The sequence below is a fragment of the Helicobacter pylori genome (assembly GCF_003637685.1).
GTDB classification, from domain to species: domain Bacteria; phylum Campylobacterota; class Campylobacteria; order Campylobacterales; family Helicobacteraceae; genus Helicobacter; species Helicobacter pylori_CJ.
In genome coordinates, this window is the sequence record NZ_MVWW01000002.1 from 57,672 (window position 1) to 115,342 (window position 57,671).

At 39.9% G+C, this 57,671-nt stretch carries 52 protein-coding genes and 7 tRNA genes (2 of these 59 cut by a window edge); 16 read left to right on the forward strand and 43 right to left on the reverse strand.

Annotated features, from left to right (window positions below):
• From EAL44_RS02260 to EAL44_RS02330, 14 genes are all read right to left on the reverse strand, one after another.
• Positions 1-7,659: the 5' portion of a DNA-directed RNA polymerase subunit beta/beta' gene (locus tag EAL44_RS02260; RefSeq protein WP_121074273.1), read on the reverse strand. The gene continues 1,014 nt to the left of window position 1, outside the view; only the first 7,659 of its 8,673 coding nucleotides appear in the window; the start codon lies at positions 7,657-7,659; its stop codon lies off the left edge, out of view.
• Between the two features lie 222 nt (positions 7,660-7,881).
• Complete coding sequence (gene rplL / locus EAL44_RS02270) at positions 7,882-8,259, reverse strand: 50S ribosomal protein L7/L12 (protein ID WP_001018219.1); 378 nt, start codon at positions 8,257-8,259, stop codon at positions 7,882-7,884.
• A 44-nt stretch (positions 8,260-8,303) separates the two neighbouring features.
• Positions 8,304-8,798 (reverse strand): 50S ribosomal protein L10, encoded by a 495-nt coding sequence (rplJ, locus tag EAL44_RS02275; protein ID WP_121074276.1) that lies wholly within the window; start codon positions 8,796-8,798, stop codon positions 8,304-8,306.
• Positions 8,799-8,907: 109 nt separating this feature from the next.
• Positions 8,908-9,612: a 50S ribosomal protein L1 gene (rplA, locus tag EAL44_RS02280; RefSeq protein ID WP_001085846.1), complete on the reverse strand. Its 705-nt coding sequence runs from the start codon at positions 9,610-9,612 to the stop codon at positions 8,908-8,910.
• Between the two features lie 44 nt (positions 9,613-9,656).
• Entirely contained in the window at positions 9,657-10,082 is a 426-nt protein-coding gene (gene rplK, locus EAL44_RS02285; RefSeq protein WP_001085997.1) for a 50S ribosomal protein L11, read from the reverse strand.
• 17 nt (positions 10,083-10,099) lie between these two features.
• A complete protein-coding gene (nusG, locus tag EAL44_RS02290) occupies positions 10,100-10,627 on the reverse strand; it encodes a transcription termination/antitermination protein NusG (protein ID WP_001846772.1) in 528 nt (175 codons plus the stop codon).
• Between the two features lie 29 nt (positions 10,628-10,656).
• Positions 10,657-10,836 (reverse strand): preprotein translocase subunit SecE, encoded by a 180-nt coding sequence (secE, locus tag EAL44_RS02295; protein WP_000362125.1) that lies wholly within the window; start codon positions 10,834-10,836, stop codon positions 10,657-10,659.
• Positions 10,837-10,972: 136 nt separating this feature from the next.
• Positions 10,973-11,048, reverse strand: a tRNA-Trp gene (locus EAL44_RS02300).
• 39 nt (positions 11,049-11,087) lie between these two features.
• On the reverse strand, positions 11,088-11,246 hold the full coding sequence (rpmG, locus tag EAL44_RS02305) for a 50S ribosomal protein L33 (RefSeq protein WP_000865159.1): 159 nt from the start codon (positions 11,244-11,246) through the stop codon (positions 11,088-11,090).
• Between the two features lie 33 nt (positions 11,247-11,279).
• A complete protein-coding gene (tuf, locus tag EAL44_RS02310; protein WP_001040574.1) occupies positions 11,280-12,479 on the reverse strand; it encodes an elongation factor Tu in 1,200 nt (399 codons plus the stop codon).
• 126 nt (positions 12,480-12,605) lie between these two features.
• Positions 12,606-12,680: transfer RNA gene (locus tag EAL44_RS02315), tRNA-Thr, on the reverse strand.
• A gap of 30 nt (positions 12,681-12,710) precedes the next feature.
• A tRNA-Gly gene (locus EAL44_RS02320) sits at positions 12,711-12,787 on the reverse strand.
• Between the two features lie 15 nt (positions 12,788-12,802).
• Positions 12,803-12,887, reverse strand: a tRNA-Tyr gene (locus EAL44_RS02325).
• Between the two features lie 27 nt (positions 12,888-12,914).
• Positions 12,915-12,990 (reverse strand) — tRNA-Thr (locus EAL44_RS02330).
• 185 nt (positions 12,991-13,175) lie between these two features.
• Between EAL44_RS02330 and EAL44_RS02335 the strand changes: the two genes are divergently transcribed.
• On the forward strand, positions 13,176-14,912 hold the full coding sequence (locus EAL44_RS02335) for an ABC transporter ATP-binding protein/permease (protein ID WP_121074279.1): 1,737 nt from the start codon (positions 13,176-13,178) through the stop codon (positions 14,910-14,912).
• 8 nt (positions 14,913-14,920) lie between these two features.
• Here EAL44_RS02335 and EAL44_RS02340 read toward each other — a convergent pair whose 3' ends face one another.
• The 15 genes from EAL44_RS02340 to EAL44_RS02415 form a co-directional block, all read right to left on the reverse strand.
• Complete coding sequence (locus EAL44_RS02340) at positions 14,921-15,589, reverse strand: HAD family hydrolase (protein WP_121074282.1); 669 nt, start codon at positions 15,587-15,589, stop codon at positions 14,921-14,923.
• 200 nt (positions 15,590-15,789) lie between these two features.
• On the reverse strand, positions 15,790-16,779 hold the full coding sequence (locus EAL44_RS02345; protein WP_121074285.1) for a DNA adenine methylase: 990 nt from the start codon (positions 16,777-16,779) through the stop codon (positions 15,790-15,792).
• A gap of 325 nt (positions 16,780-17,104) precedes the next feature.
• Positions 17,105-17,389, reverse strand: a complete 285-nt coding sequence (locus EAL44_RS02350; protein WP_121074288.1) for an IceA2 protein — start codon at positions 17,387-17,389, stop codon at positions 17,105-17,107.
• 270 nt (positions 17,390-17,659) lie between these two features.
• Positions 17,660-18,175: a serine O-acetyltransferase gene (gene cysE, locus EAL44_RS02355; RefSeq protein WP_120964371.1), complete on the reverse strand. Its 516-nt coding sequence runs from the start codon at positions 18,173-18,175 to the stop codon at positions 17,660-17,662.
• 299 nt (positions 18,176-18,474) lie between these two features.
• Positions 18,475-18,561: transfer RNA gene (locus tag EAL44_RS02360), tRNA-Leu, on the reverse strand.
• Positions 18,562-18,614: 53 nt separating this feature from the next.
• Positions 18,615-18,701, reverse strand: a tRNA-Leu gene (locus EAL44_RS02365).
• Positions 18,702-18,769: 68 nt separating this feature from the next.
• Positions 18,770-19,087, reverse strand: coding sequence for a F0F1 ATP synthase subunit C (locus tag EAL44_RS02370; protein ID WP_002208384.1), 318 nt, complete (start codon positions 19,085-19,087; stop codon positions 18,770-18,772).
• Between the two features lie 132 nt (positions 19,088-19,219).
• Positions 19,220-21,286: a polyribonucleotide nucleotidyltransferase gene (locus tag EAL44_RS02375; RefSeq protein ID WP_121074291.1), complete on the reverse strand. Its 2,067-nt coding sequence runs from the start codon at positions 21,284-21,286 to the stop codon at positions 19,220-19,222.
• A gap of 2 nt (positions 21,287-21,288) precedes the next feature.
• Entirely contained in the window at positions 21,289-21,993 is a 705-nt protein-coding gene (locus tag EAL44_RS02380) for a phosphoribosyltransferase (RefSeq protein WP_162970322.1), read from the reverse strand.
• A 13-nt stretch (positions 21,994-22,006) separates the two neighbouring features.
• On the reverse strand, positions 22,007-24,268 hold the full coding sequence (locus EAL44_RS02385; protein ID WP_120832488.1) for an LPS-assembly protein LptD: 2,262 nt from the start codon (positions 24,266-24,268) through the stop codon (positions 22,007-22,009).
• Positions 24,269-24,270: 2 nt separating this feature from the next.
• On the reverse strand, positions 24,271-24,750 hold the full coding sequence (locus EAL44_RS02390; RefSeq protein WP_121074294.1) for an RDD family protein: 480 nt from the start codon (positions 24,748-24,750) through the stop codon (positions 24,271-24,273).
• 48 nt (positions 24,751-24,798) lie between these two features.
• Positions 24,799-26,073, reverse strand: coding sequence for a phosphoribosylamine--glycine ligase (gene purD / locus EAL44_RS02395; RefSeq protein ID WP_121074297.1), 1,275 nt, complete (start codon positions 26,071-26,073; stop codon positions 24,799-24,801).
• Between the two features lie 305 nt (positions 26,074-26,378).
• On the reverse strand, positions 26,379-27,065 hold the full coding sequence (locus tag EAL44_RS02405) for an ABC transporter ATP-binding protein (RefSeq protein ID WP_121074300.1): 687 nt from the start codon (positions 27,063-27,065) through the stop codon (positions 26,379-26,381).
• Positions 27,059-27,763, reverse strand: a complete 705-nt coding sequence (locus EAL44_RS02410) for a di-trans,poly-cis-decaprenylcistransferase (RefSeq protein ID WP_121074303.1) — start codon at positions 27,761-27,763, stop codon at positions 27,059-27,061. Before EAL44_RS02410 ends, EAL44_RS02405 begins: the two co-directional genes overlap by 7 nt.
• 40 nt (positions 27,764-27,803) lie before the next feature.
• Positions 27,804-30,644 carry an FAD-binding and (Fe-S)-binding domain-containing protein gene (locus EAL44_RS02415; protein ID WP_162970323.1) on the reverse strand — a complete coding sequence of 947 codons (2,841 nt, stop codon included), beginning with the start codon at positions 30,642-30,644 and terminating at the stop codon, positions 27,804-27,806.
• A gap of 71 nt (positions 30,645-30,715) precedes the next feature.
• Between EAL44_RS02415 and EAL44_RS02420 the strand changes: the two genes are divergently transcribed.
• The 3 genes from EAL44_RS02420 to crcB are packed head-to-tail and all read left to right on the forward strand — an operon-like array spanning position 30,716 to position 32,177.
• Entirely contained in the window at positions 30,716-31,054 is a 339-nt protein-coding gene (locus EAL44_RS02420; protein ID WP_000888817.1) for a rhodanese-like domain-containing protein, read from the forward strand.
• A gap of 2 nt (positions 31,055-31,056) precedes the next feature.
• Positions 31,057-31,728, forward strand: coding sequence for a uroporphyrinogen-III synthase (locus EAL44_RS02425; protein WP_121074309.1), 672 nt, complete (start codon positions 31,057-31,059; stop codon positions 31,726-31,728).
• Positions 31,729-31,784: 56 nt separating this feature from the next.
• Positions 31,785-32,177: a fluoride efflux transporter CrcB gene (crcB, locus tag EAL44_RS02430; protein ID WP_001011994.1), complete on the forward strand. Its 393-nt coding sequence runs from the start codon at positions 31,785-31,787 to the stop codon at positions 32,175-32,177.
• A 50-nt stretch (positions 32,178-32,227) separates the two neighbouring features.
• Here crcB and hemW read toward each other — a convergent pair whose 3' ends face one another.
• Positions 32,228-33,265, reverse strand: a complete 1,038-nt coding sequence (hemW, locus tag EAL44_RS02435) for a radical SAM family heme chaperone HemW (protein WP_162970330.1) — start codon at positions 33,263-33,265, stop codon at positions 32,228-32,230.
• Positions 33,266-33,360: 95 nt separating this feature from the next.
• Here hemW and EAL44_RS02440 point away from each other — a divergent pair, with 95 nt between their 5' ends.
• The 6 genes from EAL44_RS02440 (at position 33,361) to folP (ending at position 37,826) form a co-directional block, all read left to right on the forward strand.
• Positions 33,361-33,651 carry a c-type cytochrome gene (locus tag EAL44_RS02440; RefSeq protein WP_121074315.1) on the forward strand — a complete coding sequence of 97 codons (291 nt, stop codon included), beginning with the start codon at positions 33,361-33,363 and terminating at the stop codon, positions 33,649-33,651.
• Between the two features lie 159 nt (positions 33,652-33,810).
• Positions 33,811-34,284 carry an RNA pyrophosphohydrolase gene (locus EAL44_RS02445; RefSeq protein ID WP_121074318.1) on the forward strand — a complete coding sequence of 158 codons (474 nt, stop codon included), beginning with the start codon at positions 33,811-33,813 and terminating at the stop codon, positions 34,282-34,284.
• A complete protein-coding gene (locus EAL44_RS02450) occupies positions 34,278-35,495 on the forward strand; it encodes an aspartate kinase (protein ID WP_121074321.1) in 1,218 nt (405 codons plus the stop codon). Before EAL44_RS02445 ends, EAL44_RS02450 begins: the two co-directional genes overlap by 7 nt.
• Positions 35,492-36,034, forward strand: a complete 543-nt coding sequence (gene hobA, locus EAL44_RS02455; protein WP_121074324.1) for a DNA replication regulator HobA — start codon at positions 35,492-35,494, stop codon at positions 36,032-36,034. Before EAL44_RS02450 ends, hobA begins: the two co-directional genes overlap by 4 nt.
• Positions 36,031-36,687: a DNA polymerase III subunit delta' gene (locus EAL44_RS02460; RefSeq protein ID WP_121074327.1), complete on the forward strand. Its 657-nt coding sequence runs from the start codon at positions 36,031-36,033 to the stop codon at positions 36,685-36,687. Before hobA ends, EAL44_RS02460 begins: the two co-directional genes overlap by 4 nt.
• Positions 36,684-37,826: a dihydropteroate synthase gene (gene folP / locus EAL44_RS02465; protein WP_121074330.1), complete on the forward strand. Its 1,143-nt coding sequence runs from the start codon at positions 36,684-36,686 to the stop codon at positions 37,824-37,826. The genes EAL44_RS02460 and folP overlap by 4 nt, the downstream gene beginning before the upstream one ends.
• A 94-nt stretch (positions 37,827-37,920) precedes the next feature.
• Here the strand turns inward: folP and EAL44_RS02470 are convergent, their stop codons facing one another.
• Positions 37,921-38,382, reverse strand: a complete 462-nt coding sequence (locus EAL44_RS02470; protein WP_000301263.1) for an HP1233 family protein — start codon at positions 38,380-38,382, stop codon at positions 37,921-37,923.
• A gap of 345 nt (positions 38,383-38,727) precedes the next feature.
• Between EAL44_RS02470 and EAL44_RS02480 the strand changes: the two genes are divergently transcribed.
• The 5 genes from EAL44_RS02480 to EAL44_RS02500 all read left to right on the forward strand — a co-directional run bounded on the left by EAL44_RS02480 (position 38,728) and on the right by EAL44_RS02500 (position 43,803).
• Positions 38,728-39,636 (forward strand): DMT family transporter, encoded by a 909-nt coding sequence (locus tag EAL44_RS02480; protein WP_121074333.1) that lies wholly within the window; start codon positions 38,728-38,730, stop codon positions 39,634-39,636.
• Complete coding sequence (locus EAL44_RS02485) at positions 39,627-40,874, forward strand: glycosyltransferase family 39 protein (RefSeq protein ID WP_121074335.1); 1,248 nt, start codon at positions 39,627-39,629, stop codon at positions 40,872-40,874. Before EAL44_RS02480 ends, EAL44_RS02485 begins: the two co-directional genes overlap by 10 nt.
• Positions 40,875-40,952: 78 nt before the next feature.
• Positions 40,953-41,504: a DUF507 family protein gene (locus EAL44_RS02490; protein WP_001237425.1), complete on the forward strand. Its 552-nt coding sequence runs from the start codon at positions 40,953-40,955 to the stop codon at positions 41,502-41,504.
• Positions 41,504-42,631 carry a glutamine-hydrolyzing carbamoyl-phosphate synthase small subunit gene (carA, locus tag EAL44_RS02495; RefSeq protein ID WP_121074338.1) on the forward strand — a complete coding sequence of 376 codons (1,128 nt, stop codon included), beginning with the start codon at positions 41,504-41,506 and terminating at the stop codon, positions 42,629-42,631. The genes EAL44_RS02490 and carA overlap by 1 nt, the downstream gene beginning before the upstream one ends.
• A 167-nt stretch (positions 42,632-42,798) precedes the next feature.
• A complete protein-coding gene (locus tag EAL44_RS02500; RefSeq protein ID WP_121074341.1) occupies positions 42,799-43,803 on the forward strand; it encodes a formamidase in 1,005 nt (334 codons plus the stop codon).
• A gap of 78 nt (positions 43,804-43,881) precedes the next feature.
• Here EAL44_RS02500 and EAL44_RS02505 read toward each other — a convergent pair whose 3' ends face one another.
• From EAL44_RS02505 to alaS, 4 genes are all read right to left on the reverse strand, one after another.
• Positions 43,882-44,139 (reverse strand): hypothetical protein, encoded by a 258-nt coding sequence (locus EAL44_RS02505; RefSeq protein ID WP_121074344.1) that lies wholly within the window; start codon positions 44,137-44,139, stop codon positions 43,882-43,884.
• A gap of 148 nt (positions 44,140-44,287) precedes the next feature.
• Positions 44,288-44,764: a hypothetical protein gene (locus EAL44_RS02510; protein WP_121074347.1), complete on the reverse strand. Its 477-nt coding sequence runs from the start codon at positions 44,762-44,764 to the stop codon at positions 44,288-44,290.
• A gap of 123 nt (positions 44,765-44,887) precedes the next feature.
• Positions 44,888-45,451, reverse strand: coding sequence for a septum formation inhibitor Maf (gene maf / locus EAL44_RS02515; RefSeq protein ID WP_121074350.1), 564 nt, complete (start codon positions 45,449-45,451; stop codon positions 44,888-44,890).
• A gap of 1 nt (position 45,452) precedes the next feature.
• Positions 45,453-47,996 carry an alanine--tRNA ligase gene (gene alaS, locus EAL44_RS02520; protein ID WP_121074353.1) on the reverse strand — a complete coding sequence of 848 codons (2,544 nt, stop codon included), beginning with the start codon at positions 47,994-47,996 and terminating at the stop codon, positions 45,453-45,455.
• 118 nt (positions 47,997-48,114) lie between these two features.
• On the opposite strand from alaS, the gene EAL44_RS02525 reads away from it, so the two are divergent.
• Positions 48,115-48,345 (forward strand): HP1242/YdcH family protein, encoded by a 231-nt coding sequence (locus EAL44_RS02525; RefSeq protein ID WP_000468328.1) that lies wholly within the window; start codon positions 48,115-48,117, stop codon positions 48,343-48,345.
• 813 nt (positions 48,346-49,158) lie between these two features.
• Here EAL44_RS02525 and sabA read toward each other — a convergent pair.
• The 8 genes from sabA to EAL44_RS02565 form a co-directional block, all read right to left on the reverse strand.
• Positions 49,159-51,273 carry a Hop family adhesin SabA/HopD gene (sabA, locus tag EAL44_RS02530; protein WP_121074540.1) on the reverse strand — a complete coding sequence of 705 codons (2,115 nt, stop codon included), beginning with the start codon at positions 51,271-51,273 and terminating at the stop codon, positions 49,159-49,161.
• Between the two features lie 843 nt (positions 51,274-52,116).
• The gene (gene rpsR / locus EAL44_RS02535; RefSeq protein ID WP_000440196.1) at positions 52,117-52,374 is read right to left on the reverse strand and encodes a 30S ribosomal protein S18; all 258 of its coding nucleotides are present in this window, start codon (positions 52,372-52,374) and stop codon (positions 52,117-52,119) included.
• Positions 52,375-52,397: 23 nt separating this feature from the next.
• On the reverse strand, positions 52,398-52,943 hold the full coding sequence (locus EAL44_RS02540; protein WP_121074356.1) for a single-stranded DNA-binding protein: 546 nt from the start codon (positions 52,941-52,943) through the stop codon (positions 52,398-52,400).
• Between the two features lie 9 nt (positions 52,944-52,952).
• Positions 52,953-53,381 (reverse strand): 30S ribosomal protein S6, encoded by a 429-nt coding sequence (gene rpsF / locus EAL44_RS02545; protein WP_022577085.1) that lies wholly within the window; start codon positions 53,379-53,381, stop codon positions 52,953-52,955.
• A gap of 153 nt (positions 53,382-53,534) precedes the next feature.
• Positions 53,535-54,557 (reverse strand): DNA polymerase III subunit delta, encoded by a 1,023-nt coding sequence (gene holA, locus EAL44_RS02550; protein WP_121074359.1) that lies wholly within the window; start codon positions 54,555-54,557, stop codon positions 53,535-53,537.
• Entirely contained in the window at positions 54,547-56,481 is a 1,935-nt protein-coding gene (locus EAL44_RS02555; RefSeq protein ID WP_121074361.1) for an RNB domain-containing ribonuclease, read from the reverse strand. Before EAL44_RS02555 ends, holA begins: the two co-directional genes overlap by 11 nt.
• Positions 56,481-57,272, reverse strand: coding sequence for a shikimate dehydrogenase (locus EAL44_RS02560; RefSeq protein ID WP_121074364.1), 792 nt, complete (start codon positions 57,270-57,272; stop codon positions 56,481-56,483). The genes EAL44_RS02555 and EAL44_RS02560 overlap by 1 nt, the downstream gene beginning before the upstream one ends.
• Positions 57,273-57,279: 7 nt before the next feature.
• A protein-coding gene (locus EAL44_RS02565) for an SH3 domain-containing protein (protein WP_121074367.1) crosses the window boundary here: on the reverse strand, positions 57,280-57,671 show its 3' portion. It continues 199 nt past the right edge of the window; the window shows 392 of its 591 coding nt (coding positions 200-591); its start codon lies beyond the right edge, outside the window — the gene reads right to left on this strand; its stop codon occupies positions 57,280-57,282.

The window sequence follows — 57,671 nt, forward strand, 5'->3', positions numbered from 1 at the left end:
GTCCGCAATGATAGGGGTGTTGTAAGGATCCCATGTAGCAATCGTTTTGAAAGTGTTAGTCGTGGGTTTAGAAATCACGCTATTAGCGCCCACTTCACTATTATCATCAATCAAGATCTCAGAACCCCTAGCGATATAATGGCGAGCGGCTTCCCTACCATTATCATCAGCTATCACCGCAAACAAGCCTTTTTCGCTCACAATATCGCCCTTTTTGATCCCATGGGTGCGCTCCAAATGGTTAGCCTCTAAAACATAGTATTTGATCACGCCTTTTTCTTTGGCATACACATCTTGCGCAATAGGGTCATTATCCTTGACTAGCAATTCGCTCGCATAAGGGATGCGATTAGGCACATTCCAGCCCTCTTGGATAATATCAGCGATACTCCCCCCCTTATGCACCTTATGCCCGCTAGCGTAAGGCAAATACACTTTCCCTTCAATCTTACCGCCAACGCCGGCTAATTCGCTCGGCTTGACAATATCGCTTCTTCTTAAAACGAATTTAGCTTCCTGATCGCCATTTTTCACGCTCACAACGACTTCTTCATAAACCGTTTCAATGCGTAATTCCCCATCAAAAGGCGCTTTAATCTTAGGCTCTACCACTAAAATAGAAGCGTTACGGCGGTTAGCGATAATGTTTTTACCTTCTTTATTCGTGTAAGTCCTAAGGTTATAAAAACGCACAAAACCTTCTTTGCTCGCCACGATCTCGCGCTCATCCTGACTCCTGCTCGCTGTCCCGCCCACATGGAAAGTCCTTAAAGTGAGCTGCGTTCCAGGCTCCCCGATAGATTGCGCGGCTACCACGCCCACTGCTTCACCTGGATAGCTCATCTTGCCTTCGCCTAAATTCAAGCCATAGCATTTCGCGCACACGCCCTTTGGCGCTTTACAAGTTACTGGGGTGCGGATCGTAATGGATTTAATCCCGGCTTCAACCACCTTTTTAGCGCCCTCTTCATCAATCAAAGTGTCCGCATAAAGCAAGATTTCATTCGTAATGGGATCGATCACATCTTCTAATAAAACGCGCCCAAAAATACGCTCTTCTAAAGGCTCAATCAATTCACTCCCCACCGCAATATCCGTGATTTCAATCCCTTCATGCGTGCCGCAATCATCAGATACCACCTTGACATTTTGCGAAACATCAATGAGCTTTCTTGTCAAATACCCCGCATTGGCGGTTTTTAGCGCCGTATCCGCTAAGCCCTTTCTAGCGCCATGCGTGGAGTTAAAGTATTCTAAGACATTCAACCCCTCTTTAAAGTTAGAAATAATGGGCGTTTCAATGATACTGCCATCCGGCTTTGTCATAAGACCCCTCATCGCTGAAAGCTGACGGATTTGTGCCGCACTCCCCCTTGCGCCACTATCCGCCATCATATAAATCGAGTTAAAGCCCTCTTTATCTTGCGCGATAGCGGTCATCATTTCTTTACTCATTCTGTCATTGACTTCAGTCCAAGTGTCAATGATTTTATTGTAACGCTCTTGGTCAGTGAGCAACCCTTGATCGTATTGTTGCTGGATTTTTTTAACTTCTACTTTGGCTTTTTCCACCATTTTTTGCTTGTCTTTTGGCGTGATAATATCCTCCATAGAGATAGAAATACCAGCCTTAGTCGCATACCTGAAGCCAAGCGTTTTCAAATTATCCAAAAAGGTTGCGGTAATGCCGATACCGCCGACTTTATGCACATAATCCACAAGCACGCCAATATCTTTTTTCTTCATGGGTCTGTTCCACAAATCCGTAGGGATAAAATCAGGCAAAATGGACTTGATGATCATGCGCCCCGCACTCGTAGCGATAATATTCCCTTGATCTAAAACCCTAATCTTTGCGTGGATGTCTAATTCTTTCGTGTCAATAGCGGTGATGATTTCATTCACGCTAGAAAAAAGCTTATGCTCGCCCTTAACCCCACTCTTTTCTAAAGAAAGATAATAAAGCCCTAAAACCATATCCTGGCTAGGAATGGCTACGGCTTTACCGCTAGCGGGTAGAAGGATATTCATAGAGCTCAGCATGAGCACCTTGCATTCAGCGATCGCTTCCTGGCTTAAAGGCACATGCACCGCCATTTGGTCCCCGTCAAAATCGGCGTTAAACGCTGAACACACTAACGGGTGCAATTGGATCGCTTTGCCGTCAATCAGCTTTGGATGGAACGCTTGAATGGATTGCTTGTGCAAGGTAGGAGCGCGGTTGAGCAACACCGGATACCCCTCTGTGATTTCTTGCAAGCACTCCCACACTTCATTGCTTTTTTGTTCAATCATGCGTTTAGCTTGTTTGAGCGTGGTAGCATAGCCTCTCTCTTCAAGCTTGGATAACAAATGCGGTTTGAAGAGTTCTAACGCCATGTTTTTAGGCAACCCGCATTCATCCATTTTAAGATTAGGCCCAACCACAATCACGCTTCTGCCTGAAAAATCCACGCGCTTACCTAAAAGGTTTTGCCTGAAACGCCCTTGCTTGCCTTTAATGATCTCGCTGAGCGATTTTAAAGGGCGTTTGTTAGCCCCTTTAACCGCATTGGTGCTGCGGCCGTTATCAAAAAGCACATCCACGGCTTCTTGCAACATCCTTTTTTCGTTGCGCACAATGATTTCTGGTGCCCCAAGCTCCATTAGGCGTTTCAAGCGTTGGTTACGATTGATGACACGACGATACAATTCATTCACATCGCTGACCGCAAACTTCCCGCCATCTAGAGCGACTAAAGGCCTTAAATCCGGTGGCAATACCGGTAAAACCGTGAGCATCATCCATTCAGGCCTGTTACCAGAATTTAAAAAGCTTTCTACCACTTTCAAACGCTTAATGAGTTTTTTCTTTTTCGCATCAGAATTGGTGTCTTTCACTTCTTCTTTCAAACTTTGCAATAAGGTGATCAAATCAATTTCTTCTAACAAATCCTTGATCGCTTCGCCGCCCATTTGCGCTACAAAGCCCCTGTCTTCGTATCTTCGTGAGATATTTTGATACTGCTCTTCATTCAAAATATCGTATTTCATCACAAGCTTAGTGCCTTCATTGTCATAAGCGGCTTCGCCTGGCTCTTTAACAATATAAGCTTCATAATACAACACGCGCTCTAAATCTTTCATCTTAACGCCTAAAAGCGTGCCAATACGGCTAGGCAAGGAATTGACATACCAAATATGCGCTACAGGAGTGGCCAATTCAATATGCCCCATTCTAAAACGCCTGACTTTGGAGTGCGTGATCGCCACGCCGCATTTTTCGCATGTGCCAATGTCTTTGAAGCGAGGCTTTTTGTATTTACCGCACAAGCATTCATAATCTTTAGTAGGTCCAAAGATTTTCATGCAAAACAAGCCGTCTCGTTCAGGTTTTAGGGTGCGATAATTGATCGTTTCTGGCTTTTTAACTTCCCCATAACTCCAAGAATGGATTTTTTCAGGGCTGGCTAGAGTGAGTTGGAAAGAGCTAAAGTCTTTAGGCCTGTCATCTTCTTTAATCATAATGGGTTTAGGCGCTCCATCCTCATCCACATCGTCCCCAAAAATATTAATATCCAAAGCGAGCGATTGCAATTCTTTAGTCAAGACATAGAAAGTCTCAGGGATTTCGCTCTCGCCCACTTGCTCACCTTTGGCGATAGCCCTATAAGCGTTCTCTCTGCCTCTAATATCATCGGATTTAATGGTAAGCATTTCTTTGAGAGTGTGCGCTGCACCATAAGCTTCCAACGCCCACACTTCCATTTCCCCAAACCTTTGACCCCCAAAGAGTGCTTTACCCCCAACAGGCTGGTGCGTTACTAAGCTATAAGGGCCTGTGCTTCTGGCATGGACTTTTTCATCCACTAAATGGTGGAGTTTGATCATATACATATAGCCCACATTCACGCGCTCCCTCATTTTCTCGCCTGTGCGTCCGTCATACAAATCCATTTTGCCATCCATAGCGATTTTGGCTAACTCAAATAGCTTATAAAATTTTTCTTGCGAGATGCCTTCAAACACAGGGATAGCCATCTTAACGCCCTTGCTCCAGTCTTTTGCGTATTCTAAAAGCTCTTCATCAGAACAACTCTCAAGCGCATGGATTGTCAAGGGATCTTTTTCATTAATGGCGTTAGCGATTTCTAGCATTTTAGCGCGCAATTCTTTGGCAAAATCTTTGGTTTTATCCTCTAGCATGCTAGCGATTTGTTTCCCAAACTCTTTCCCCACTAAGCCTAAATGCATTTCTAAAATCTGCCCAATGTTCATGCGGCTTGGCACGCCTAAAGGGTTTAAGACAATATCCACAGGCTCGCCATCAGCGGTATAAGGCATATCCGCAACCGGCACGATATTAGACACAATCCCTTTATTCCCATGCCTTCCTGCCATTTTATCGCCCACTTTAAGCTTTCGTTTTGTAGCGATATAGAGCTTGACTTTTTTGATCACGCCATTAGGCAAAATATCGTCTTTTTCTAAAATAGAGAGCTTTTCTTCATACTCTTCACCCAAAACTTTCTTTTGCTCTAAGAAATTGTTTTTAGTGATTTCATAGTGGTTTTGCACTTCTTTAGAATACTTTTTGACCAAACTAGCCAAAGTGAAGCGGTTGATTGAAGCGATTTCTTCTTTAGGGATTTGATCGCCTTCTTTATAATCCTTACCATTATGGCTGAAAGGCTCTTCTAAAATCGCTTGAGAAAGGAGCGAACTAATGCGCAACAATTCTTCTCTATTGAGCATGATCAAGCGGTCAAAATGCTCCATATCAAGCTTGGCTTTTTCTTCTTCATACGCGCTCGAAACCCGTGCGTCTTTCTCATAGCCTTTTTTAGTGAAGACTTTCACATCAATCACCGTGCCTTCCAAACTGGGGGGGCAATACAAACTCTTATTGACCACATGCCCAGCTTTATCCCCAAAAATAGCCCTTAAAAGCCGCTCTTCAGGCGTGCTTTTAATCTCGCCTTTAGGAGAAGTCTTGCCCACTAAAATCATGCCAGCGCTCACATAAGTGCCGACTTTAACGATCCCGCTTTCATCAAGATGAGCGAGCGCTTCTTCTTTCACATCAGGAATATCAGCGGTAAATTCTTCCACGCCATGCTTAAGCTCCCTAGCATCCACTTCTTTTTCATAAATGTGGGTGGAAGTGAAAATATCGTCTTTAGTGATGCGCTCACTCACCACGATCGCATCTTCAAAGTTATAGCCATTCCAAGGCATGAACGCCACGCGCACATTTTTCCCTAACGCTAACTCGCCTCTGTCCATGCTAGGGCCATCAGCGATGATTTGCCCAGCTTCCACTTTATCGCCCACCTTAACGATAGGGACTTGATTGAAACTGGTGTTTTGGTTGGTGCGTAAGTTTTTTTGCAAAGAATACGCATCAATATAGGCCTCTTCTTTGCCTTCGCCTAAAATGTAAATGTTTTTAGAATCAATTTTTTCTACAACGCCTGCACGATTGGCCTTGATCGCTCCCCAAGAATCCCTAGCGATAATTTTTTCAATCCCTGTGCCTACAATGGGGGCGTCGCTTCTTAACAAAGGCACGGCTTGGCGCTGCATGTTAGTCCCCATTAAGGCGCGGTTGGCGTCATCATGTTCTAAGAAAGGAATGAGCGATGCGGCGACCCCTACTAGCATGCTAGAGCTTAAATCCATTAAGGTAACTTTGCTTTTTTCGTTTAAAACGATTTCGCCTTCCACGCGCGTTTCAATCAAATCGCCCAAAATATTACCCTCTTCATCAATAGGAGTGCTTGCAGGAGCGATGATGTGGCTGTCTTCTTGAATAGCGGTCAAATAAATCGTCTCGCCCACCACTTTGCCATCCACAACCTTTTTATAAGGGGCTTCAATAAAGCCTAAATCATTCACCCTCGTGAAAGTGGAAAGGGTGTTGATCAAACCGATATTTTGACCTTCTGGAGTCTCAATAGGGCAAATTCGGCCATAATGCGTGGGGTGCACATCCCTGGCTTCAAACCCTACCCTGTCTTTCACTAACCCCCCTTCACCGAGCGCTGAAAGGCGTCGTTTGTGCGTAACCTCACTCAAAGGGTTAGTTTGATCCATAAATTGCGAGAGCTGGCCGCCCATGAAAAATTCCATGATGGTGCTTGTGATCATTTTAGAATTAACCAAGTCATGGGGCATGAGCGAATCAAAAGCCCCGCTCATGGTAGTGAGCTTGTCTTTAATGGTCTTTTGCATTTTCACTAAGCCTGAATGCAATTCATTGGCTAATAGTTCCCCAACGGCTCTGATCCTACGATTGCCTAAGTGGTCTCTGTCATCAATCTTGCCCTGATTGTTTTTGATTTTCATGAGGTATTTAACGGTGGTGATAATATCTTCATGCGTTAAAGTCGTGATGTAATCAGGCACATGCAAGCCTAACTTGTGATTCATTTTCATGCGTCCCACCATGGTCAAATCATAGCGTTCAGGGTCAAAGAAAAGTTTTTTGACAAATTGCTTAGCCACTTCAGTCGTAACAGGATCGCCTGGTTTCATAACCTTATGGATACGAATCGCCGCTAGAGCGTTTTCATCATCAATCTTTTCAGTTTGCTTGAGCAATTTCAAAGACTCATAATCGGCCAAAAAAGAATGGATAATGGAAGCGTCATGCCCTAACGCTAGATCGTTGATGATCATAAATTCTTGCACGCCTAAATCGTGGATTTTTTCTAATCTGTTTTTATCTAGCTGAGTGAGCATGTCCAATATGACTTCTTTCCCCACCATAACAGGCTCAGCTAAATGACGATTGATTAAAATATCCATAGGGTATTCCACCCATTCTAAATGGTTTTCTTTAAGCTCTTTAATCTTTCTTGAAGTGAGCTTTTTACCCGCTAAAAGAATGATCTTGCCTTGTGAATCTTTCAAGTCAAATTCCATTCTTTGATTAGCGTCTAATGAAGCAAACGGGATCAAATATTTATCGTTTTCATAACGCACTTTAACAAGCGGGTAGAACATTTTAATGATGTCTTGTTTTTGATAATCCATCGCCCTAAATAAAATAGTAACAGGCACTTTACGGCGTTTGTTGATACGAGCATACAAAACATCTTTAGAATCGTATTCAAAATACAGCCACGAACCCCTATCGGGAATGATTTGCCCTGTGTAAATGAGCTTGTTTAAAGAAGTGCTAGACTCCTCTTCTTTGAAAATCACACCGGGGCTTCTGTGGAGCTGATTGACCACCACGCGCTCCACCCCATTAATAATAAATGAAGTGCGTTCTGTCATCAAAGGGATCTCACGAATGAAAATGCTTTGTTCTTTAATATCCTTGATGCCGTTCTTTTCGCCACTCTTGGTGTCTTTTTCCCACAAGATCAAACGCACTTTAATTTTGAGAGGGATAGAGTAGGTAATGCCCCTCTCCATCGCTTCTCTAACAGTGTATTTAGACTTGCCAAATTCGCAACCTGCGTATTCTAAAGTGATGCGGTTATGTTCATCTTGGATAGGGAAAATGGATTTAAAAACCTTTTCAATCCCGCTCTCTTTGCCATCTTTGGAATACAAGAAAGAATCATAGCTGTCTCGTTGTAATAATAATAAATTAGGAACTTCTAAATCTGTTGGGGTTTTTGTAAAATCAGCTCTCAAGCGGTTTTTTAGGGGAATTTTTTTTGACATATTTCAAGCCTTTGATCAAAAATTTTGAGTTATTTAATGCATTAATTCAAGTAAGCATTGCAAAAGGATCTTTAAACTTTAGAACCATCCATGATAAAAATACCAAAACCCACCTGCAATACTAACCACTTTAGGCCACACGCTCACAAACAAAATCATGGAGCAAAATCATCTGCCACGCTAGAGCAGAGAAAGGCGCAAAGGCCTTTCTGTTTTTAAGTCTTACTTGACTTCAACCTTAGCGCCTACTTCTTCAAGTTTCTTCTTGATGGTTTCAGCTTCTTCTTTATTCACGCCCTCTTTAAGCACATGAGGGGTTTTTTCGGTAGCGTCTTTAGCTTCTTTCAGGCCAAGTCCAGTGATTTCACGAACCACTTTAATCACCTTAATTTTTTCAGCACCGCTATCGGCCAAAATCACATTAAATTCGGTTTTTTCTTCACTCTCAGCCGCTGCACCGCCAGCTACAGCCGCACCCGCTACGACCGTTGGAGTCGCACTCACGCCAAATTTTTCCTCAAACATTTTAACCAATTCAGCAAGCTCTAAAACGCTCAATGAACCAATATACTCTAACACTTCTTCTTTTGAAATTGCCATAATCCAATCCTTCAAATTTTTTTAATTAAAGCCATCATAGGCTCTTAGTTTTCTTCTTTCGCTTTACGCAAATTGTCTAAACCGGTCACAAAATAACGCACCGGAGCCGTCCAAACAGAAAGCAACATTCCCATAAGCTCTTCTTTGCTTGGGAGTTTTGAAACCGCTTCCACATGAGCTACGCTAACGCTTTCTTTATCAAACAAGCCCGCTTTCAACACAAAGTGATCTTTATGCTCTTTTTGGAAATCAAACACGAGTTTAGAGAGAGCGATTTGATCACCGCCCCACAAAAACACATTGGTTTCTTTCAAATCCAAATCAGAATAGCCGGCCTCTTTCATGGCAATATGAGCGAGAGTGTTCTTAATCACTTGCACTTTAATGCCTTGATTGCGAGCCTTATTCCTTAAAGCTTCCAACTTTTTCACGCTAAGACCCTTATAATCGCAAATTAAAAGGGCTTTAGCACCCACAAATTGCGACTTTAAGTTAGCGACTAGCTCTACTTTATGCTGCCTTTGATGTTGTTTTTGCATCTTTTCCTCCTTTCTAGACTAGACCTCTGCAAGATTATCTTTTTAAAAAAAGAAATTTTAAGCTTTTTAGCTCTTACGATCTTCAGCCTAAGATTAAAAACTCCTAACGCTATTTAATATCCATCAATTCCTGTGCGTCCAAATTCACTGAAGGCGACATGGTGAGCGAGAGAGCGGCGTTTCTAATATACTTGCCTTTCGCGCTACTGGGTTTTAGGCGGTTGATCGTTTTCACCAACTCAAGCATGTTTTCTTTGATTTTTTCTTCAGGAAAACTCGCCTTACCAATAGGGGCATGAACATTGCCCTTTTTATCCACCCTGAAATTCACTTGACCGCTTTTAGCGTTAGTAACCGCTTTAGCAATATCCATCGTAACGGTTCCGGTTTTAGGGTTTGGCATCAAACCCTTAGGGCCTAAAATCCTACCCACTTTACCGACAACCGCCATCATATCAGGCGTTGCGATCACCATGTCAAAATCAATACGACCGTTTTTGATTTCTTCAGCCAAATCGTCTCCGCCAACGACATCAGCCCCAGCGTTCTTGGCCTCATCTTGCTTAATGTCTTTTGCAAAAACAGCCACTCTTACTTTTTTCCCTGTTCCATGAGGAAGCACCACCGCACCGCGCACCATTTGATCCGCATGCCTTGGATCAACCCCTAGTCTTAACGCTACTTCCACGGTTTCATCAAATTTGGCTGAAGCGAGAGATTTAACCACCTCTACGCCTTGCTCTACGCCATACGCTTTATCATTTTGAATTTTAGAAAAAAGTTTTTCCAATCTTTTAAATACTTTTTTTGCCACGATTCTAATCCTTAAAAATTTCTTTTAATTCCAACAAAACCCAATCAATCCACAACTTCTACGCCCATGCTCCTAGCGCTACCCATAACGATTTTTTTGGCTGCTTCCATGGTGCTTGTGTTTAAATCTTCCATTTTCAATTGTGCGATCTCTTCCACTTGCTTGTGGGTGAGCTTTGCAATCTTATTTTTGAGCGGGTTGTCAGAACCTTTTTCAACCCCAGAAGCTTTTTTGATCAAATCCGTTACCGGAGGCTTTTTAGTGATAAAGGTAAAACTTTTGTCTTGATAAACCGTGATAATGACCGGGATATTAAAACTCCCCATGTCTTTGGTTCTTTCATTAAAAGCCTTACAAAATTCCATGATATTAACCCCTCTTTGACCCAACGCTGGCCCTACGGGAGGTGAAGGGTTTGCCTTACCGGCAGGGATTTGAAGTTTGATTTCTCCGACTACTTTTTTAGCCATGTTTTCTCCTTAAAAAGTTATATAATTTTTTCCACTTGCGAATGCAAAATCTCTATTGGAGTGTTCCTACCAAAAATAGAAACATTGAGCTTGAGCTTGCGGTGTTCCACATCATACTCTTCCACCGTAGCGGTAAAGTTCGCAAAAGGACCTTCCACCACGCGCACCACTTCACCTTGCTCAAAAAAGATTTTAGGCTTGGGGGCTGCTCGGTTATTCATTTTTTCTAAAATATGCCCAATATCCGCTTCACTCAATGGGGTTGGCTTTTTATTTTCTCCAATAAAACGGCTCACTCTTGGCAAAGATTGTATCTTATGCCACAAAACCGTATCCAAATCCACTTTAATAAAAACATACCCAGGATAAAGGCTTCGTTCCGTTACTTTCGTCTTGCTTTTTTTAGAAACCTCTATAATATCTTCAGTAGGCACAATGATCTCTTGTATCCTATCTCTTATATTATGATCGTTCGCTAGATTCTCAATCGCTTTCTTAACGGACTGCTCGCTCCCTGAATAAGTTTGTATAGCATACCAATCCATCATTATTCTCCTTATTTAAAGCCACCAACCTATAAAACACTAGAGACAAAAGCCCCCAGAGAAAAATCCAACAAAGCTAAAAACAGCGTGATAGCGCTCACCACCACCAAAACAGAAACAAGCGCGTTGCGTATCTGCTCCTTAATAGGAAATATCACTTTAGAAAGCTCTTCTCTAGCTAATTTATATTGCATGAGCCATTTATCCATAGTTTCTTTTCGCCCTCACTTAAACTTAATACATTTATACGTTAAAAGAATTTTCAATTCTATCCAAAATAGCTTAAACTAAAATTAAAAAATTCAAAAACAATCAAACAAAAATTTGATAGAATAAATTAGTAGATGGCAGGCCAGGAGGGACTCGAACCCCCAACAACCGGTTTTGGAGACCGACGCTCTACCATTGGAGCTACTGACCTAACCTCCCCTCCTTTTAAATCGCAACACAAAAGAAAGAACTAGCTCTTCAATTTGATTTCTTTATGAAGAGTGTGTTTGTTTTCCCTTGGGCAGAACTTCTTAAGCTCCAGTTTTTCAGTGTTAGTTTTAGCGTTCTTGGTTGTGCTGTAATTGATGTCTTCACAATCAGAACACTTCAATCCTATTTTAACTTTCATAATGACCCTTTATGGCAACTCTTTTCGCTAATATTATTCAATAATATTGCTCACAACACCAGCACCAACGGTCCTACCGCCTTCACGAATCGCAAATTTAGTTCCCAACTCTAACGCAACAGGGCTAATCAATTCTACAGTGATTTTCACATTATCGCCAGGCATAACCATTTCTACGCCTTCAGGAAGGGTGATAGAGCCAGTCACATCAGTCGTGCGCACATAGAATTGCGGGCGGTAATTGGTGAAGAATGGAGTGTGTCTCCCGCCTTCTTCTTTAGAAAGGACATAAATTTCTCCCTCAAATTTCTTGTGCGGAGTGATAGAACCTGGTTTGCATAGAACCATACCGCGTTCTACTTCTTCTTTTTTAGTTCCTCTCAAAAGCACGCCCACATTATCGCCGGCTTCACCTTTTTCCAACTCTTTCCTAAACATTTCCACACCGGTTACAGTCGTTTTTTGTGTAGGTCTGATACCAACGATTTCCACTTCATCGCCTACTTTCACCACGCCTCTTTCAATCCTACCTGTAACCACAGTCCCTCTACCCGCAATAGAGAACACATCTTCAACCGGCATCAAGAAAGTTTTCTCAGTGTCCCTTTCTGGAGTAGGGATATAGGCATCCACTTCAGCCATAAGTTTAAGCACTTTTTCACCCCATTCACCCACATTACCAGCCTTTGCTTCTTCTAAAGCTCTTAAAGCTGAACCTGCTATGATAGGAGTGTCATCGCCAGGGAATTCATACGCGCTCAACAATTCGCGCACTTCCATTTCTACAAGTTCCAACAATTCTTGGTCATCTACCATGTCTTGTTTGTTTAAGAAAACAACGATGTGAGGCACGCCTACTTGACGAGACAATAAGATATGCTCTCTGGTTTGAGGCATAGGGCCATCAGCTGCAGAAACAACTAAAATCGCTCCGTCCATTTGCGCCGCACCGGTGATCATGTTTTTTACATAGTCAGCGTGTCCTGGGCAATCCACATGTGCATAGTGTCTGTTTTCAGTTTCATATTCAATGTGAGAAGTAGCGATAGTGATCCCTCTTTCTTTTTCTTCAGGGGCGTTATCAATATTATCATAGTCTTTCATTTCTGCAAGACCTTTCAAAGAAAGCACCGCTGAAATCGCTGCACTCAAAGTCGTTTTACCATGGTCTACATGCCCAATGGTTCCAATATTAACATGCGGCTTAGTTCTATTAAACTTTTCTTTTGCCATTTGTATTTCTCCTTAATTTTTTGAAATGGATTTTAGAATTATACTAAACAAAATCCTAAGTATTCCTAAATGCTACCACAAAATTTAAGACATTTCTGTCTTATCGCCATTCAAGAGATTATAAACTGGAGCCTATAAGCGGAATTGAACCGCCGACCTCTTCCTTACCAAGGAAGTGCTCTGCCTCTGAGCTATATAGGCGTCTCAAAAACTAAAATGTTATCCTAAAAATGGAGCGGGAAACGGGACTCGAACCCGCGACCCTCAGCTTGGAAGGCTGATGCTCTAGCCAACTGAGCTATTCCCGCATCTATAAAACAAAATGGTGGTGAGACGTGGATTCGAACCACGGAAGACATAGTCAGCAGATTTACAGTCTGCCCTCGTTGGCCACTTGAGTATCTCACCAAAAACTTCGCAAAATAACATTTTAACTGGAGCTGGCTAAGGGACTTGAACCCCCGACCTGCTGCTTACAAGGCAGCTGCTCTACCAACTGAGCTAAGCCAGCAACTAAAATAATCAAAGACTTGGGATTATAGCAGTTTTATACTTGACTTGTCAAGAAATGATGACAGAAAGCTAAATTATTCGTATGGCACAGAGCATGGTTAAAATTTAGCTATAATCTAGCTCAATTTGGCTTAACACAGCTCAAGCTTATTACATATAAAAGAATTTATGGACACTTAAATTATGGCGAAAAAAAAACATAAAATTTCTACTTTAAAATACTTTTTACGCTCTTTAAAGCAAATCTACATGCTCATCACTTTCAAGGAAAAAATGGTTTTTTTCCTGCTTGTGCTGATGGCGGTTTTTTCTTCTTTTGTGGAAGTGATGTCCCTAACCCTCTTAATGCCTTTTATCACTCTCGCTTCCGATCCCAGCAGGGCTTTAGACGATAAAGACTGGAAAATGGTCTATGATTTTTTCCATTTTTCATCTCCCGTTCGCCTGATGTATTTCTTTAGTTTTTGCTTGGTGGGGATTTATTTGTTCAGGATGTTTTATGGGGTGTCTTTCACTTATTTGAAAGGGCGTTTTTCCAATAAGAAAGCTTATCAAATCAAGCAACAACTTTTTTTACAGCACATTAAAAGCAACTACCTCTCCCACCTTAACCACAACTTGGATTCTTTAAGAGACATTATCAATAATAAAGCGGATGGCATGTTTATGAGCTTTAACGCTTTTTTGAATCTACTCACCGAATTAACCGTGATCGTTTTTTTCTATTCCACGCTATTAATCACTAACTGGAAGTTAACGCTTGTATTCACTCTAATCATCTCTATACAAATTTTTATCATCACTAAAAAAATCACCATTCTTATTCAAAAAAAGGGCGAGATAGCGGCAAAATCTAGGGCGCAAACGCTTAAAGTTTTTTCAAAATTTTTCAGCAATTTCAAAATCACTAAACTCAAAGACAACCACGAAGAAGCCCACAAGCTTTTTGGAGAAAATAGCCGTAAAGCCCATGACACCGAGATCATTTACGCCACTTTACAAGTAGTCCCCAGGTATTCATTAGAAACGGTGGGTTTTAGTTTGTTGATTTTAGCGGTCGCTTACATTTTATTCAAATACGGCGAAGCTAAAATGGTGCTTCCTACCATTTCTATGTATGCTCTAGCGCTTTATCGCACGCTCCCTTCTGTTACTGGCGTTTTGAATCAGTATAATGAAATCGCTTACAACCAGCTTGCGACTAACATTGTTTTTAAAAGCCTTACTAAAACCATCGTTGAAGAGGATTTAGTCCCTTTAGACTTTAATAAAAAAATCACTCTTAAAAACATTTCCTTCGCTTATAAGTCAAAACACCCGGTTTTAAAGAATTTTAACCTCACCATTCAAAAAGGTCAAAAAGTCGCTCTCATAGGCCATAGCGGGTGCGGAAAATCCACGCTGGCGGATATTATTATGGGGCTTACCTACCCTAAAAGTGGGGAAATTTTTATTGATAACACCCTTTTAACCAACGAAAACAGGCGCTCATGGCGTAAAAAAATAGGCTATATCCCCCAAAATATTTACCTTTTTGATGGCACTGTGGGGGATAATATCGCTTTTGGGAGCGCTATAGATGAAAAACGCTTGATTAAGGTGTGCAAAATGGCTCATATTTATGATTTTTTATGCGAGCATGAGGGACTTAAAACCCAAGTGGGCGAAGGGGGTGCTAAGCTTAGCGGCGGTCAAAAACAGCGCATAGGCATTGCAAGAGCCTTATACGATAACCCTGAAATTTTGGTTTTAGATGAAGCCACTTCAGCCCTAGACAATGAAACCGAGAGTAAAATCATGGATGAAATCTATCAAATCGCTAAAAATAAAACCCTAATCGTTATCGCCCACCGCTTAAGCACGATTGAACGCTGTGAAGTCATCATTGACATGAGCCAACACAAAGACAATCTCGGCTAAAGCTGGCTCTACTCTTGCTTGAAATTTTGCAAATCAAACCCCTTAAAGCTCTCCAAATACTTCCCTTGATAGCCGTTTTGGCCCACTAAATTTTTCAAAACCTTGCTGTTGTAACCCAAAAACGCCACTTCATTAGCCTTAGCGCTTTCATAGTCATTAACGCTATCGCCTATCATTAGCATGCGGCTTGGGTTATAAGCATATTTTTGAATGATATTAGCGATGATTTTAGGTTTATTAGGCGGACTCCCTTCAACGCTCTTAAAATACTTAATGATCCCTAAAAACTCGCACAACACTTGCAATTCGCTATGCAAGGCCGCTGAAGCGATATGGAAAATATAATTTTTATAATGCTTATCAATAAACGCCATCACTTCGCTATTCAAATGCCCCCTATCAAAAAGCTTTTGTTCTATAATAGCGCCAAACTCTAGGGCCAATGCATCCACTTTTTCTTGAGCGATAGGGGTTTTTAAAATCTCGTTATAAAAATATTGGATTTTTTCATTCCTTGAAATCCCCCCGCTTTGATAATGATAAACTTCAAATTGCTTCAAACTCTCTTTACTATCGTTGCCATGCTTTTGAAACAACGCTTTAAACCCTTCATTTTTTAAATGCATGCTGTCAAAAATCACGCCATCAAAATCCCATAAAACCACTTCAAGCGCCATGACTTCCCCTTTTTTGTAGGCTTATTTTGGTTTCATTTTACCTTATTCAAGCGGTATTTAAGCGATTATTTTTATCATTATTGGAGTCTCTTGGATTGGTTTTAATCAAATACCGCCCGCTAAAGCCTTATTTAAAACTCTAACGCTCTTTAGATTTTTTAACTTAAAGCTCGTTTTTAAAGGTTGGGTTGTTTTGACTCTTATTTGATAAGAATATGCAAACACTCTTTGGTGTGTGCGGCTTTGTGGGCGCGTTTGTTATCCGCTTTAAAACGCATGTAGGTTTTGGTGGCTAAAGAGTAAGCGCCGTATTTTTTTAAGATATTTTTAATCTCTGTTTCATTCATAAGCCCTTCATTGTTATAGCTTAAAAAAATGTATTTGAATCGCGCTTTTTTAATCAAGTTTTCAAAAGCGTTTAAGATTTTAGCGCGAGAGCAAAAAGAGGATTTCTGGTAACTGGGCAAGCCGGTTTTGCCTTTTGGAGCAAAGGGCGTATAAGCAGCAATCGTGTTCAATAAATGGTAATTCGCCCCGTATTGCCTCGCATTATAAGGGGGGTCTAAATACAAAATATCCCCTGAAATCTTTTCAATCAAATCATTAGAATCGTGCTGATACACTTCATTAGCGTTTAAACTCAAATCAAAATGAGCGCCTTTTAAGATGAGTTCTTTTTGGGCGCTTTTTTTAAGGCGTTTTAAAAAAGCTCCATAAACCGAAGCGGTGTTAGCCACCTTGTCCGCGCTCTCTAATAGCGATGCGAGCAAAAAATAATACGCGCAATTATCAATGTTTTGAGAACGCTTAAGCTCTTCAATTTTTAGACGCATCGCATCAATTTTTTGAGCGTTTGTTTCGCTAAAATACTGCCTTGAACTCCCCCCTAAAGAATAATGCGAATAAATAAAGCCCTTTTTTAAAGCAACACTATTGAGCCTATCAATAAGCTCTTCTTGGTTAGGGATTTCTTGAATGTTACCAATATAATTTTGATTCAAAACAAAGCTATAATATTCCAAATCATTAGAAATAATCTTGTTTGCAACGCCCTTAAACGTGTGCCCCACAATGCCCGTCCCAGCGAACAGATCACAAAAAATCGCGCCAGAGAGATCATTGCCTACAACCGCATGGATATTTTCCTTAATAAAGGGAATGAGCTTGTATTTAGAGCCGATGTAGTTCATTGATCTGTGTTTGTATGCTTCTTTAAATGGTATAGCTATATTAAAGTTAAATTTTATGTATTGTAACATAACTTAATTATGAATAAGTCCTAACCCCAACGATTAAAATAATCTTAAAACCAACTAATCAATCCTATGTGAAACGATGATCGTTTTTTTAATAACCGCACGCTCTACCAATCGTTTCATTAAAACAACGAAACAACCCCCTATTATAACCAAAGACTTTTTCTATCGCAACTGCTCATTAAAATACCGCTAGAAAAACAGCGACACCCCCTACTAGCTGAATGCATCAAAGCTTTTGCCGCTATTACCCTATTTTCTAGTAGCTTCTTTTACGGAAACCATTTTCATATTCTTCCACTTTACCCTTTGATGTGGTTACAGCCACTATACCACCTGAAACTTGCACATTAACAGCGTTACTGCCATAAGTTCTCTTATAACTACCATTCTCATATTCTTCTATCTTACCCTTTGCAGTAACAGCAGCAACAATATGCCCATCAGTATCTGCAGCTACGATATTACTACCATAAGTTCTCTTATAGCTACCATTCTCAAATTCCTGTATTTTGCCATTAACGACTTTAAATACAACCGCCATTATAAACCTCCTAAAATATAAATTGTGATATACCCAACATCAAACTACTAGTCTAGTCTATAGTCTAACTAACAAATAAACCTAAATTTGAGTATTTGAGTATTTGAGTATTTGAGTATTTGAGTATTTGAGTATTTTATCACAAAATCCCTAAAGAATAACTTAAAAACAAACTCGCTTAACTCTCATAAAATCCCTCTCTATAAAATTTAATCAATTTATCTCAAAATAACCCGCATCGCACAAATTAGCTCAACCACTTGTCTAAAGTTAACGATCTTTTGTGATGGTTTTGGCTTTAGTGCCTACAGCCGTAGAACCCGTGGGTAAATCTGAAAGCACTACCGCATTAGCCCCGATCCTCACATCATCGCCCACATAAATCGCACCCAAGACCTTAGCCCCTGCCCCCACTACCACTCGGTTGCCTAAGGTAGGGTGGCGCTTGCCCTTAAACTTGCCTGTGCCCCCTAGAGTTACGCCATGATAAATGGTAACATCATCTCCAATCTCTGTGGTCTCGCCAATCACCACACCCATGCCATGATCAATAAAAAGCCCTCTCCCAATCTTAGCGCCCGGGTGGATTTCTATCCCAGTGATAAAACGCGCTAACTGAGAAAGCGCGCGTGCAATGAAGTAAAACCTCCGCTTGTGCAACGCATGCGCTAGGCGGTAACAAAGCAGCGCATGAATGCCCGGATAAAGCAAGAGCACCTCCCACTTATTCCTGGCTGCCGGGTCTTCTTGCAAGACACGCTCCAGGCTATAAGACAGATCTAGCATGACAGAGTCTCCGGTTAAAATATATTTGGATCAACATGACTTGAGCAGATTTTTCTCATCCATTCTAATAAAATTTGATGCCAATTTTTCTTGCCATTATACCCAAACTCACACTCCTTTTAATGGAGTAAAATTAATAGAGTAAAACGCTCTCTCTTTTAATTTTTTTAAATTCTCTTAACAACCCTTTAAAAAAGGCTTAAAAAAACCCGCTAATCCATCATTGATTTGGCATTTATTTGGGATAAAACTATTTTAAACGAAAGAATAAAAAGCAGATTGAAAAAAATTACTAGTAGTGGTGCCGAAGGTCGGACTCGAACCGACACGGGATTGCTCCCACCAGATTTTGAGTCTAGCGTGTCTACCAATTCCACCACTTCGGCATATCTAAAGCAAAGAGTGAGATTATACCCACTTATTCCTTAAAAAAACTTAATGGTGCACTGGGCGAGACTCGAACTCGCACGAGATTGCTCCCACCACCCCCTCAAGATGGCGTGTCTACCAATTCCACCACCAGTGCTAAAAATTTGAAACAGATATTATAGCTAAATCATGCTTTTTAAGCAATAATTTAGCCCATCAAAACCCTTAACTTAAGAATGGGTTACTATAAATAGCGATAATAGCAAACACTAGAGTATAAATCACTTGCGCTTCAATCATCGCCATGGCCACGAACATGGTTGTGAGCAATTTACCGCCCACTCCTGGGTTTCTCGCTGTGCCTGTAATAGTCGCTGCGGCCGCATTCCCCATGCCGATCGCCCCACCAAAAGCGGCAATCCCTAGACCGATCATTGCTCCTAAGATAGAATAAGATTGAACCATGCTTACCCCACCCATTCCACCATCATGAGCGAAAGCAACGCCCGCTAAAGCCAGAAAAAATAACGCTAAAAATTTCATTTTCGCACTCCGTTTCAAAAATTGGGCTTGATTTTCATTTCGAATCGTTCCTCTACTTTCAAAAATACAAGCAAGAATTTATTCTAATACAAACTAGCTTAAAAACGCTTTTAAAAAACGCTTTTTAAAATTTTAAGCCAAATCCAAGGCGATTTTACCCTTATTGAAACTAATCACCCTACATTTGATACTATCGCCTTCTTTTAAAACCACTTGACACCTGTCCATGTTTTGTTTTCTTAACAAGCCTTCGCCCCCCTTAGGCAAGCTTAAAAACGCCCCAAAATCCACGATTCGTTTCACTTGAGCTTCTAGCACCTCATCAATAGCGTATTGCTCCAATTCTTGATCTAAAGAATGCAAGTAGTTTAAAATAAATTCCTTAGTCTTTAAAACGCGCTCTTTATTCCCCATGATTTTCACTTCACCGCTTGGTTTATTCAAGTCAATTTTAACCTCAAATTTTTCCACTATCTCTTTAATCACACGCCCCCCTTGACCGATAATTTCTACAATTTTATCGGGTGCGACATTAAAAATTTCAGTCGTGGGCAAATGGGAAAAATTGATCACAATCTTTTCTTTCGCTTCATGCATGATTTTTAAAATATGTTTCCGCGCTTCTTTAGCTTGGAGTAAGGCTTGGTATAAAACCTCTAATCTAATACCGCTCATTTTGGTATCCATTTGCATGGCCGTAATGCCTTCTAAATTCCCGGCAATCTTAAAATCCATATCGCCTTCGGCGTCTTCTAAGCCGCTAATATCGCTTAAAATAGCGTGATCTTGCCCTTCGCTCACCATGCCCATAGCCACCCCAGCGACTAAATCATAAATTTCCACACCGCTTGCATAAAGGGCTAAAGACCCTGCGCACACGCTCGCCATTGAGCTTGAACCATTGCTTTCTAAAATCTCAGAAACCAATCGTATCACCTGCTCTTTATTTTTAATGCTCGTTTCTAAGGCTCTTTTAGCCAAATTCCCATGCCCTAATTCGCGCCTTGAAGTCGCACCAATAGAACTCGCTTCGCCCACGCAAAAAGGAGGGAAATTGTAATGAAACATGAAGTGCTCTTTGATAGGGGTTTTATGCTCCAAACTCTCATGGGTTTGAGCGTCATTATCCGTGCCTAAAACCCCTACCACTAAGCTTTGAGTTTGCCCCCTAGTGAATAAAATAGAGCTGTGCGCCATAGGGAGCAAATCGCTCTCTATCAAAATGGGCCGCACCTCTTCTAACGCGCGCTTATCCGGGCGGATTTTATCTTGAATAATCATGCGCCTTATCTCAGTTTTTTTCACTTTTTCTAAAGACCATTCAATTTCTTCTAAACTGAATTCTGAGTGGGCTTCGCTGATTTTTTTAGCAATTTCATTGAAAACATTTTCTCGCTCGCTCAAAGCAGAACTTTCAATACCTTTAATGATTTCATCAAAATACTGATTTTTTAATAAATCTAACAGCCTTTCATTGAATATTATTCCTTGGCTCTCTTTAAAAAGCAGCTCGTTTTGGTGGGGCGTGAAAACCTCTTCATAAAGCGTGCAAGTTTCTTTCAAACTTTTTTGAGCCAATTCTAAAGCTTTTAGCATTAAAGGCTCTTCTAAAGCGTTTAATTGTTGCCCCAAAGAGCGCATTTCTATCATGTTCAAACTCTCTTTTGTGCCGGACACGAACAAATCCAAACTGGATTGATTCAAAAGGCTTGTGTTAGGGTTAATGATAAATTCGTTATTAACCCTAGCGATCCTGCAAGTGCTCACGCTTTTAATAGGAGCGATATGGGCTAAAAAGAGAGCGGCTGAAGCGGCGTTTAAAGCGGAAACTTGCAAGTCGTTTTCAATATCATGGCTTAAAACCATTAAAGTGATTTGTGTAGGGTAGCGGTAATCTTTAGGGAATAAAGGGCGTAAAGTCCTGTCTATGAGCCTAGAAGTTAAGATTTCAAAATCTTGCGCTCTGCCTTCTCTTTTAACAAAACCGCCCGGAATCTTTCCGGCTGCATAAGATTTTTCTAAAAACTGCACCACTAAAGGCAGAAAATCTTCACTCACAGGCTCTCTTTCTATGCACACGCTCGCTAAAATGATGGTTTTTCCTAAGCGATATAAAAGAGAGCTGGTGGCTTGTTTGGCCACTTGTTTGAGAGCGAACTCTTCGGTTTTGTTACTGGAATTGATGGTGATAAAATCCATATTTAATGTTCCTTTTTTAAATTAGGTGCGTTGTTAGCGCCCAAGTATTTTTCAATTTCTTCATTGCTTAATCGCTTGAGTTCTTTATAATGATGCTCCACAGAGACAAAACATTCAGGGCGGTACACGCTAATCACCCCATCGCACAAACTTTCTAAGCCTTGAGCGACATTTTGCGCGAGAATGGGGGTTAAAATATAAATGTCTTGGCATTCTTTTTTCAAGCAAGTTTGCACGCCTAACCCTGCTCTAAACCCGGTTTCAATCCCCCTATCTACGATAAAAATATTTTTATCTTTCAAGCTTTTGATCGCATTGCCTTTGCGATACTGATAAATGTGAGACAAAATGTCTTCTTCATAAGCCCGCTTGGCTTCCCCATAAACATAGTCTAAAGTGATGTCAAAGGAATTGATCAAATTTTCATTCATCACTATATCCATGCTTTCACTCACCAAAGCGATCTCGCATTTTGAGTTTAAGGGGGCTAGGATAGGTTCTAAAAAAAGTATATCATAAGTCGCTCCAAATTTTTGCGCTAAAGCGTTAGCTAAATACAGAGCGTTAAAACTCAAAGCGAGCATGATGGAATCTTTTAAATCAATATGGCGCGTGTGGATTTCATTAATCAATTTGTTTAAAGCGTCTTCTTCATTGATAAAACGCATGCCCTCTATATCGGTGATATGGCTAAAGTCCGTATTCAAATCTGTTCCTTTTTTACTTACGCTGCAAGGAGCGGTAAGTTACATTGGTTTTAGTGATCGGTGAAAAGTCTAATTCTAGCTTAACATAGTTATTTTCAAACACCCTTATAGGTTGGTTGGGATCGCCGGTGAGAATAGGGCGTCGTTGGTTGACGAATTGAAAGCCAATCCCAAAACAACGGATTTTTTTGTAAATCCCCACATTCCAATTTAAAACCACATTGTTTCTAATATCATAACCCACATCCGCGCTCATGGAAAAATAGCCAAAGTCGTTGCTAAAACCCGCCTTTAAATAATCCGCAGGATTTTCTACAATGCTATTAATCCCACTGCTAAAATTGTTCCTTAAAAAATAAGAGAGGTTAAAGCTTAAAAACTTGCGTTGGTAATTGGCGTTCACAGAGATTTCTTCTAAGCGGTTTTGATAAAACGAATAAAAGACATTCCCAAAAATATTCAATCCCGTTAAGGGCGAAAACCCGATCTTGCTCTCTAATGGCATTCTAAAGGGCGAAACTTTATCGTCAAGATTGATGAGTTGCGATATTTTAAAATACAACAACTCTTGCCCCCCTAAGCCATAAAGGTATTGCGTTAGGGTTAAATCCACTGTCTTATTGCTCGCATTGATAGGTAAAATGCTGCTAGGATTCCACACCGAGTCATACAAACGCCCTTGATAATCATAATCTCTCAATAAAGGCGAAGTGTAGCTGTTTAAGGCTTGCGCGCTTAAAGCATACATGTTTTGAGAAAATAAGCCGTTTTTAAAGGTGTAATAAGGGATGTTGAAAATCGCTTCCAATTGGATCGTGTGGAAAAGCTTGTTGTATTCTCTGGCTAAATCCGTATTGACATACATGGAAAAATTTGAAGACACAAAGTTCCCAAATTCCCTTGATTCATTAGGGATCGTAGGCACGAAGGAATTTTTAGATTGCATTAAAGCCACATTAGATAGTTGGAGATCATTCCAAAGCCCTAAAGATAAATACTTTTTAAACAAAGAAAATTGCAAGCCCACCGGCACATTCAAAGCGTTTTGCACATAGCCATAACCAATCTCTCTTGCGGTGTTTCTAAACTGATAATCCACCGAATACAATAAATTTCTAAAATACAAAGAATTTAAATATTTATGGTATTGCAAATTAGGGACAGATTGGAAAGTGCGATTATTGTTGATTTTATTCAGGTTTAAAAAATACTTGATATTCAAGCCGTAATAATTATTTTCTGTTTGCAAATAGTAATTCGCCCTAGACATGTGCGTGGCGTCTGTGATGCGCTTATTAACCTTTTCAAAACGCACATAGTCCAAATCGTTCATGTATAAAAAGTCAATGTAATGCCCGTTGTCAATATTAGACTTAAGATGGAAGTATTTTTGTAAAGTGTCCCTGCTAGAGCTTAAAAATTCAAACCCGTAGATATTTTGATTCCTCAAATCGTAGCGTTTGACGTATTGGGTGTAATTCCTAAAATAGCGCGCGTTGAATAAAAACCTGTCGTCTTTAGAGTTGATGTAGCGCGCTTCAAAATTCAAGCCAAAACCCCTTTTATAGCGGATTTGTGGGGTAAAGGTCATATCCCATGAGTTTTTGGGGGCTAAATAAAAGGGTTGCAAATAAATAAAGCCGTCTAAGTTGGAAGTGCCAAACTCAGGGTATAAAAACCCGGTAGTTCTTTTATTGCTTGTGGACATGAAAATATAGGGCAAATACAATATAGGAATATCGCCGACATAGATCTTAGGATTCCACATAGACAAATGCGATTTTTGCATGTTGAATGAGCCTGAAGTCGCATTGACATGCCAAATGGGGTTATCAATGCTGCACCCTGAAGCGCTCATGTTTTTAACCTTATATTTTTGATCCTTCCCGCTAGCAATATCCGCGCTCACCCAAATCCCGCTCACGCTGTCTTGGACATAAAAGGGGAAAATGATTTCATATTTTTCATTCAAGCTCAATTTCACATAATCGGTTTTAACGAGCAAACCCTCGCCCCTATAAACCTTAATATTGCCTTCTAATAACGCTTCTTTAGTTTTAGTGTCATAACGCACCTTGTCCGCTAGAATATACACATCATAATTCAATAAGATCGCATTCCCTGATGCGGTTATCACATTGTCTTTAGCGCTCACTTTATCCGCAAGGATTTCAAAAATCTTATGGTTTTGTTTGTCAAATCGTTGCATAGCGATTTCTTTAGCCTCTAATGCGCTCAACAAAAAAAAGACCGCCAAATACAACCAATAAATCATGATTAAAACAACACCAAAAGGCTTTTGCTTTTTTCTTCATGCCACGCCCTATGATAGGGGTTTTTAAACACCACAAACCATAAAAAGGGGCATAGAAAAACCACGATCTTTAACCCTAAACGCTTCAATAAAATAGCCCTACTGGGGCAATCTGCTAAATAAATATCAATGATCTTAATCCTAAAAACCAGTTTAGCCAAACTCATCTTGCACAAACACACAAAAAAGATCTCATAAACGCCATACAAGATGATAAAACCCACTGCAACAAACACGCTGTGATAAATGGGGTTAGCTAGCCAATATAAAGAATGCAAAAAAGCGCATGCCCCTAAAAGATCGCTCAATAAAAACGCCACTAACAAACCATCGGTTAAAAACGCTAAGATGCGCCAATACAAGGGGCATAAACGCATTTTTTCACGCATAAGGAGTGTTTCTATGATTTCAGTTTCTTCTTTTTCTAAATTTGGAGAGCGCATTCAAAAACAAACAAGACAAACTCTTTGGTTTGTCTTAAACTTTAACCCTTAAGAATATTCTTTCAAATCCAACACCTTAAAACCAATGTCCTTGCGATAAAACATGCCTTCAAAATGCACCTTTTGAGCGATCTCGTAAGCATGGTTTCTGGCTTCTAATAAAGATTTTCCCCTACCAATGGCAAAGATCACCCTCCCCCCACTGCTTTCAAACACGCCATTATCCTGCTCCACCTCCCCTAAAATCAAATGACCCTTTTTTTCATCAACCGGATCAATATAAAGGGTTTGTTTGGGCGAAGAGCTAGCGGGGTAATTCCTAGAAACAAGCGCGACACTCATCACAAATTCTTTAGAAAACACCAATTCAAGAGAATGCAATTCCCCTTTGGCTGTGGCTAAAAACAAATCTAATAGCGGATTTTCTACAAGGGGTAAAATCGTCTGGCATTCAATATCTTTAAAACGCACGCTAAAATCCAATAAATACGGCTCTAAAACGCCCTTTTCTTCTATGATTACAATTTCAGCGAGTAAAACCCCTTTAAAAGGCGTGTTGTCAGCTTGAAGTTTCTCTAAAGTGGGTTTAAAGATATGATTTTTTATTTTCTCTTCTAATTCATTAGAGAAAAAGTTTGCAGGAGCGATGGCCCCCATACCTCCTGTATTGACTCCGTTATCCCCTTCTAATAAGCGCTTATAGTTTTGGCAAAAGGGCAACAAGATAAAATCATCATTGGCTATGAGCGCTGTAACTGAAAGCTCAAACCCCTCTAAAAAAGGCTCTATGATCACAGGCTCATTGCTTTGTTTGAAAGCGTCTTCAAGGATTTTTAGCGCTTCTTCTTGATGATGGACAATGCTTGTGTTTTTATTCAACGCTTTAATGACTAAAGGGAAAGAAGCGTTTTGAATGTAACTCAAAGCTTCTTTTAAGTCGTTTGTTTCAAAGTAAGACGCGCTTTTGATACCGCACTCTTTAACAAAAGCTTTCATATAGCTTTTAGAAGCTTCTAACTTAGCCGCCTCTTTAGAAGCCCCAAACACTAAAATACCCGCTTTTTCTAGCATCTCTGTAAGCCCTAAAACCAAAAGCTCTTCTTCTGAAATGATGGCTAAATGGATCTGTTTTTTCAGGGCTAATTCCACGATATGCTCGTAATGTTCGCATTCCAGATTCTCGCCCAAATCTTGAGTGCCACCATTACCCAAACAAAAATACAAAGCATTCACTCGCTCGTCTTGCTGAAGCCTTTGAGCCAAAGCATACTCTCGCCCCTTATTCCCCACAATTAAAACATTATAGTTATTGTTATCTTTCATGTCTTCCCTAAAATGTGGTTGTTTTTAAACCCAGATGACCGCTACTTTTACATGCGCATAAGTTCAACAAACCTACACTAATAAGGCTAGGAGGATTTTCTTAGGGGCAGATTTAAAAAATGCCATCACACAAAAACCACTACCTTAGCCTAACTTATTTTTTCAACGAACTTGCCATCAATAAGAAACACGAATCACCCAGGCGATTCTTACAATTATACTTAAATTTTAAAGAAATTCCATGCAAAAATATTCCAGCAATCTGTGATAGTTTTAATTGGCGTTTAGGCGTTTTAAGAGAAACTTTATTTCAGCCTTTCTTTATACGCCGCTTCCAAACTGCTATACCCTTTTTTCAATTCTCCCACATCCCCAAAAGCCACTACTTTAGCTTCTTTTAAAAAAATCGCGCTGTCTAAATACTTTTCCACATCCACCACCAAATGCGTAGAGACTAACAAGCTTGCGTTTTGGCTAAACTCCTTAGCGATTAACTCAAAAATCTCTTCTCTTGCAATAGGGTCAATCCCAGCCACCGGCTCATCAAAAAGATACAAAGAGGCGTTTCGTGATAAGGTTAAAATCAATTGTAACTTTTCCCTCATGCCTTTTGAAAGGGCTTTGAACTCTCTTTTTAAAGGCACGCTGAAGCGTTTTAGCAAATTTAATGCTTTTAACTCGTCAAAATCGCTGAAAAAATCCTTGTAAAAAGCGATCGCTTTTAAAGGCGTTAATTTAGGGTCTAAAAAATTGCCATCGCTTAAAAACGCCACGCTTTTTTTCGTCTCTATGCCGATTTTTTGATCTAAAATTTTCACTTCCCCCTGATAGTTCAAATTCAATCCGGCTAAAATTTTTAACAGAGTGGTTTTACCCGCTCCATTAGGGCCTAAAAGCCCTATAAATTGCTGTTTGGGTAGTTTCAAACTGATATTGTCTAACGCTTTTAAACTCCCATAGGTTTTAGTCAAATTCTCTATTTCTACTAGCATTTTAATTCCCCAAATTTGCGCACTCTTTTGTAAAAATCGCTAATGATATTTTCTAAATCTTTAGAGGTGAAATCAGGCCATAAAATCGGCGTGAAAAACAATTCCGCATAACTAGACTGCCACAATAAAAAATTAGACAAGCGCATTTCCCCCCCTGTCCGTAACAACAAATCCACTTCCGGCAAATCATGCGTGTCTAAACGATTGGAAATTTCATTTTCTAAACTTTCTAAAGGGTTTATATGGCTAGGTGGGTTTTCTAATAAGCTTTTAAACGCCCTTGAAAGCTCGTTTTTAGATCCGTAATTAAGGGCTAAAACTTGCGTAAAATCCTTAAAATGCCTGGTATCGTTTTCAAGCCGTAAAATCGTATCTCGTAATTCTTTAGAAAAGCCCTCTAAATCCCCTATCGCCCTGAAGCGTATGTTATTATCCAAGTAAGTGGATCGCTCATCTTTAAGGTATTTTTTAAGCATTTTCATCAAAAAATCCACTTCACTTTTAGGGCGTTTCCAATTTTCCGTAGAAAAAGCGTATAAAGTCAAGCATTCTAGTTTATGGTTAGCGCACCAGATCGTAATGTCTTTAAGGGTTTTTACGCCCTTTTTATGCCCATAAGCCCTAGCTTTATTCTTTAATTTAGCCCACCTACCATTACCATCCATAATAATGGCAAGGTGTTTGAGAGTGTTATCCAATGCCTTTACCCTTTAAAGAAATTCTTTAATTATACACCATTTAAAGCGTGCAAGCATCCACTAAATAAGCGATATGCTGCCAAGAAAATCGGGTTTTTTCACTCAACCCGATCTCGCAAGTGCTAGAAGTGGAAAAGCCTCTTTTAAGATCATAGGATTGGTAAAATGCTTGAAAGCCATTCAAAGCACTCTCGTTGAGTTCAGGGGTAAAAAAGCCCTTATTCCCTGCAAAGCCGCAACAACCCGTCTCTTTATGGATAACAATCTCACCCAAAGTGCATTTTTTAGCCAAATTGAATAGCAACTCTTCTTTATTTTCTAATTTCAAAGCGCACATCGTGTATAAGCCTATGTCTTCATTGATGGGGTTGAATTTTAATTTAGGGCTTAGAACTTCTTCAATATAGACGCTCAAATCATAGACTTTCAAATCCTTATAAGCTTTCATTTGCTTGAAAAAATGCGTCGAACATGCGCTATGGTCTAAAACAATGGGTATTTTTCCCTCATCGCTTAATTGTAAAAAAATCGCATGGTTTTTTTCATTGTTTTGCTTGGTTAAGTCGGTGTAATTGATAAAGGCTTTCCCGCAACAAAGCGCATCCAATCCATTAGGATACATCACAGAAACTTTGGCTTTTTGGCATAGGGATTCAAACACTTCTTGAATGCATCTTTTATCCGCCATTTTATTTGATGGAGCGAACGAGCGGTTGATGCAGGTGCTGAAATAAATGACTTTTTCTTCGCTTTCATGCGTTTTATTTTCTAAAGGATAGGCGTTGTTTTTGGGCATGTAATGAAAGGCTTTAGGGAAGGGCTTGATGAATTTTTTAATCCCTTTGGTTAGACTCACTAAGTTGTGAGAGCCTATGAGGTTTTGAACTAAGCGAGCGCTTTTTAAAGAAAAACGAGCCGCGCTTGTGGTTGTTTGCATGTGATTAAGGATCTTTGAAGCGATCTTTTCGCCTTTAGGGTTTTTTTGATAATGATTTAAGGCGATGCTCCCGGTATCAATTTTTAAAGGGCATAGGGTAGAACACATATGGCACACCGCGCAAGTAGCATGCGCTAAATATTCAGACTCTTTTAAAAGCTCATCTAATAAAACCTGATCTTCATTATGCCCATGACTGACCCTTTCTTTTAAGCGCTCTACCTCTCTGTGGATAACGATTCGTTGTCGTGGCGTTAAGGATAAATCTTTGCTAGGGCAAATCCTTTCACAAAACCCGCATTCCATGCACATGTCCAAATGCTCTTCAATAGGGTAAATGCTCTTTAAATTTTTAGTGTGGATTTCTTTATCGTTTGTGATGATCACATCAGGGTTTAAAAGGCCATTAGGATCAAACAATTCTTTGATTTGTTTGTGGATCTTATAGGCTTTTTCTCCCCACTCCATTTCCACAAAGGGGGCTACCATCCTGCCTGTGCCATGTTCGGCTTTAATAGAGCCAGAGCTTTCGCTCACCATTAAAAACATCTCATAAGCTAGATTTTCAAACGCTTTTCTTTCAGCTTCATTTTCTAAAATCGGCGTAACGACAAAGTGCAAATTCCCGCTTAAGGCATGCCCAAAAATAATACTATTATCCTTAAAGCCATGTTTTTTTAAAAGCCCTTCAATCGCTTTTGCCCCTTCTACAAAATCCTCTTGACTGAAACACACGTCTTCAATGATCACAGAGCTTTGGCTTTTTCTTTTTGACGCTGCGATAGGGAAAATGCCTTTTCTGATCTTCCACCACGATTGATAAATATCAGGATCACTACTGATTTGAGAATCTAAAACGACCGGTATCGCACTCAAAGCGTCTAAAATCGTTTGCATGTTGTTTTCTAAAACTAAAGGATCATCGCTCTCGCTTTGAATGAGTAAGCATGCGTTAGGCTCTTTGACTTCTAAAATCACGCTAGGCATGCCCTCTAAACCTTTCACGCTCTTTAAAGACGCATGATCCATAAGCTCTGCTGAAGAAATCATTTCGGGCTGTTTGGCTTTTAAATCGGCTAAAATTTGAGCGGCTTTGGCGCATTGCTCTAAATTTTCATAAAACAATAACGCGCAAGTTTTATAAGCGTAGTCTTTCACGCATTCTAATCCCACGCTTGAAATAAAGCCCAAAGTCCCCTCAGAGCCTATGAATAAATGGCTAATGATTTCAATAGGATCTTCAAAATCAATGAGAGCGTTCAAGCTATAGCCGGTGGTGTTTTTGATCTCGTATTTTTTCTTAATGAGAGCGTGCAATTCTTCATCTTTTAAAATCTCTTTTCTTAAATTCAAAACCCCTTCAATCAAATCTTTGCGCGCGTTTTTGAAACTCTCAATACTCTCTTGATTAGCCGTGTCTAAAAGCGTGCCATCAGCTAAAATGACTCTTAAGGATTTTAGGGTTTTGTAGCTGTTTTGCTCCACCCCACAACACATCCCGCTAGCGTTATTAGCGACAATCCCCCCTATCATAGCGATGTTTATCGTAGAGGGATCCGGACCTATTTTTTTATGATAAGGTTTCAATAAAGCGTTCGCGTTGCTCCCTATGACTCCGCATGAGAGCTGAATGCTTTGAGCGTTGTCTAAAATTTTAGCGTCTTTGAAAAAATGTGCCACCACCACTAGCACCCCATCACAGATCGCTTGCCCTGATAAGGAACTCCCAGCCGCTCTAAAAGTCAATGTAACGCCATGCTTTTTGGCTAAAACACAAAGCTTTTGGACTTCTTCTTCATCTTTCACCCAAGCAACTATTTTAGGGATATAACGATAACATGACGCATCAATGCCATAAGCCAAACGGCGTAAATAATCCTTAAAGATCCGCTCGTTTAAAAACCCGCTCGCTTCGGTAAAAAAAGCATGATAATTTTCTTCCATACACACTCCTTAAACATTCCTATTTATCAAATCATTGTAACATAACCTTACTTTTAAAATTAAGGATAAACATGCTTGAAGATTATGCGATCAGTTTAGAAGAAGTCAATTTCAATGATTTTATCGTCGTGGATGTGCGCGAATTGGACGAATATGAAGAATTGCATTTGCCTAACGCTACGCTCATTAGCGTCAATGACCAAGAAAAGCTCGCTGATTTTTTATCCAAGCACAAAGATCAAAAAGTGTTGCTCCACTGCAGGGCTGGTCGCAGGGCTTTAGATGCGGCTAAAAGCATGCATGAATTAGGCTATACGCCCTATTATTTAGAGGGCAATGTCTATGATTTTGAAAAATACGGCTTTAGAATGGTCTATGATGACACTTCTTTGAGTGGCAAAAAAAACTAGGCATGAGGGAGATTGTATGGGTGCATTCTCAAAGAATCGCCCCTTATAAAACTCTCATCTTAAATGAATTGCACTACTATTCTTTAGAATTAGATCCAACCCCTTTTAACGCCCTGATTTTCACTTCTAAAAATGCGGTGTTTTCCTTGCTAGAAACCCTAAAAAACAGCCCCAAGCTCAAAATTTTACAAAACATTCCTGCTTACGCTTTGAGCGAACCCACCGCCAAAATTTTACAAGATCATTATTTTAAAACCGCCTTTATAGGCAAAAAAGCCCATGGCAAGGAGTTTGCCAAAGAGATCCTTCCTTTATTGGAAAAAAAAAGCGTTTTGTATCTCAGGGCAAAAGACATTGCTTCTTCTTTAGACACCATTCTTTTAGAGCATGGCATTAATCTTCAACAAGCCGTTGTTTATGAAAACAAGCTCAAACATTTGACTTTAAGCGAGCAAAACGCCTTAAAACCCCAAGAAAAGAGCATTCTCATTTTTACCGCCATAAGCCATGCGAAAGCCTTTTTACACTATTTTGAATTTTTAAAAAGTTACACCGCCATAAGCATTGGCAACACGACCGCTCTTTATTTACAAGAGAAAGGCATTCAAAGCTATATTGCCAAAAAGCCTTCATTAGAAGCGTGTTTAGAACTGGCTTTAAATTTGAAAAGTTAAGGAATGTTAAAAATATCTTATTATAATGCTCTCAATGGTTTTTTAAAGGATGATGCATGAATTTTGTCTTTTTATGGGCCGCTTTAGGAGGGGCTATAGGGAGTTCGTTAAGGTATTTTGTGGGCAAAATGATGCCCAGTAAATTTTTAATGTTTGAAAGTTTCCCTTTAGGGACTTTTAGCGTGAATCTCATAGGGTGTTTTGTCATCGGCTTTATGGGGCATTTGGCCGCTAAAAAAGTTTTTGGCGATGATTTTGGGATTTTCTTTGTAACCGGGGTTTTAGGGGGTTTTACGACCTTTTCTTCTTATGGGTTAGACACTTTAAAACTCTTGCAAAAATCCCAATACCTTGAAGCCATTTCTTATGTTTTAGGCACTAACCTTTTAGGGCTTATTGGGGTGGCCATTGGGTGGTTTTTGGCTAAAAATTTTATAGGCGTTAATTAAAAAACGCTTTTTAGCGTTTCATTAACGCTTGATTAAAGCAAAGCCTACGATTACAACAGCCACAAAGCCATTTCATCGGCCATGAAAAAATCGCTCGCTATCAATCGGTTATTTTTAATAAAAGCCTTATTCTCTTCAATCAAAAACTTTACTTTATTTTCATCTAACAAGCTAAGCTCAACCCCTAGCTCACACCTCAAGCCTAAAAACAGCTTTTCTAAGCGCTTGTCTTGTTTATTGAGCGTCTCAACTTGGCGTTTTAGGGGGTCTTTAATGTAGTTTTCTATGAGTTTTTTCGCATAAAAGCGCTCATTCGCCACGCAGCCCACAGCCCCAGCCCCACACCCTAAATAATCTTTAGCCCCCCAGTAAGCTAAGTTGTGTTTGACTTGGTAATTTCTGGCGTAATTAGACACTTCGTATTGCTTGAAAGAAAAGCCCTCTAAAACCTCTCTCACCACATTGTCAAAATCCACGCTTGAGGGTTTTTTGGCGTTTTTTTCTAAATTCGTGTTTTTTTCAATACTCAAAGCGTAAGCGCTCAAGTGGTTTATGGGGAGTTCTTTGGCGAGTTTCAATTCTTCTTTTAAGGAGGTTTCATTGTCTAGTGGGGTGTTATAAATCAAATCAATGCTGACATTTTCAATCCCGCTTTTTAAAACAATTTCTATCACGGGGGCGATATTTTTGGAATGTTGGCGCTCTAAAAACAACAATTTATCCTCCCTAAAACTTTGCACCCCCAAACTCAAGCGGTTGATCCCTAAATCTTTTAAGCCTTGACACCAGGCTTTAGAAATCAATTCAGGGTTAGCTTCAGTGGTGATCTCACAATCTAAGCTCAAGCTCGCATGTTGATGAATGCTTTCAAAAATCCTTTCAAAAGCCTTCACGCTCAAAGTGTTGGGCGTGCCGCCGCCAATAAAAATACTTTCAATTTTTTCATGGGTTTGGCTTAAGGCATGCTTTAAGTCCAAGCATAACGCTTGAATGTATTCTTCTTTTAACCCATGCTTGTTTTCATAGGAATTGAAAGCGCAATAACCGCATTTATTTTCACAAAAGGGGATATGAATGTATAAAATCATATTTATTTCTCCCATTTTCACTTCATTTTTTAAGCAAAACTTAAACTTGTAATTGTATCATTTTATGATTATTTTGGTAATCAAGGAGACAGACGATGAAAAAGGTTATTGTGGCTTTAGGCGTTTTGGCGTTCGCAAACACCTTAATGGCAACCGATGTTAAGACTCTTGTAAAAGGTTGTGCCGCTTGCCATGGGGTTAAATTTGAAAAGAAAGCTTTAGGTAAAAGCAAGATCGTTAACATGATGAGCGAAAAAGAGATTGAAAAGGATCTTATGGATTTTAAAAACGGTGCTAACAAGAATCCTGTCATGACCGCACAGGCTAAAAAATTAAGCGATGAAGACATCAAGGCTTTAGCCAAATACATCCCCACTCTCAAATAAACTCTCTCAGTTTTAATAGCACTATTTGGGTGCTATTAAAATGAGTTTCAAACCTTTTTTCTTAATTTTTGATTTTAATGGCACTCTTAACCCTACTTAAAGCCAGCATACACTATAATACCATCTTAATCAAACAAGAAAGAGCTAAAATAAAGACCTATGCTACATAAAAAATATCGTCCTAATGTTGCAGCCATTATCATGTCGCCAGACTACCCTAACACATGCGAAGTTTTTATCGCTGAGCGCATAGACATTGAAGGGGCGTGGCAGTTCCCCCAAGGAGGCATTGATGTGGGAGAAACCCCTTTAGAAGCACTCTATAGAGAATTACTAGAAGAAATTGGCACGAATGAAATAGAGATTTTGGCGCAATACCCCAGGTGGATCGCCTATGATTTCCCAAGCAACATGGAGCATAAATTCTATTCGTTTGACGGGCAAAAACAACGCTATTTTTTAGTGCGCCTAAAGCATGCGAACAACATTGATTTGAACAAACACACGCCAGAATTTAGATCCTATCAATTCATCCATCTTAAGGATTTGCTTAAAAAAATCGTCCCTTTCAAACGCCAAGTGTACCGCCAAGTCATCGCTTATTTTAGAAAAGAGGGGTATTTGGGGTGTTAATCGTTCAAAAATACGGCGGCACGAGCATGGGCAGCATAGAAAGGATCCACAATGTCGCCCAAAGGGTTTTAGAAAGCGTTAAATTAGGGCATCAAGTGGTGGTGGTGGTTTCGGCGATGAGCGGCGAAACCGACAGGCTTTTAGAATTTGGCAAGAATTTCAGCCATAACCCTAACAAGCGAGAAATGGATAGGATCGTCAGCACGGGGGAATGGATTTCAAGCGCGGCTTTGAGCATGGCGTTAGAGAGATACGGGCATAGAGCCATTTCATTGAGCGGGAAAGAAGCGGGCATTTTAACCAGCTCGCATTTTCAAAACGCTGTGATCCAATCCATTGACACCCAACGCATCACAGAGCTTTTAGAAAAAAACTACATTGTGGTGATCGCTGGGTTTCAAGGCGCTGATATTCACGGCGAAACAACGACTTTAGGGCGTGGGGGGAGCGATTTGAGCGCGGTCGCTTTGGCCGGGGCTTTAAAAGCGGATCTGTGCGAAATCTATACGGATGTGGATGGCGTTTATACCACCGATCCGCGCATTGAAGAAAAGGCTCAAAAAATCGCACAAATCAGCTATGATGAAATGCTTGAATTGGCTTCTATGGGGGCTAAAGTGTTGTTAAACCGATCAGTGGAATTAGCCAAAAAGCTCAGCGTGAAGTTAGTGACTCGCAATTCGTTTAACCATAGCGAAGGCACGCTCATTGTGGCTGAACAAGATTTTAAAGGAGAACGCATGGAAACCCCTATAGTGAGCGGGATCGCATTGGATAAGAATCAGGCTCGTGTGAGCATGGAGGGCGTGGAAGACAGACCTGGCATTGCCGCTGAAATCTTTGGCGCTTTAGCGGAATATCGCATTAATGTGGATATGATCGTCCAAACGATCGGCAGAGACGGCAAAACCGATTTGGATTTTACGATCGTTAAAACCCAAATAGAAGAAACCAAGCAGGCCTTAAAGCCTTTTTTAGCGCAAATGGATTCCATTGATTATGATGAAAATATCGCTAAAGTTTCCATAGTGGGCGTGGGCATGAAGTCGCATTCTGGGGTGGCGAGCATCGCTTTTAAAGCCCTAGCCAAAGACAATATCAACATCATGATGATTTCCACAAGCGAGATTAAAATTTCGGTTTTGATTGACATTAAATACGCTGAATTAGCGGTTAGAACCTTGCATGCGGTGTATCAATTAGATCAATGAAAAATTTCTACGACTGGATCAAAGAATTTGTGCGCGATCAGGGGGAATTTATCGCCCAACAAAGCGGGTGGTTGGAATTAGAACGATCAAGCTACGCCAAACTCATCGCGCAAACCATTTCGCATGTGCTTAATGGCGGATCGCTGTTAGTGAGCGCGGATTCTTCTAGGCGCTGGTTTTTAAGCTACATTCTTTCTAACTTAAACCCTAAAGATTTAAAAGAGCGCCCCTTATTGTCCGTCATTGATTTTAACGCTTCTTCTTTCTACCCTAAAAACGATGCGAATCTCTCTCTAGCCACCATAGAGATGACTTACCAAAACCCCATGTTTTGGCATGTTGGGAAAATTGAAAATGAAGGCTTAAAAACCTTACTACTGAGTAAAATCCCTAGTTTTTTATGGCTTTTTGAAGAGCTTAAAGAAGATTGTTTGCTTTTAAGAGAACATGATAGTTTGCTAGATTATAAATTATTGCAACTCTTCAAACTCTTTGAAAACGCGCTTTTTAGCGCGCTATACAATAAGGTTACTCTGTGAAAAACTCCAACCGCCTTATTTATACGGACAATCTTGAAGAGAGCCTAGAAGAGGTCGCAAGCCTTTTTGAACACCACATTAAATTCTACACCGAGATTATTGAAAAAGATAAAAAAGTGATCAAAACTTTTAATAAGGATTTTAAAATAGAGCATGCCAAAGAAGTGATTTCAAAGGCTCACTTAAAACACAGCGAATTAAACGCTTTTTTAATCGCTGCACCCAGCTATGGCGTGGAAGCCCAAAACGCGCTTTTAAAAATCTTAGAAGAACCCCCGAATAACGTTTGTTTTATCATGTTCGCTAAAAGCCCAAACCATGTTTTAGCCACCATTAAATCCCGCCTAATCAAAGAAGACAAGCGCCAAAAAATCCCCCTAAAACCTTTAGATTTGGATTTATCCAAGCTAGATCTGAAAGACATTTATGCGTTTTTGAAAAATTTAGACAAAGAAAATTTTGATTCCAGAGAAAATCAGAGGGAAAGGATTGAAAGCCTGTTAGAGAGTATCCACAGACACCAAATCTGTTTAAACGAGCAAGAATTGCAAGCCTTTGATTTAGCGATCAAGGCTAACAGCTCTTATTACAAGCTCAGCTATAATCTTTTACCCCTGCTTTTAAGCCTTTTATCTAAAAAGAAAACGCCATGATTGTAAAACGCCTTAACCCTGATGCGCTCAAAAGCGCTCTGCAAAAAATAGGCCCAGAAAGGATCGCGCAAACCCACATGCACCAAAAAGGCGTTAGTTTTGTTTTTGAAATCCAACACCTGCCCTTAAGCGCTACGCTCATTTTAAAGCAAGAGGCCATAAGCGTTGGGGGCGATTTTGCCACGCCAAGAGATTGCATTTTAGCCAAAGAGCCTTTTTATGATGGGGTGTTGATTGTGAGCGCTAAGCAATTAGAACGCCTTATTGTGAAGTGCCATTCCCAACCCTTTGGGCTTAAAGATTTAGCGCAAGAATTAAAAAGCCACCTCAAAGCCCCCAAACCTAACGCCCCACAGATCATGGCAATCTTGAATCTCACGCCGGATAGTTTCTATGAAAAGAGCCGGTTTGACAGCAAAAAAGCGCTTGAAGAAATCTATCAATGGCTAGAAAAGGGCATCACGCTCATTGATATAGGCGCGGCCAGTTCAAGACCGCAGAGTGAAATCATTGATCCAAAAGTAGAGCAAGATCGCTTGAAAGAAGTTTTATTAGAAATCAAATCCCAAAAACTCTACCAGTGTGCGCATTTTAGCATAGACACCTACCATGCCAAAACGGCCCAAATGGCTTTGGAGCATTGTTTTTCTATCCTTAATGACGTGAGCGGTTTTAATAGTATTGAAATGCTAGAAGTCGCACGAGATTACAAGCCCACTTGCGTTTTAATGCACGCTCAAAAAACCCCCAAAGACATGCAAGAAAATGTTTTTTACCACAATCTGTTTGATGAAATGGATCGCTTTTTTAAGGAAAAACTAGAGGTTTTAGAAAAATACGCGCTTCAAGACATTATTTTAGATATTGGGTTTGGATTCGCTAAATTAAAAGAGCATAATCTAGCCTTAATCAAGCATTTAAGCCATTTTCTTAAGTTCAAAAAACCCCTATTGGTAGGAGCGAGCCGTAAAAACACGATCGGGCTTATCACCGGGCGTGAAGTTCAAAACCGGCTCGCTGGCACTTTGAGCTTGCATTTAATGGCGCTGCAAAATGGGGCGAGTATTTTAAGAGCGCATGATATTGATGAACATATAGATTTAATCAAGGTGTTTAAGAGTTTGGAAGAAGCGGATTGAACCCAATTTTTGGTTTTGATTTAATCAAAAACGTTGGTGATAAAAAACGCTCAAAAGCGTTTTTGATGATTAATGCCCCATTTAGCCCTAGCATTCAAAGAACCACATCCATAGACGAAGGGTTGTTGTAAGCGTTTTGGTAGCGTTGCAAAAAAGCGTTATGGTTGGTGGCGTTAAAGGTTTGAAAGGCTTTTTTGTGCAAGCCATTCACCGGTTGTTTGGGGGCGTTTTCCACTTCTTTAGAGAATTTCCCGTTATAAAAATCCGTCAAGCTATAAAGCGACTGAGCGGCAAGGCGTTTTTGGCTCTCATCCATTCCGGCCGTAGCCCTTAAAAAAGCCTCATACTCTCTATCGCTCATCAATTCTAACACCAAAAAGCCGTAAGTCTCTCGCTTGTCAGGGTTAAAGGGGAGGTTTTCTGTTGGAGCGTCCTTTTTTTCTCGCTCTATTTTTTCTGCGCCTTCAATAGGAGCTAGGTCTTCTTTAGGAGCACTTTTAGCGTTTAAAAGCCCATAGAGGTTAGAATCAAACTGATTGATAGAAGAAACAGCCATGTGAATTTCCTAACATTGAATTTTACGCTAATGTTAAGCAAAATTCATTCCATAATGAGACTAAAAAATTCAAAAAGCGATGGATTAAAAGTTTTTCTAATGGTGGCATTCAAACCCTTTAAAAAGGGTCTAGGAGTTTATTTTCAAAAAGGATTCGTGTTTTTGTGTTTTCATATTTCTATAAGGAGCTTAAAATGGATAAACAAAAGGTAAAACTCCTAGAGCGTTGTTATAGCATGATTTTACCAATCAATGCAACTTTTATGCGTTTAGAGCTTAAAAACTTTAATCCTTAATTAGAGATTTTAGGTTAAACTACCCTAAAAATCTTTATGGGTAAAAGGCATGCGTAATACCATTTTATTTGGCGTTTCAATGATACTCTTGGCGAATTTATGCTTTGGGATCATGAGCGCGTTTGTTAAAATCATAGCGGATTATTTTTCCCCTATGGAAAACGTGTTTTACCGCTCCATTACCATGACGCTCTTACTCTTACTTATTTACCCTTTCAAACCCTACCGCTTGAAGAGTTACAAACAAGGCGGTTTTAAAAAACTCGCCTTTAGGGTCGTTGTGGGGGGCTTAGCCATGCTGGCGTTTTTTTATAATATTGAAAAAATTTCGCTCGCTACCGCGACGGCTTTCTCGCAATGCGCGCCCATTTATACGGTGCTTCTTTCCCCTTTGCTTTTGAAAGAAAAACTCAAAAGAAGCGCGTTAATTTCCGCATGCATCGGGCTAGTGGGGGTGGTGTTGATCTCCGATCCTAGCGTGGAAAATGTGGGACCGGTTGAAATTATTATGGGAATATTGAGCGGGATCTTTGTGTCTTTAGCGTATATCACTTTAAGGGATTTGAGGGAATATTACGACAAGCAGGCCGTGATTTTAGCGTTCGCCTTTGGCATGAGCCTTCTTGGGTTAGCGGGCATGTTCATTGATATTCCTTTTTTATCCACAGGCATTCATATCCCTAGAAAAGAAGACATTTTGTGGATTTCTTTAATAGGGATTAGTGGGACTTTAGGGCAGTATTTCTTAACTTATGCTTACATGAACGCTCCTGCTGGGATCATTGCCCCCATTGAATACACCCGCATTGTTTGGGGGTTGTTGTTTGGGCTGTATTTAGGCGATAAGTTTTTAGATCTTAAAAGCTCTTTAGGGGTGGCTTTGATTTTATGTTCAGGCTTACTCATTGCCTTGCCCGCTCTTTTAAAAGAATTAAAAAATTTTAAATCATGCAACTAAGCCCCCTACAAAGCGCGCTGTTATATTTCCGCTACTTTATTTATCCGGAAAAAAAAACAAGAAGCTTTGATTTAAGCGATTTAATTTTTATTGTCATGGCTTTTTTAGTCCTAGCTTTGGGGCTGTTGATGAGCGAAGAAATTTCTATCAGCTACAATGAAGCGAAAGACTTTTTTTATAGCGATGTGTGGTTTGTCAAAATCGCTCAAAAAAGCACCGCCATTTTAGGTCAAAACGATTTGGCTTTGAGGTTGCCTTTTTTGATCGCTCACATCATCAACATGTTTTTATTCTATCTCATAGGGCGAAAGATTTTAAAAAAGCCTAAAGACGCCCTTTATGTGGTATTGACTTACGCTTTATTGCCTGGAGTGAATCTCTTTGCGATTTTACTGGCTAAAAGCGTGCTGGTGTTAAGCCTTGGGCTTTTGGTTAGCTATTTGTATATCAAAACCCAAAAAATCCCTTATTTAACCCTTAGCGCTTGCGCGTTTTTAGATAGCGCGTTCATCCCGCTTTTACTAGGGGTTTTTGCCTACGCTTTAAGGAAACGCTACTTTAAGAGCGCGATCTTTGCTTTGGTGGTTTTAATTGTGAATACCGCTCTTTTTAGCGGGAGTTTCAATAAGGGCTTGCCTAGCGGGTATTTTATAGACACATGCTTAGAACTCATGCTTTTGTATTCGCCCTTATTGTTCCTCTACTACCCTTATACGCTCTATAAAGCCCTTTTGGATAAAAAGCCATCGTTACTAGCCTTTATGAGCGCGAGCGGCTGGCTTTTCCCTTTGCTTTTGAGCATGCGCCAAGAGATAGATTTAAAAACTTTCGCCCCCTTAGCGTTAATCGGCTTACCCTTGTTCATTAAAAGCGTTTTAAATAGCCTTAGGGTGCGTTTAAAGGAATTTAGGGGGCAGTATTATTTGCGCGTTTTTAGTTTGTATCTTTTAATGCTCACCGAAACGCTTTTTTTATGGGGGAGTAAAATTTCTGGCGCTAATGAAAAATTATTAAACCGGCATTTCTTAGCTAAAGAAGTCGCTACAGCCTTGCAATTAAGGGGCATCCATCAAATCCGCACTAACGATAAGCAACTCGCTTTAAGGCTCCAATTTTATGGCATTAAAGAAGGGGGGAGGTTAAGGCTCATTAACACTAAAATTTCTAAAAAACGCCCGGATATTACAATCATCTACGCTGATAAAATTCTACAATCCTATAGTTTGGTGCGCCATTAAACCCATTCTTTAAAAAGCGTTTTATCTAAAAAACGATAAAATACACTCTAAAAATAAATAAAATACGCGAGAAAAATCATGAGACTCAAACTAACCCATATAAACCATATAAGCCATAAGATTGCCAACGACTTTATCCATTCAAAACTATTAGAATTAAAAGCCCCTAGAGAATTATTGTGCGAATTGATAGAGGGGATTTTGGAAAAAAGCGTTAAAAAAGAAAACGCCATTGATGAGCAAGCCAGAGAGCTTTTAGAAGAAAACACCGATGAAATAGAATTCATGCGGATGGATGAAAGGCAGCTTTTTTGGATGATTAAAAGACAGATCGCTCAAAAAGAGGGCTTTCATTTGTTTTGGGAAGAAAGGTGCAGCGATTTATCGCACCAGATTTTGAATAAAATCCTAGATGAAGATTTGATCATGTTTAGCGTGTCTGAAAATTTGATAAGAAACTTGATTTACAAATCCATTGACACCTATTCTAAAGCGTATGAAAGCATTGAAAATGAAGTGCATGAAAAGATCAAGCATTACAAACGCAAACTCCCCGTAGGGAGCGATGAATACGAGTTGGTGTTTGAAAGGCTCTATGAAGAAGAATTAAGACGAAAAGGCTTTTTATAATGGTCTCTCTCTATTTAGAAAACGGGCTTTTTTTGCAAGCACAAAGTTTTGGGGCTAGCGGCACGCAAGTGGGCGAGCTTGTTTTTAACACTTCCATGAGCGGCTATCAAGAAGTCATTAGCGACCCCAGCTATAAAGGGCAATTTGTGGTTTTTAGCATGCCTGAAATTGGGGTTGTGGGCGCTAATTCTAAAGATGATGAATCCTTTTTTTCATGCGCAGGGGTTTTAGCGCGCCATTACAACGAATTTTTTTCTAACTCAAGGGCGGATTCTAGCTTGAGCGCTTATTTAAAAAAGCGCGGCGTTTTAGGGATTAGTGGGGTTGATACCAGGAGTTTGATCAAAACCTTACGCCATCATGGGTGCTTGATGATGGTCGCTTCCACGATAGAGCATGACAAAAACAAGCTTGAAGAAATTTTAAAAAACGCCCCTAAAATTTCTCACTCCCCCTTAGTGTCTAGCGTTTCCACGCCAAAAATAATCACGCACCAACGCACTACTTTTGATTTCAAAACCCTAGATTACAAGCCTTTTGATGAAAAAACTTCGCATAAAATTATCGCTGTGTTAGACTTTGGGGCTAAAGGCAATATTTTAAACGAGCTTCAAAATGTAGGGTTAAAAGCCCTTATTTACCCGCACCACACTAAGGCTAGCGAGCTGATTAAAGCCTATGAAAAAAAAGAAATTAGCGGGATTTTCCTCTCTAACGGCCCAGGCGATCCTTTGAGCTTGCAGCAAGAAATTGGAGAAATCAAGCGACTCATTGACGCTAAAATCCCCATGTTTGGCATTTGCTTAGGGCATCAATTGCTCTCTATCGCGCAAGGCTACCCTACCTACAAGCTCAAATTTGGCCATCATGGGAGCAACCACCCCGTTAAAAACCTAGAAACAAACGCCGTTGAAATCACCGCGCAAAACCACAACTATTGCGTCCCTGAAGAAATTGAAGAAATCGCTACTATCACGCACCGCAACCTTTTTGACAACACCATTGAGGGCGTGCGTTATAAAAACGCTCCCATTATCTCTGTCCAGCACCACCCAGAAAGCAGCCCAGGTCCTAAAGAGAGCCATTATATTTTTAAGGAATTTGTGGAATTATTGGAGGGTTTTTAGGGGTTTTTAAAACAACACCCATAAAGGTTGAAAAAGCGCTTTAAAAATAGATTTAAATCTTTTTATCAAAAAATCTCGCATTTACTCTAAATTAGTTCTCTTGCAATAGCATTCTCTCGCAATAATTATTATTGTTATTGCGACAAAACTTTTTAGAAGGAGTTATTATGGGAAGTATCGGCAGTATTGGCAAACCTATTGAAGGGTTTTTAGTGGCAGCCATTCAGTTTCCTGTGCCAATTGTCAACAGCCGTAAGGACATTGATCACAACATTGAAAGCATTATCAGAACCTTGCATGCGACTAAAGCGGGGTATCCGGGAGTGGAGCTTATCATTTTCCCTGAGTATAGCACGCAAGGTTTGAATACCGCTAAGTGGCTTAGCGAAGAGTTTTTATTAGATGTCCCAGGTAAAGAGACGGAAGCTTACGCTCAAGCGTGTAAAGAGGCGAAAGTTTATGGTGTTTTTTCAATCATGGAACGCAATCCTGATTCTAACAAAAACCCCTACAACACCGCCATTATCATTGATCCGTTAGGTAAAATCATTTTAAAATACCGCAAGCTATTCCCATGGAATCCCATTGAGCCATGGTATCCTGGGGATTTAGGAATGCCTGTGTGCGAGGGGCCTGGCGGATCAAAATTAGCCGTGTGCATTTGCCATGACGGCATGATTCCAGAGCTCGCCAGAGAAGCGGCCTATAAAGGGTGCAATGTGTATATCCGCATTTCAGGCTATAGCACTCAAGTCAATGATCAATGGATTTTGACCAACCGCTCCAACGCATGGCACAATTTGATGTATACCGTGAGCGTGAATTTAGCTGGCTATGATAATGTCTTTTACTACTTTGGTGAGGGGCAAATCTGTAACTTTGATGGCACGACTCTTGTTCAAGGGCACCGCAACCCTTGGGAGATTGTAACCGGGGAGATCTATCCTAAAATGGCAGACAACGCTCGCTTAAGCTGGGGCTTAGAAAACAACATTTACAACCTAGGCCATAGAGGGTATGTGGCTAAACCGGGCGGAGAACATGACGCAGGCTTAACCTACATCAAAGACTTAGCGGCCGGTAAATACAAATTGCCTTGGGAAGATCACATGAAAATCAAAGATGGCTCTATTTATGGCTACCCTACCACCGGTGGGCGTTTTGGGAAATAATCCCTAACCTTATATTTTGCTAGAACCTGTTTTTAAAGGTTCTAGCGTCTCCCCTATTTTAATTTTTTCAATCAATTTTTACAAATAGTCTTCTATTGTAGAGCATGTAAGACGACCCATAATAAGCGCAAGCGACCAAAAAAACGCATAGCCTATGTAAAACCATGTTATTTTTGATAAAGACCACCACCCCATTGTGGCTGATAGAGCGTTAAAATCTGTAATAATGCCATAGCCATAATAGATCATTCCCGCTAAACATGCCAATTTAAGAGCATGGTAGTAAGCGCTAATCCCAAAACCACCATCAAGATTGATAAAAGAATACGAGACCACGACCCCATGACAACTCCTTAAAAATTAAATGCTAGAGTATATCGTTTTTTTTGTTTGTCAAGGGGGTTTTATCAGTTAGATAGAGTGTTTTTAATGCTTATCTTTTAGGGATAAGCCTAAAAAACATTGTTTTTTATGCATGAAGCAATTATCGGTCATCTAATATATTAGCAATAAATATATTTGGAAATGTTGGAGCGGAACAAACAACCATATAAAGAAGAAACGAACCTGTTACTTCCCAAAAAGACCACCCATTAAAACTCCAAATGAGACACAAACCTATCATGGCTGCAACAACAATAGAACATAACGAAATGAATCTTAAGAAAGAGATTAAATTTTTTTGCCCCTCTGCGAGCTTGTCTTTTCTAAACGCCTCTTGCAAACCTTTCTCAGCCAATGGCTTGACGCCATCAACGATTGGTTTGGTATCTGGGAAAAAAATACTCATAGCCGCTCCTCCAATACCCATAGCAGCAGTAATGAAAGGATTGTTTTGGTTGGGATCAGAATTTTCTATCTCTTCCATCTCTCTTTTTAAGTTCTTCACAAACACGAGATATATGCCCCACGCAACCAACCATAAAAGCACCACCGCAACAGAAAAAATAGAATGCGCCATGCGACAAACCCTTTAAACATCAAATGTTGGAGTGTATCGTTTTTTTTTGTTTGTCAAGGGAGGTTGGCTAGAAAATCATATTATTAAGTGTTTTATAGGATAAAATGATAGCGTTTATAATATTTAAAGTTTAGCCCCTAATTGTAGCGCCACTAACAAGCCTTCCACATTCAGCCCCAACCCCACGCTTAAATTCTTGCTTGAGCTTTTAATATAAGGCTTATGAAAATCCTCTAAACGCACACAGTCCGCGCTTTCTTGCCATAAACCGCTCTCTAAATATTTTTCTATCTCGCTAGGATCAAACGCTTTTAAACGCGCTCTAAAAACCGATAGATCCAGCCATTCTAGTTTGGGAGAAATCAATGCCGAGCAGGTTAAAACCTCTATTTCATTGCCATTTTGGCGTTTTAAAAATTCAAGGGCTTCTCGCTTGTTTTGAGCTTTTCGTTGCATGTGACAACCCACGCTCACCACGCTATCAGCGACCACGATAGCGCAGTTGTTTGTGAGCAATTTTTTAGCTTTTTCTAATTTCCCCTTGCACGCCAAATAAACAAACTCCCTAGGGTCTGTGGTTTTTAGGCTTTCTTCATCAAAATAGAGCGCTTTTTGTTCAAACTCAATCCCATGCTCTTTTAAAAGATTCGCCCTAGCGCTGGATTGAGAGCCTAAAATAAGCTCCATGCTATCCCTCTAAAGCTTTAAGAGCGGTATTTTTCGCTAGATTGAGCGCGGCTTGCAAATTTTCAATATCCTTGCCCCCAGCGCTCGCAAAATCATCTCTCCCGCCCCCTTTGCCCCCTAAAATTTGTGCCACTTCATTAGCCCATGCGTTCGCTTTTATGGGCGCGTTTTTCACCCCGCATGCGAGAGTTATGCGTTCATTTTCTTTTTTAAACACCATAGCGAGCAATCTTTCATGCTTACTTTTCAATCGGTCAATCATTTCTTTAATGTCGCCATTTTCCACTACGCCCACTACCAAACTCATGCCATGGATTTTTTCAATCGGTAAATCCATAGAAACGGGAGATTTTTGGCTGTTTTTCACGCTCTCTTTAAGCTTGTTGATGCCGGCTATGACATCGTTATTTTTCAATAAAATCTTAGCGTTTTTAAGCTCTTTACTTTCTTCTTTAGCCAGTTGGTAAAAGGCTTTCCCGCACACCGCTTCAATGCGTCTGACCCCACTACTCACCCCGCTTTCTTTTACAATCCTAAACCCCCCAATAAGCCCGGTATTTTCCACATGAATGCCCCCACACAATTCAATGGACGCTTCTTTGAAGCTCACCACGCGCACATTTTCAGCGTATTTCTCGCTAAATAACGCTAACGCCCCCCTACTTTTAGCTTGATTTAAAGGCATATGCTCCACTTGGCTTTTTAAGTGCTTGAAAATTTGAGCGTTGACTAGATCTTCTACTTTTTCCAACTCTTCATCATTGAGCGCTTTAGCATGCGAGAAATCAAAGCGCAATCGTTTGGATTCTACTAAACTCCCCGCTTGACTCACATGCGAGCCTAAAACCTCTCTTAAAGCGCTCTGTAATAAATGCGTCGCGCTATGGTGTTTGGCAATTTCTAAACGCTCATCGCTCACTTGCGCGATCACTTGATCGCCTTTTTTTAGCGCTTTTTTGATTTCAAGGAGCGAAAAATTAAGCCCAAAAAAGTTTTTTGTGTCTAGCACCAAAGCCGCTTCTTCATCATCTTTTAAAAGCGCGCCCTTATCGCCTATAGCCCCCCCACCTTCTGCGTAAAAAGGGGTTTTTTCTAGCAACACCCAGACTTCTTGGTTAGGATTTGCTTCTGTTATTTCTTTAAAATCGCTATCAAAAAACCCTAAAGCTTTAGCAGGACATTCTGTCGTTTCATACCCCACAAATTCATTAGGCGCATAAGCGTTTAAAATAGCGCTAAAATCAGTGTTATTTTGTTTGCCTTTCCATGAAGCTTTAGAGCGTTTCACTTGCTCTTGCATGCAATTTTCAAAGCTTTGCATATCCACGCACGCCCCATGACTTCTTAGCATGTCGTTTGTTAAATCCAAAGGAAAACCAAAAGTGTCATAAAGCTTGAAAGCGATCTTGCCATCAAAAATCTTATTTTCATCCAAATGCTTTAAAGACAAGTTAAACAATTCCATGCCAGATTCCAAAGTCTCTAAAAAGCGCTCTTCTTCTTCAAAGCACTCTTTCATCACTATTTCTTTAGATTCTTTCAAATACGCATACGTGTTAGAAAATTGCTCGCACACCACACCCACGACTTTGTATAAAAACGCTTCTTTCAAGCCCATTAAATACCCATGCCTTAAGGCCCGCCTTAAAATGCGCCTTAAAACATAGCCACGGCCTTCTTTATTGAAATGCACCCCTTGAGCGAGCAAAAACGCTACCGCCCTTGCGTGATCGGCCACTACCCTAAAGCTTGGCTGAAACTCGCTCGTATAATCCAAACTTGTAAGCTCGCTGATTTCTGCCATTAAGGGCGCAAATAATGAAGAATCAAAATTATTGAGCTTATGCTCTAATAGCGCTTGCACCCTCTCTAATCCCATGCCTGTATCAATGCTAGGCTTTGGCAAGGGGGATAAAATGCCATTACTAGAGCGTTCGTATTGCATGAACACCAGATTCCAAATTTCTAAAAACCTATCGCCCTCGCCCCCAAAATAATCCTCGCTCCCCTTAAAGTGTTTTTCGCCTTGATCAATGTAGATTTCACTGCAAGGCCCGCAAGGCCCGCTATCGCCCATTTGCCAGAAATTATCTTTATCGCCCATTTTTTTAATCCTATCAACAGGCACAAACTTTTCCCATAATTTAACGGCTTCATCGTCTTTCTCATGCACGCTGATGTATAAATCTTTAGGTTTAAACCCTAAATTCTTGGTTACAAATTCCCACGCAAACAAAATCGCTTCTTCTTTGAAATAATCCCCAAAAGAGAAATTCCCTAACATTTCAAAGAGCGTGTGGTGCCTTGCGGTATAACCGACATTTTCTAAATCGTTATGCTTGCCGCCTGCGCGCATGCACAATTGCGAGCTTGTCGCTCTGGAAATGCTAGGGCGCGGCACCATCCCGGTAAAAATATCTTTAAATTGCACCATGCCAGCATTGGTAAAAAGCAAGGTAGCGTCATTAGGCACTAAAGGCATGCTGGGATAAATCTCATGCCCTTTATTTTGAAAAAATTGTAAAAATTCGTTGCGAATGTCCATGGGTATTCCTTTTTGTCGTTTTATCGCGCGCTTTAAAGCTATTTTATAGCTCTTTTAAGTTGTTTTTTTAAAAAGATAGTTTATTATACTTTAAACATCCAAAATAAAGGAGAAAACCATGTTCCATGAATTTAGAGACGAAATCAGCGTGTTAAAAGCGAATAATCCGCATTTTGATAAGATTTTTGAGAAACACAACCAGCTTGATGATGACATCAAAACCGCTGAGCAACAAAACGCTAGCGACGCTGAAGTCAGCCACATGAAAAAACAAAAATTAAAATTAAAAGATGAAATCCACAGCATGATCATAGAATATAGAGAAAAGCAAAAATCCGATCATGTTTAAGATTTAGTCATCTTTGTGAAAACACGCTAAAACGCTTTTTAAGGAGCGTTTTCGCTTTATTGCTTGGTTAGACTTAACGCTTTGATTTTGAATTGAAGCGGTAGGTTGTTTTCAGCTTTATTCCCACCATGAGCTTTATTAATATTTTAATGTTCTTTACATTTTTAAAAAATGGGTTTTTAAAACTTTAGTTTTATCGTTTTGACTCTCATTTTGTTGTAAAAATCATTTTATTAAAGTTTTATTTTATTTTCTTAAAAAGATAGGAAGTCTTTGAAACCATTCTCCCCCTTTTAGCCCCACTAATCCCCAAAAAGAAGCGCTTTTTAAAAACTATCGCTTAAATTAGCGTCAAGTTTTCTACTAACCAATACCAAAAACGCTAAAAAGGATTTTTCATCAAACCCCCCAAAAAGGGAGTTCAAAAGAAAGGGTTTAAAAAAGAAAGAGTTTAAAAAAGAAAGGGTTTAAAAAAGAAAGGGTTTAAAAAAGAAAGGGTTTAAAAAAGAAAGGGTTTAAAAAAGAAAGACTTTAAAAAAGAAAGACTTTAAAAAAGAAAGACTTTAAAAAAGAAAGGGTTTAAAAAAGAAAGACTTTAAAAAAGAAAGACTTTAAAAAAGAAAGACTTTAAAAAAGAAAGACTTTAAAAAAGAAAGACTTTAAAAAAGAAAGACTTTAAAAAAGAAAGACTTTAAAAAAGAAACCCCCAAACAAAGGCTTCAAAACAAAAACCCCCCAAAAAAAAGAGAGTTCAAAATAAGAAACCCCTTAAAAAGAGAGTTCCACAAAAAAAAGAGAATTTAATGCGAGCTTTTAATACGCAAACACGTAATTCAAATACACGCTATAGAGTCTGCGGTATTGGAGTTGAGTGCCTAGCAAAGAATAGTAATTCGTGTTGATCGTAGGGATCTTCACGCCTAATTCCACGCCATGCTGTGCAACATGATCGCTCGCTTTCTTTTTGTTTTTAGCGAGATTCATCCTCAAGCCTAAATTGAATAAGAATTGGAAATTCGCCACATTCATTTTAGCACTGTAAAAATTATTGAAAGTCGCTAAATTCACATACTGGGAATTGAGCCACGAAGTGCCGGCTAAGGCGATACCCCCAAACACCCCAAAAGAAATCTTGCTGTTTTTAGTGGCTTTGTCATTGATGAAGTTATAGAGGACATCTGTCCCTACCCCATAAGTGAACACATCAGAGGCTGAATTGAAAAAGCTGGATTTGATATAAGCATGGTTATAGTCAAAAAAGCCGTAATACCTTAATCCCCATCTTCTTTTTTCACCAAAAAATTGCTTATAGCCCACTTGCACGCCGATCCCATTCATCGCGCCGTTGTTGGTTTGAGAGCTGATCAAGCCAACGCGTCTGAAAGGGTTATGCCCTAATTCTTGCGTGGCGCTTAATAATTGCGAATAAGCGTTCTGGTTGACTTGATAAACGGCCTGTAAGCCCCCGGGGTTATTAGGGTTAGTGGATTGGCTTATCAAATTCTTAAGGAATGGGGAATTGGGCGTGTTTGAAGCGGTCGTGGTGATGCTGTTATAAGTGCTGTTTAAAGTGCTAAGACTGCCTCTAAAATCAAGTATCGTGCGCGCCAACAACTCAGATTGCTTGATTTGCTCGGCTCGAGAGCCAAAATGCGCAAGGCTGTTATTTAAAGCCGTTATGGTCTCTTCCACATACGCGCAACCGGCCCCCCAAGTGTTGTTAGTAACCCCTTCATTAGGCAATGTCCCACCCCCATTGTGGCAAGCTGCCAAGTAGTCTGTAACGAAATGTGTAGGGATAGCGTTGAGATTGGTTTTGATTTGATCGGCTAGTTCAAGCATCTTGGCTTGCGCTTGCGCATGGTTGAGCATGTTTTGAGCGAAAGCCCTGTCAGCAGAGGTGTAAGGGTTGAAATCTTGCGGCGCGTTTTGATTGCTTTGCTGGTTAGTATTAAGGCTTTGAGCTTGCGTTACGATTTCTTGGGCGTTTTTGATCATGTTAGTAACGGCGCTAAACTCAGCGCTAAAGATTTGGCACGCATTCCCGTTTGCACTGATATTCCATGGGCTGCCATTACCCGGAGTGTTTTCACTATGCGTGGATCGCACCAAAGGGCATTGGGTGTTAAGGACATTCATGATCGTGCTGGCTTGTTCCAAAAGGTTTTGAGCGGTATTGGTGAATTGGAATGTTTGCGTTTCTTTGTTGTTATTACTAGTGCTAGTGACACCATTACTGCTGCCATTTTTTTGACAGAATTGATTCACACCGCCATTAATATCAGCAGTTTGTTTGCATTCGTAGGTGTATTCTACTTTCACTTCTGTGCCTTTCCCGTCTAAGACAGGAAACCCATTCCCACTCTTTAAAGCCTGTTGGATAGCTTGATAGGCTTTATTGAGTTTTTCAAATTCTGGGATAGACATGGATTTACCAGGTCCAGTAGCCTCATACCGGTTGCAAGTGATGCTCGTTGAATAAGATCCTGGTTGATTATTAAAGATCACGCTGCCAGGCCCACTCCCTGTGCCATTGCCGTTCCCGCACATTATCGCATAGCCTATCACGTTCCACAACCCCACCGCCGCATTGAGCGCTAAAGAGACGGCTTGATAGGCGGGGGAATTGGTTTTTTCGCCGGTCAACCCTTGCGTGTTTGCTTTTAAATTATCGATCGCAGCGTTGATTTCTGAAGGGCTGCTCGCGTTCGTTACCGCACGATTAAGGTTGTTGAAATTGTTTAAAAGGTTGCTCAAATTCTCATAAGTGTCTGAGAGTTTTTTCAATTCGCCGGTGTTTTTCACCATTTGAGCGGCTTCACCGATTTGATAGCCCGCGCTGATAAAAAAGCCGTTGTCTTCAGCGTTTAAAAGCGATGAAGCGAGAGAGAGAGAGAGAGAGAGAGTAAAAGGGTTTTTTTCATAAATTTTCTCCTTGAAATAAAATTGAAATGGTTGGGTAAGTCTTGTAAAAAGCGTCTTAATAAAACTCTTTAACAAGATTTCGTTAATTATAGCATAAATTGGTGGGATTTTTGCGCTAATGGGGCGTTTTGTTGTTTCAAAAAAAAAAAAAAGGGTTTTTTGGGGTGTTTTGGAGCTATTTTAAATGATTAGAAAGGTTTTAAAATTTGTTTTAATCAAAGATAGCGATAAAATGGGGGTTTGATTGCTTGCTGGGATCGTTTTAGATTTGGCTGTAAAACTCTTCAAGGGGTATTTTAAAATAACATTCCCCCTAATAACGCTTAAGAAACCACCGCTAAAATCAAGCTTTTTCATTTTGTCATGAAGCACCCAAACACTAGAGATATTTGGGATTTCTGCTTGAGTGGTTTTAAGGGGGATTTTAATCGTTTTTACCGCTAGCGCTCCATAAAAGCCAGGCCAAGATTAAACAAGATTAAACAAGATTAAACAAGATTAAACAAGATTAAACAAGATTAAACAAGATTAAACAAGATTAAACAAGATTAAACAAGATTAAACAAGATTAAACAAGATTAAATAAGATTAAACAAGATTAAATAAGATTAAACAAGATTAAATAAGATTAAACAAGATTAAATAAGATTAAACAAGATTAAACAAGATTAAATAAGATTAAATAAGATTAAACAAGATTAAATAAGATTAAACAAGATTAAATAAGATTAAATAAGATTAAACAAGATTAAATAAGATTAAACAAGATTAAACAAGATTAAACAAGATTAAACAAGATTAAACAAGATTAAAAGGGCATGCCCCCCATTAGCCCTAATCAAAAACTTAATGCTGTTTAAAAGGGCTATCCACGACCTTTTTCCTGTCCACAATGTAGGGGATTAAAGCCATGTGGCGGGCTCTTTTGATCGCCACTTCCACCCTCTCTTGCCACTTTTTGCTATTGCCTGTCAACCTCCTTGGCATGATTTTATAGCGCTCTGATAGCGTGTGCTTGAGCATGTCTAAATCTTTATAGTCAATAAAGCTGATTTTAGCTTCGGTGTATTTGCAATAGCGCTTTGAATAGCGTTTTCTTTCCATAATGTCTCCTTAAATTTTCACCCTTAAAAGGGGATTTCTTCTTCATCAATGTTGATTTCAGGCACGCTGTTTTGATACTTGGACGGCTGTGCTTGTAAATTCTCTTTAGCGTAAGCGTTTTGCGGGTAGCTTTGGGCTTGGTTAAAAGGATCCTGGCTAGGAGCGTTATAATTAGTGGGATAAGCGTTGTTGGAATGCTCATGCGTCATGCTATCTTGCATAGCGTTTGCTTGAGGATTGTCTGATTTTTTATCCATAAATTGCAACGAGTCCACTGTGATAATGTGGCGAGAATTTTTTTTGCCCGTTTGATCCATCCAACTCTCATAAGTCAAACGCCCTTCTATCAAAACGCTTGAACCCTTGCTCAAATACTGGTTAGCGATTTCAGCCGTTCGCCCGAACAAACGAGCGTCTATGAAGCACACTTCTTCGCCTAGCGTGCCGTCTTGCTTTTTGAAACGCCTGCTTGTGGCTAAACCTATTGTAGCCGCAGCCGAACCGCTAGGCAAATATTTCAACTCCACATTCCTAGTCAAACGCCCTACCATAATCACTTTATTAAACATGATAAGCCCTTATTCGCTATGAGATCCTGTGCTTTTTGCTTCCTCTGCGTGGTGAGAATGCGCGTGTTCGGTTTTTTCGTGTTTTTCTTTAGCGTGCGATGGCTTTTTATTGGCCCTATCCACTAACGCATGCCACGCTTCTACTTCCTTCTTGCTTTCGTATTTGATCACAATGAAACGCAACACGTCTTCATTGATGCGATACAATCGTTCAAGCTCTAAAATCATTGACGGATCTGCTTTGAAATACGCCACATAATAATAGCCTCTTTTGTGTTTTTTGATTTCATAGGCTAAATTACGCATGCCCATATCCAGGCTCGTTTCAATCACGCCATGATGCTTAGTGATCACTTCTCTGTAAAATTCAATTTTGGATTTAATCTCTTCTTCTACTAAAGTAGGTTTGAGAATAAACATCGTTTCATAATGCCTCATCCATTCTCCTTGTGGTTGTATAGCCCTTTTTTTACTAAAAAAGAGCAAGGTCTAAAAAACTTTTGATTATACCTTGCTTTCGCTTGTTTTTGGATTAAATTTAGTTTTTTTGAAATCATTAAAACCCAAAACTAAAACATCTTTCAGCATTTTTCAAGGGTTAATGATTTTTTGAATGGAGGTCAAATACAAAAAGCCCAATTCCTTTTGCCCTTGCATGCTTTGAAGGTGCCATAACCTAAAAATTTCAAAAACCCTCTTATAGCCGGCTTCTTTCAAACGCAGGGCGTTTTTGGCGTAATTTTCAGCAATTTCTTTAGGGGGAGAGTAGCCTAAAACTTCTTTAGCGTCCACTAAACCGGTCGTTTTAATGTGGGCGAAAAATAAAAAAAGCTGGTAGAAATACCGCTCCAACCCCCTTAAAATATCCGCATCCTTTTTGCCCTCTTTTAACAAATAATCATAAATATCAAGCACGCTTTTTTTCAAAAAAAGCCCTAAAATGAGCTTTTGCAAATCCATATCCCCCGCATTAGAGCTTAACTCTTGAATGTCTTCTAAAGTGATGGGCGTATTTAAAACCGCTAGCTTGTCTAAATCGTTAAACGAAACGCCTAAATCTTCGTTATTGGTTTCAAAAAGAGCGTTTAAAAGATGGCTGCTGATGTCTAAATGTAAAACATTAGCCCTTTCTTGTAAGAATTTCAAACTCTCCCAAGCTTTAGGGGTAAAAAAGCGTGCGCAGATCGCTTCATCTTTCAAGGGGCTTTTTTGGAAAAATTTAATGATAGTATCGCTAGTGTATTTGTATTTGGTGGTGTCGCTTTTAGAATTATAAAGCCCTATGACAAGCCTGTTATGGCTAGGCCGCTCTAGGGCTTTTAAAAAAAGATTGATATCATTTTCCTTAAATTTCTTATGCAGCGCAAAATCCAGTTTTAAAATGACTAGACTGCTCCCTCCAAATAAAGAATCCTGCTCTAAAAGGGTCGCAATCTGATTTTTTTCATAATCGCTCGCATAAAAAAGCGAAGTTTCTGTGTCAGGGTTATTGCGTTTAAAAAGCGCGCTAATCGTTTGAATATAATAATGGATGAAAAAATCAAACTCCCCATACAAAAACACCGCTTTAGGGAGGCGTTGTTTTAAATAATGGTCCAAATCTTTACGATACATGCTCTTTAATCCTTTCTGTGATTTCGCCTCTAACTTGCCCTAAAATCAAATCCGCATGCGTGATTTTAACGCGCACCTTTTCTAACGGCTTAAAAACCTCGTTCGTTTTGATCAAAACTTTAAGCCCTATAAATTCTTTTAACCCCACCACCACCCAATCTTTAACCTCTAAAACCACGCCCAAAAACTCTTTTTCTAAACACTCTAAAGCCAAGCGGGCGAATTTGCGCTTGATGAAATCCCTTTCAATCAAAGCGGTCTTTTTTTGTAAAGCGTTCAATTCAGAGCATAATTCAGGCGTTTCTTCTAATAAATACGAGCAGCCTTTAGCTTGATGGAACAATAATTCTTTTAAAAGCCTGTGTAAGGCTAGATCGCTGTATCGTCTAATGGGCGAAGTGAAATGCGTATAGCTAGCAAACCCCAAACCAAAATGGCTTTCTTGCAGGGGGCTATAAAGGGCTAAATTTTGAGACTTGATGATTAGGCGTGAAACTTCTCTTTCTATACTCTTTTCTTTGGCTATCTTTAAGGCATGCTCTAAAAAAGGAAAAAAGCCCATGTTTTTAGGGCGTGCAATCTCATAATCAAAAAGCTTAGCGTAGAGGCGTTTTTGCTGCTCCAAACTCGGCTCTTTATGGGTGCGGTATATCCCTTTATTGTGAAAATACTCATCTAATAACCTTGCGCTAGATTGGTTGGCTAAGAGCATGGCTTCTTCTATAAGGGTGTGTGCACCGCTTTCTTTTTCTGTTTCAATTTTTTCTATACGCCCTTCTTTATTTAAATACAGCTTGTTTTCAAAGGAATTGAAATTAAACCCCTTTTTTAAACGCTCCTTTTTTAACTTTAAAGCCATCTCTAAAAACCCCAAAAGGCTTTGTTGCAAATCTTTATCTAAAGAGCTTTGATTAGCGCTTAAAAAATGATTGATTTCTTCATAAGTGCAATTAGCCCTAACTTCAATAACGCCTTGAGATAATCGGGCGTTTTTCAAATCATCTAAAGGGATTTCATACACTAAAGCCAGGCGTTTTTCAAACGCTTTTAATGAGCATGCCCCTTGAGACAAACTCAAAGGCAGCATGGGATAGACGCTATTAGGGAAATACACGCTAAAGCCCCTAAGCCTAGCTTCTTTATCCAAACTGGAATGTTTCGGCACAAATTCGCTCACGTCAGCGACCGCCACAAACAAAACCCTTTTTTCTTGATCATAAAAAATCGCATCGTCAAAATCTTTAGCGTCTTTGGGGTCAATGGTGATAAAAGGGATATGAGAGTAATTGATCCTGTCTTTAAAATCGCTCGCTTTGAGTTGCGCGTAATATTGCGCTAAATTCAGGCAATCTTTTGAAAAATCTTTCACCCTGTCAAAAAGGCTTAAAGAAAGGTTTTCATCTATTAAAGGGTCTTCTAAAGCCCCTAAAATTTCGCTGATTTCACGCTTTTTAAGATCGATCTTTACCACGCAATGCCTGGGCAATTCCAATAACGATCTTTGGCTGTGCTTTAAAGAAACAGGTTTTTTAAAAGGCTCTTTAAAAGGGATAGCCACAATCTGGTTTTTTTCTTTCGCCAAGTAAGCTATCATCGTGTCTTGCGCATCAAAAAGAGCGGCTTTAAAAAAGGCTATGGGGCGTTTTTTAGAACATTCTATTTGGCATAAAATCAAAGCGTCTGTTTTAAAAGATGGGGGTAAATTTTTGATTAAAGGGTCTTTAGGGTAATGTTTCGCCAAAGAAACGAAAAACGCCTTATTTTTTACCCTTTCAATCTTGCCTATATCAAAGCCTTCTTTTAAAAGATAGCGATCCTTGTTTGATCGAAGCGCTTCTTTTAAAACGCCCTTTTCTATTAGGGGGGCGAATCGCTTAGGGATCTTTTTAACCCCAAAAAACAGGCTTCTTAAAAACCCTTGCATCAAAAAACACTTCGCATGACTTCAAACGCTTTTGAATAAGGGATTTGAGAAGCGCTGAATTTTTCAAAACTTAAAGCAGCTTGATAGATGAGCATGTCTTTCCCGTCTTGAAAAGGGGTTTCTAACTCTTTAGCCAGAGACAAAAAGGGCGTTAAAAACCCATACGCCAAATCATAAGCGAGCTGGCCCCCTTTAAAATACCCTTTCAAAACCTCTTTATTCAAAGGCAATTCGTTATGCAAACTCGCTGAAGTAGCGTTAATGATCAAATCAAAAGCGCTTTTAGGAGGATCCATAAAACAATCACAGCCCAAGCGTTGGAAAAAATCCAATCCCCTAGAAGAGCGGTTTAACACGCTCACCTTCAAGCCTTGTTTTTTCAATTCGCACGCTAGGGCTTTAGCGCTCCCCCCAGTGCCTAAAATCAAAGCGTTTTGGTAGTTTTGGTGTTTTAAAGAAAGATAAAACCCTAAAGCGTCGGTATTGTAACCCACAAGCTCATCATTTTCTAAAACAAGCGTATTGACTGCTCCGCATTCAAGCGCAATGCCCTTGATTTTGTCGCAAATTTGAAACGCCCTTTCTTTAAAGGGTAAGGTTACATTAGCCCCACTCAATCCTAAATGCAAGAACTCGCTTTTGATGTGGCTTTCTAAAGGGAGTAATATGGGGTGGTAATGCCCCAAAAACCCTAATTTTTTTTGAAAAGTCAAAAAACAAGCGTTATGGATTAAGGGCGATTTGGAATGTTTAATGGGATTTCCAAAAACCCCAAAAGATTTTAATTTCATTATTCTTTCATTCAGCCTTTTTTAAAAGTTTTAAAAACACATAGCCCTTTGTTTTATTAGAAAATTCAATTTCAGCCCAATCGTTTTGGATTTCTAAAACCTTCACGCTTGTATCTTTGGTGAGTGAGCCAATGATTTTACCTTTTGTGCTGGGAAAAGCGCGCACATTCACGCCACTGACTGCGACCTTATACTCTAAAGGTTTTTTTCCCATTGTAGAGATTGTGGGGGTTTTTTGATTCTTTTGAACGGGCGAGGCGCTGTTTTGTTTAGACTCGTTTTGGATCTCTTGCTCTTGTTTAGTTTCTTGCTTGGTTTCTTGCTTTTGTGCGGCTGTTTCTAAAGGTGGCGCTGTGTCTTTGGTGGGGCTTTCTTCTGTGGCGGTTGTGGTCGTGTTGG

What these genes read in the sequence shown, in the direction of transcription:
- rplL (WP_001018219.1), bottom strand. Translation starts at nt 8,259, where the DNA reads ATGGCAATTTCAAAAGAAGAAGTGTTAGAGTATATTGGTTCATTGAGC.
- rplJ (WP_121074276.1), bottom strand. Translation starts at nt 8,798, where the DNA reads ATGCAAAAACAACATCAAAGGCAGCATAAAGTAGAGCTAGTCGCTAAC.
- rplK (WP_001085997.1), bottom strand. Translation starts at nt 10,082, where the DNA reads ATGGCTAAAAAAGTAGTCGGAGAAATCAAACTTCAAATCCCTGCCGGT.
- nusG (WP_001846772.1), bottom strand. Translation starts at nt 10,627, where the DNA reads ATGGATTGGTATGCTATACAAACTTATTCAGGGAGCGAGCAGTCCGTT.
- secE (WP_000362125.1), bottom strand. Translation starts at nt 10,836, where the DNA reads ATGGATAAATGGCTCATGCAATATAAATTAGCTAGAGAAGAGCTTTCT.
- rpmG (WP_000865159.1), bottom strand. Translation starts at nt 11,246, where the DNA reads ATGAAAGTTAAAATAGGATTGAAGTGTTCTGATTGTGAAGACATCAAT.
- tuf (WP_001040574.1), bottom strand. Translation starts at nt 12,479, where the DNA reads ATGGCAAAAGAAAAGTTTAATAGAACTAAGCCGCATGTTAATATTGGA.
- EAL44_RS02335 (WP_121074279.1), top strand. Translation starts at nt 13,176, where the DNA reads ATGGCGAAAAAAAAACATAAAATTTCTACTTTAAAATACTTTTTACGC.
- EAL44_RS02340 (WP_121074282.1), bottom strand. Translation starts at nt 15,589, where the DNA reads ATGGCGCTTGAAGTGGTTTTATGGGATTTTGATGGCGTGATTTTTGAC.
- EAL44_RS02345 (WP_121074285.1), bottom strand. Translation starts at nt 16,779, where the DNA reads ATGAACTACATCGGCTCTAAATACAAGCTCATTCCCTTTATTAAGGAA.
- EAL44_RS02350 (WP_121074288.1), bottom strand. Translation starts at nt 17,389, where the DNA reads ATGGCGGTTGTATTTAAAGTCGTTAATGGCAAAATACAGGAATTTGAG.
- cysE (WP_120964371.1), bottom strand. Translation starts at nt 18,175, where the DNA reads ATGCTAGATCTGTCTTATAGCCTGGAGCGTGTCTTGCAAGAAGACCCG.
- EAL44_RS02370 (WP_002208384.1), bottom strand. Translation starts at nt 19,087, where the DNA reads ATGAAATTTTTAGCGTTATTTTTTCTGGCTTTAGCGGGCGTTGCTTTC.
- EAL44_RS02375 (WP_121074291.1), bottom strand. Translation starts at nt 21,286, where the DNA reads ATGGATTTTATCACCATCAATTCCAGTAACAAAACCGAAGAGTTCGCT.
- EAL44_RS02385 (WP_120832488.1), bottom strand. Translation starts at nt 24,268, where the DNA reads ATGATTTATTGGTTGTATTTGGCGGTCTTTTTTTTGTTGAGCGCATTA.
- EAL44_RS02390 (WP_121074294.1), bottom strand. Translation starts at nt 24,750, where the DNA reads ATGCGCTCTCCAAATTTAGAAAAAGAAGAAACTGAAATCATAGAAACA.
- purD (WP_121074297.1), bottom strand. Translation starts at nt 26,073, where the DNA reads ATGAAAGATAACAATAACTATAATGTTTTAATTGTGGGGAATAAGGGG.
- EAL44_RS02405 (WP_121074300.1), bottom strand. Translation starts at nt 27,065, where the DNA reads ATGCTAGTAGAAATAGAGAATTTGACTAAAACCTATGGGAGTTTAAAA.
- EAL44_RS02415 (WP_162970323.1), bottom strand. Translation starts at nt 30,644, where the DNA reads ATGGAAGAAAATTATCATGCTTTTTTTACCGAAGCGAGCGGGTTTTTA.
- EAL44_RS02420 (WP_000888817.1), top strand. Translation starts at nt 30,716, where the DNA reads ATGCTTGAAGATTATGCGATCAGTTTAGAAGAAGTCAATTTCAATGAT.
- EAL44_RS02425 (WP_121074309.1), top strand. Translation starts at nt 31,057, where the DNA reads ATGAGGGAGATTGTATGGGTGCATTCTCAAAGAATCGCCCCTTATAAA.
- crcB (WP_001011994.1), top strand. Translation starts at nt 31,785, where the DNA reads ATGAATTTTGTCTTTTTATGGGCCGCTTTAGGAGGGGCTATAGGGAGT.
- hemW (WP_162970330.1), bottom strand. Translation starts at nt 33,265, where the DNA reads ATGATTTTATACATTCATATCCCCTTTTGTGAAAATAAATGCGGTTAT.
- EAL44_RS02440 (WP_121074315.1), top strand. Translation starts at nt 33,361, where the DNA reads ATGAAAAAGGTTATTGTGGCTTTAGGCGTTTTGGCGTTCGCAAACACC.
- EAL44_RS02445 (WP_121074318.1), top strand. Translation starts at nt 33,811, where the DNA reads ATGCTACATAAAAAATATCGTCCTAATGTTGCAGCCATTATCATGTCG.
- hobA (WP_121074324.1), top strand. Translation starts at nt 35,492, where the DNA reads ATGAAAAATTTCTACGACTGGATCAAAGAATTTGTGCGCGATCAGGGG.
- folP (WP_121074330.1), top strand. Translation starts at nt 36,684, where the DNA reads ATGATTGTAAAACGCCTTAACCCTGATGCGCTCAAAAGCGCTCTGCAA.
- EAL44_RS02470 (WP_000301263.1), bottom strand. Translation starts at nt 38,382, where the DNA reads ATGGCTGTTTCTTCTATCAATCAGTTTGATTCTAACCTCTATGGGCTT.
- EAL44_RS02480 (WP_121074333.1), top strand. Translation starts at nt 38,728, where the DNA reads ATGCGTAATACCATTTTATTTGGCGTTTCAATGATACTCTTGGCGAAT.
- EAL44_RS02485 (WP_121074335.1), top strand. Translation starts at nt 39,627, where the DNA reads ATGCAACTAAGCCCCCTACAAAGCGCGCTGTTATATTTCCGCTACTTT.
- EAL44_RS02490 (WP_001237425.1), top strand. Translation starts at nt 40,953, where the DNA reads ATGAGACTCAAACTAACCCATATAAACCATATAAGCCATAAGATTGCC.
- carA (WP_121074338.1), top strand. Translation starts at nt 41,504, where the DNA reads ATGGTCTCTCTCTATTTAGAAAACGGGCTTTTTTTGCAAGCACAAAGT.
- EAL44_RS02500 (WP_121074341.1), top strand. Translation starts at nt 42,799, where the DNA reads ATGGGAAGTATCGGCAGTATTGGCAAACCTATTGAAGGGTTTTTAGTG.
- EAL44_RS02510 (WP_121074347.1), bottom strand. Translation starts at nt 44,764, where the DNA reads ATGGCGCATTCTATTTTTTCTGTTGCGGTGGTGCTTTTATGGTTGGTT.
- maf (WP_121074350.1), bottom strand. Translation starts at nt 45,451, where the DNA reads ATGGAGCTTATTTTAGGCTCTCAATCCAGCGCTAGGGCGAATCTTTTA.
- alaS (WP_121074353.1), bottom strand. Translation starts at nt 47,996, where the DNA reads ATGGACATTCGCAACGAATTTTTACAATTTTTTCAAAATAAAGGGCAT.
- EAL44_RS02525 (WP_000468328.1), top strand. Translation starts at nt 48,115, where the DNA reads ATGTTCCATGAATTTAGAGACGAAATCAGCGTGTTAAAAGCGAATAAT.
- rpsR (WP_000440196.1), bottom strand. Translation starts at nt 52,374, where the DNA reads ATGGAAAGAAAACGCTATTCAAAGCGCTATTGCAAATACACCGAAGCT.
- EAL44_RS02540 (WP_121074356.1), bottom strand. Translation starts at nt 52,943, where the DNA reads ATGTTTAATAAAGTGATTATGGTAGGGCGTTTGACTAGGAATGTGGAG.
- rpsF (WP_022577085.1), bottom strand. Translation starts at nt 53,381, where the DNA reads ATGAGGCATTATGAAACGATGTTTATTCTCAAACCTACTTTAGTAGAA.
- holA (WP_121074359.1), bottom strand. Translation starts at nt 54,557, where the DNA reads ATGTATCGTAAAGATTTGGACCATTATTTAAAACAACGCCTCCCTAAA.
- EAL44_RS02555 (WP_121074361.1), bottom strand. Translation starts at nt 56,481, where the DNA reads ATGCAAGGGTTTTTAAGAAGCCTGTTTTTTGGGGTTAAAAAGATCCCT.
- EAL44_RS02560 (WP_121074364.1), bottom strand. Translation starts at nt 57,272, where the DNA reads ATGAAATTAAAATCTTTTGGGGTTTTTGGAAATCCCATTAAACATTCC.